Origin of the sequence: Marichromatium gracile, from assembly GCF_004343155.1 — a bacterium.
Lineage (GTDB): Bacteria > Pseudomonadota > Gammaproteobacteria > Chromatiales > Chromatiaceae > Marichromatium > Marichromatium gracile.
In genome coordinates this window covers 286,137-341,877 of sequence record NZ_SMDC01000002.1, presented here as the reverse complement: position 1 = coordinate 341,877, position 55,741 = coordinate 286,137, and the positions used below count along the sequence as shown (strand labels likewise).

The following is a 55,741-nucleotide window of genomic DNA, read 5'->3' as shown; positions in this document are numbered from 1 at the left end:
AGCAGTGCGATCAACATGTAGAGCGTCGCCCAGACCAGCCCCATCAGCAGATAGACGCAGACCGCACCGACGATCTTGTTCCAGTCGACCGAATCGCCGCGCAGCACCTGCTCCATCGCCAGCCAGCTGGTGAGGATGAGATAGCCGAGCAGGATCAGCAGCCACACCACCGCCGTCTCCAGCCAGCGCCCGAGCAGGATCACCACCAGGCTGGCGAGGATCAGCCCCAGCCGGGTGCGGAACCAGTGGGTGCGCCGGTTCATCCCCCAGACCCCGAGCGCCAGCGCGGCGACGATCGCCAGCTGCACCAGCAGCTGACCGAGCCGCAGACCGAGCTCGTCGGCCAGCGCGGTACCGAACAGCAGCACCACCAGGGCGACGGTGAGATAGCCGAAGTTGTCGTGCTCGGTGAGTCGTCGTCTCATCTTCCCTCCGAAGGTGCCCGCCTTGCCCCGTGCCCGGGCGGCGACTAGCATCGATCCCTTTTCCGCGCCCGCGCATCCTCACCACAGGAGACCCCCGAGTGGAGCCTGCCGTCGACAGCCCCGATGAATTCTGGATGCGCCACGCGCTGCGCCTGGCCGAGCGCGCGGCGCAACAGGGCGAGGTCCCGGTCGGCGCGGTGCTGGTGCGCGACGGGCAGTGCATCGGCGAGGGCTGGAACCGCCCGATCGCCGACAACGACCCCAGCGCCCACGCCGAGATCCAGGCGCTGCGCGACGCCGGACGCCGGCTCGCCAATTATCGCCTGCCCGAGACCAGGCTCTATGTCACCCTCGAGCCCTGCGTGATGTGCGCCGGGGCCATCGTCCATGCCCGTGTCGGCGCGGTGGTCTATGGCGCGACCGACCCCAAGGCCGGGGCCTGCGGCAGCGTCTTCGACCTGCTGCCCTCGGATGCGCGCTTCAACCATCGCACCGAGTGTCGCGGCGGGGTGCTCGCCGCGGACTGCGGCGAGCTGTTGCGTGACTTCTTCCGTGCCCGACGCCGGGCCGCGCGCGCCGCGCGCGACGCGCTCAGGCCGTGAAGTCGACCACCACCGCGGTGACGTTGTCGTTGCCACCGGCCTCGCAGGCGGCCCGTACCAGCGCCTGAGCGGCGACCTCGGCGGGGTGGATCTGGGAGAGGATACGGGCGATCTCGTCGCCGGCGAGGTCGCGATTCAGCCCGTCGCTGCACAATAGGTATCGATCGCCCGCGCGCAGCGACTCGGTACGCCGCTCGAACTCGAGCCGGGCATCGGCGCCGACGGCGCGCACCAGCACGCTCGAGAGCGGGTGCCACTCCGCCTCCTCGGGCGAGAGCAGCCCCATATCGACCAGCGCCTGGACCTGGGAGTGATCGCGGCTGAGCTGCTCGAGCACGCCGGCGCGCAACCGATAGATACGGCTGTCGCCGGCCCAGCACAGCGCAACGCGATCACCAACGGCGAGCAAGGCCGCGACCGTGCTGCCGCAGAGCGCCTCGAGCACGCCCTCGGCGCTCGCCACCAGCTCGCGGTTGACCGCACGCAGCGTCCGCTCCAGCGTCTCCAGCCCCGACTCCAGCTCGAGTGCGCGCTCCAGCCGTCCCAACCGACTGACGATCAGCCGGCTCGCCTCGGCGCCGTCGCGATGCCCGCCCATGCCATCGGCCACCGCCCAGAGCCCCAGCTCCGGACGATCCAGATAGGCGTCCTGATTGTCCCGCCGCACCCGACCGGCATCGCTGATACCGCCCGAGTTCCAACACAAGCCCTTCGACCAGGGAGCCATGATTCGATCCACCTCTCGTCCGCCGACCATGGCGGTTTCGATCTTCCATTGTGCTGCCGCCGACCCACGTTGCGTCGACGACGATCAAGCCGCATAGACTGTATAGCGAACGCCATGACGTCAATGCGGATGTACGATTGCGACCGGTGGAGGCAGCGGATGGGCCAGGAGATCGCCAGTGACCGGTTCAGCGAGGCCGATCTCGCGCGCTTCACCACCCGGCTGCGCGAGGAGACCGCGCTGCTCGCGCGCTGGTTCGCCGAGGGGCGGATCGCGCACGCACCCCCGATGCTCGGCTTCGAACTCGAGGCCTGGCTGGTCGACACCGCGATGCGCCCGGCCCCGCGCGCCCCGGCGCTGCTCGACGCGCTCGCCGACCCCCGGGTGGTCCCGGAGCTTTCGATGTTCAACATCGAGTTCAACGGCACCCCGCTCGAACTCGGCGCGACGACCCTCTCGCAGCTCGCCACGACGCTCGGCGAGCCGCTCGAGCGCGCCCAACGGCTGGGCGAGGATCTCGGGCTGCGGGTGGTCACCATCGGCACCCTGCCGACGATCGACGCCGAGCAGCTCGACATCGAGACGATGTCGCCGCTGGCGCGCTATCGCGCGCTCAACGCCCGTATCTTCGCGCTGCGCCAGGGGCGAGCGCTGTCGCTGATCATCGACGGCGACGAACCGCTCGAGCTGCACTGGCACGACGTCATGCTCGAGGCCGCCGGCACCTCCTTCCAGATCCACCTGCAGGTCGCCCCCGAGCACGCCGCCCGGGTCTACAACGCCTCCAAGATCCTCAGCGGCCCGCTGGTGGCGATCAGCGCCAACTCGCCTTTCCTGTTCGGTCATGCGCTGTGGGAGGAGACGCGGATCGCGCTGTTCGAGCAGGCGGTCTCGGTCGGCGGCGCGATTCTCCAGGAACGGGTCAACTTCGGCCAGCGCTATGCCGCGCACTCGATCCTCGAGACCTTCGAGGCCAATCTCGCGCGTTATCCGGTCCTGCTGCCGCAGTGCAGCGACGAGCCACCCGAGACGCTCACCCACCTGCGCCTGCACAACGGCACCATCTGGCGCTGGAACCGGCCATTGATCGGCTTCGACGACGACGGCCGCCCGCATCTGCGCATCGAGCACCGGGTGATCCCCGCCGGTCCCACGGTTGCAGACGCCATCGCCAACACCGCGCTCTATCTCGGTGCGGTGCACGCGCTCAGCCACGACCCGCGCCCCCCGGAGCAGCGACTGCCCTTCCCCCTGGCGATGGCCGGTTTCTACGACTGCGCCCGCGCCGGGCTCGGCGCGCGCATCCGCTGGCTCGACGGGCGCGAGCACCAGGTCGCCACCATCCTCCGCGACGACCTGCTGCCGCGCGCCCATCGCGGGCTGGAGGCGTTGGGGATGGGCGCGGACGAACGCGGACACTGGCTCGACATCATCGCCCAGCGTCTCGCCCGGCGACGCACCGGCGCGGCCTGGCAACGCGCCTGGGTGGCGCGCCACGGCCACGACATGTACGGGTTGACCGCCGCCTATCTGGCACGCCAGCGCGCCGGTCACCCGGTGCACCAATGGAGCATCGACTGAACCAGGGACGACCATCCCGAGGACGCAGAGACCATCGCCATGCTGCAACAGCTCGACCACCTGCCGGAGGGACTGCTCGAGACCCCGGCGCCCGGACTCGAGGCCCTGCTCGGCGGCCCGACCCTGATCCATCTGCCGGGACAGCGCCGGGCGCCGCTGTTCGTCTCGGTGCTGCTCCACGGCAACGAGACCGTCGGCTGGGAGGCGGTGCGCGCCCTGCTCGCCGCGCGTCTGACCCGCTACGGCGCGCTGCGCCTGCCCCGTGCGCTGAGCCTGTTCATCGGCAATGTCGCCGCCGCCGCCCACAGCGTCCGGCGGCTGCCCGGACAACCGGACTACAACCGGGTGTGGCCGGGCGCCGCACCCGACCACGGCCCGGAGCAGCTGATGATGGCCCAGGTGGTCGAGACCATGCGTGCACGCGCGCCCTTCGCCAGCGTCGACCTGCACAACAACACCGGGCGCAACCCGCACTATGGATGCGTCAACGTGCTCGAACCCCGGACACTGCAGCTGGCGAGCCTGTTCGCCCGCACCCTGGTCTATTTCACCAGCCCCACCGGGGTGCAGTCACAGGCCTTCACCGGCATCTGCCCGGCGGTGACCCTGGAGTGCGGCAAGGTCGGCGAGCAGGGCGGCGTCGACCACGCGCGCGAGTTCGTCGGCGCCCTGCTCCAGCTCACCGAGCTGCCCGCGCGCCTGCCGGCGGCGCGTGAGTTCGATCTGTTCGAGACCGTCGCCCGCGCCCGCATCCCGCCCGGGGTGCACTTCGGTTTCCCGCCCGAGCAGGCCGATCTGGTCCTCGACCCGGCGCTCGAACGGCTCAACTTCTGCGAGCTGCCGGCGGGCATGGCCTTCGGTCGGGTGCGCCCCGGCAAGGGGCTCTGTGTCGAGGTGCACGACGCCGAGGGCCGCGACCTGAGCGCGCAGTTCTTCAGGATCAGTGGCGAGGAGCTGCTGCTGCGCCGCCCGGCGATGCCCTCGATGCTCACCCGCAACGAGGTGGTGATCCGTCAGGACTGTCTCTGCTATCTGATGATCCGCCGCGAACCGCCGCTGGCCGTGCGCGACGATTGAGCGGACTCAGCCCGAGAGCGGGCGCGGCGCGCCCGCGACCAGGCGGCGCAACCGATACCACAGCCAACCGAGATGCTCGTGGAGGGCGTAGTAGCTGACCACGAAGCCGCGCGCCGAGGGCAGCCAGTCACGATAGTTCCAGTCATCCGGGTCGGGGTCGTGGAGAAACCCGGTGGGCGCGGCGATCGGCGCCAGACCGACCTCCTCGAACACCCGCAACGCACGTCTCAGGTGCCAGGCATCGGAGACCAGCAGGATGCGTCGATGGCCGTCGCGCGCGAGCAGCGGCGCCGAATAGGCGGCGTTCTCCCAGGTGTTGAGGCTCCGTGCCTCGACCCCGGCGACGGCGATGCCGTAATCCTCGAGCAACACCTCGGCCATCAGCCGCGCGATCGGCGGGGCCTCCGGCGGCGGGCTGCCGCCGCTGACATAGAGCGGCAGACCGGTGGCGCGCTGCAGGTGCGCGGCATAGCGCAGACGACGCAGGGTGGCGCTGTCGACGCTCTCGCCGCCGTACTCCGGGGCCACGCTCGTACGTCCGGCGCTGAGCACCAGGATCGCCTCGGCATCGGCCGGGATCGGGTGACCGGGGGTGGCGAGCGGCGCATGCCGCTCCAGCGGCGCCATCAGCCAGGCGCCGACGGCCGGCAGGCTCATCGCCGCGAGCGCCAGGGTGGCGGTCAGCAGCAGCCCCCGCCCCACCCCGCCCTGAACCAGCAGCGCGGCCAGCAACAACGCCAGCACCAAGATGCCGGGCGGCATCAGCAGGCTCTTGAGTACGCTGTAGAGCACGCTCATGCGCGCCGGGGGCGGCGACTCACAGCGGCGCCTGCAGGTCGGCATGATAGGAGGAGCGGACCATGGCGCCGCTGGCGACATTGCGAAAGCCCATCGCCTCGCCATCTTCGCGCAGGGCGTCGAACTCCTCCGGGGTCCAGTAACGACGCACCGGCAGGTGCGCGCGCGAGGGCTGCAGATACTGTCCGAGGGTGAGCATGTCGCAGCCGTGCTCGCGCAGCGCGCGCATCACCTCCAGCACCTCGTCGCGGGTCTCGCCGAGTCCGAGCATCAGCCCCGACTTGGTGAGCACATCGGGGTGGCGCGCCTTGAACGCCTCGAGCAGTCGCAGCGAGCCGGCATAGTCGGCTCCGGGCCGGGCCTCGCGATAGAGCCTGGGCACGGTCTCGAGGTTGTGGTTGAAGACGTCGGGAACCGCGTCGTCGACGAAGCACTCGAGCGCGACCGACTCGCGACCGCGGAAGTCCGGCACCAGCACCTCGACGCGGACCCCCGCCTCCTGGGCGCGCACCGCGCGCACGCAGGCGGCGAAGTGAGCCGCGCCGCCATCGCGCAGGTCATCGCGATCGACCGAGGTGATGACCACGTAGCGCAGCCCCATCGCCGCGATCGAACTGGCCAGGTGCTCGGGCTCGCCGGGATCGGGCGGCTCGGGACGACCGTGAGCGACGTCGCAGAAGGGACAACGGCGGGTGCAGACATCGCCGAGGATCATGAAGGTGGCGGTGCCGTGGTTGAAGCACTCACCGAGGTTCGGGCACATCGCCTCCTCGCACACGGTGGCGAGCTTGTGCTCGCGCATCAGCGCCTTGATGCGCCGCACCTCGGCGCCGAGCGGGGCGCGCGCGCGGATCCAGGCGGGCTTGCGCAGCACCGGGGCATCGGTCGCGACCTTGACCGGGATGCGGGCGAGCTTGTCGCGGCCACGCTGGTGGGTCTCTGGGGTCGCGCGCGAGGGCGCGCGCAGCGGATCCTGATCTGACATGGACGGGTTCCCGGCCTCGCGCTCACACGAGGCTGTTGCGGTTGACGACATCCGCATCATCATCGGGGAGACGAGGCAGCGAAACAAGCGCGACCAGAGTCAGGTCGCGCCGGGCAACGGAGGACGGGAATCAGTCCTCGGGCGGCAGCAGCCGATCGACGAGGATCGCAAACCAGGGGGTGAACCACTCCGGGTGCATGCGCAGGGCGCGACGGATCGCCGCCACCGACATCCACCGCCAGGCGCCGACCTCGGAGGGGTCGGGCTGCGGGTCATCGGTGAAGTGACCGTGGTAGATGTGCAGATATTCGTGCTCGATCAGGCCCGAGGCCTGATCCTCGGCGCGATAGATCAGCTCGTTGCGCTCGGTGAGCGGGACGCGGAAGCCGAATTCTTCCTTGAGCCGGCGGCCGGCACCGGCGACCGTGGTCTCGCCCGGGCGCGGGTGACCGCAGCAGGTGTTCGACCAGCGGTTGGCGAAGTGATACTTGGCATCGGCGCGGCGCTGCAGCAGCAGCTCGCCACGGGTGTTGAACACCAGGATCGAGAAGGCGCGATGGAGTCGGCCGTCGACGTGCACCTCCAGCTTGCCTGCCGGACCGATCTCGCGATCCTCTCGATCGACGACGATCAGCTGCTCGCTGGCATCGCGTCGGGCGACCTGCTCGAGTTCGGCGGCGTTCAGGGGCGGAAGGACTTGGGCGGTCAAGGTCTCACCTCCAGCACGCTCCCGCCCCACCAGGCGCGCGACGAGGTGCGGGAGACGTCGTTCGGATTCAGGGTCGGATCGGGACGCCGACGACTCAGCGCGTCCCGAAGGCGTCGATGGCCGCGCGCAGCTCGACGTGCTCGGCGGCATAGTCTAGCAGGGGAACGCCCCGGGCGATCGCCTCCCAGGCCTGACGAATGCTTGCGGCGCCGCCGCGCGGGCCATGCGGATGGCCGAACACGCCCCGCCCCGGCACGAAGCCGAAGTCGACGGTACCGAGCTTGTCGTGGACGCCGCCGAGGGTGAGGGCGTTGTCGCTGCCCCCGGGGACCGGCAGGCTGGGCAGCAGCTCGCCCATGGGCTCGAGACAGGCGGCGGCGTTGGCGCGCACCTCGTCGTCGGAGGTGAACATGCGCGAGCCGAAGCCGGGCATGATGACGACATCGAACCCGGCCAGACGCTGCAGCTTGGCAAACACCCGCGAGTGGATGCCGAAGCGCTCCATGCGACTGAAGGGCGCGATGAAGGGGAAGTGGGCGACCAGCGGCACCTGGGTGTGCTCACGCAGCATGCGCACCGCGCTCAGGCCCACCGGCATGGCGTTGACCAGCAGCGCGTTGGCGCCGCGGGCAACGGCACGATCGTGCAGTTCGATCAGGTTCTCGACCTCGTCGGTGACATTGGCGAGATAGATCTTGGGGGTGCCGGTCTCGGCCTCGGCGCGACGCCGCGCGGCGCCGAGCAGCTCGGCGCGACGCTCGAGCGGACACCAGTCGGTGTCGGCGAGCATCTCGTCGTCCTTGGCGATGTCGAGCCCTCCGAGCCAGCCCTGGTAGCCGAGTTCGCTGAAGGCCTCGGGCGGCAGACCGATGTTGGGCTTGATGACACCGAAGAAGATCGGCCGATCATAGGCCTGGAGCTGCTCGCGCAGCCCCTGGACGCCGAACTTGGGACCGGGGAACTGGGCCAGATAGGCCGCCGGAAAGTGGATGTCGAGCAGCTTGACCACCGGCGCGCCGGGCGAGAAGAAGGTGCCCTCGCCGCACACCGCGCTCAGCAGGTTGGGAATGCGCGGGCCGAAGTTGCGATGGGGATGGGCGATGCGCACCCGGCAGGCGGAGACGCCCTCGGTGACCTCGGGCTCGACGCCATAGCTGAAGCCCGGGCGGTCCTGTTCCAGCACCTCGAGCTCGACCGCGCGCGCACCGAAGCGCGGGCGCAGGTCCTCGTCGCTGCCGACGCGGCGCCACTGCGCGGTGGATTGCTCGGCGCAGAAGTGCGCGACCGCCTCGCGCGGATCGCCGCTGCACTCGAGGTAGTAGTCGAGCAGGATGTAGTCGTCGGCCACCAGCTCGTCGAGCGTGGCGAAGAAGCCCTCGCAATCGGCAGGGGTCATGGGGTCAGCGGACTCCGGAGATCTGGATGTTGAGGGTGCGCGACTCGCGCGGTCCGTCGAGTTCGACGAAGAAGATCGACTGCCAGCGACCGAGCAACAGCTCGCCGTGGTGCACGGGGATGGTCTCGGAGGCGTTCATGAACAGCCCGATGAGATGGGCGTGGGCGTTCTCGCGACCGTCGATCGGCGCCTGGTCGTGACCATAGCCCGCGCTCTTCGGGGCAAGGCGCGAGAGGAAGGCGAGCATGTCCTGCTGGAGCATGGTCTCGCGCTCGTTGAGGGCAACGAAGGCGGTGGTGTGCGGGGAGTGGATGGTGACCTGTCCCTCGCGCACCGAACTCTTCTCGAACACCTGCCGGATCTCGGCAGTGATATCGATGATCTCGATCGGGGAGGCCGTTCTCAACGGCAGGCGTTCGTGATGGAAATGCATAACAAGATGACTTCGATCTCAGCGGCCACGAGCGGGAAGGCTGCTCGCCCTCCTCGCCCGCGTCCGCAACCAGCCGCTTTCGCTTCAGAGCGTCGGCATGGCCGACATTCCTGCGACAGCCACCGGAGCAGCCTCCGAACCTTGCAGCCAGCCAAAGCCCGGGGAGCTGAGCAGGATGAGGTGGATCAGCAGCGCGAGCACGAACAGGAACCCACCCATGGCGACCAGGGTCATGCGCGGATCAAAGGTCTGCCAAATCTTGTGCATTGGTTGTCTCCTACATACATGGCACGGGACGCGGCAGCACACGAAGGCTGCCAGCCTCCCGTCAAATCCGCTGTGCGGCGGAGGTCTGGCTGATTACAGCCAGGGACGCCACAGCCACGCGAGGATGTGAGCCACGACCACGATGCCGAAGAAAGTGGTCATGCTCTGCACGAAGATGCCGTGAAACTCCTTCGCCTCTTCCTCGGTCAGCCCGGTCATGCTTTTCTCATCAGCCATGGAATTACCCTCACTTTTCATGTTAGGCCGATTAGGCCGTTACCGCGATCTACCCCGCGGCGGGGAATGATTCGGTGCGTCCATGGGCGGCCGAGGCCTGACCCGGGGACGCAGCCGTTGCCCGGGACTCGGACTTAAGCAGCACCGCCGAGCCAGTTGAAGGCCGGGCTGCTGAGCAGGATGAAGTGGATCAGCAGTGCCAGCACGAACAGGAACCCGAACAGGGCGACCAGGGTTCTGCGCGGATCAAAGATCTGCCAAATCTTATGCATGGTTCTCTCCAGTTTCATACAGAGTGGGTGTTACCGAGCTGACGGCCACCCGAGCGGTCATCGACCAAAAGACCCTTGGCCGTTACAGCCAGGGACGCCACAACCACACGAGGATGTGTGCAACGACAACGATCCCCGTGAACGCGACGAAACTGGACACGAAGATGCCGTGAAATTCCCTGGCTTCGTCTTCGGTCAGTCCAGACATCGAGCGGTTTTCCTGAGCCATTGAATGCCTTCCTCTCGATCGTCACCTTAGGCGATCGACTTCGCCGGTGTTGCGTCCCCGGGGGGGCGTACCGTGGCACGGTCCCCTCGGCTTGGGCGCCGCCGGGGCGGATGCCTCCGGCGCCGTCTAGGGCGTCCTTGCCCAGATCACGAGCGAAGTCCGAGTTCGCCCGTTACAGCTGCTGAGTATCCGCCTCGGCCGGAGCAGCCTCCTGCTCGGCCTCCGCTGCCTCGGTCTGACGACCCATGAGGCCCGGATAGTCCTTCAGCATCTTCGCACCATAGAGCGGCTTGTAGGCGCCCTGGTGGCAGGTCTTGCAGCTGACGCGGAAGGGGTCGCCATAGGGCCCCTTGCGCGACTCGGGCAGCACCTCGTTGAGCGGCCACAGGTAGTCCTGGTTCATCTCACGCACATGGCGGATCGCGTACCAGGCGGTGGTCCGCTTGGGCGTACTCTGATCCCAGGCGAAGAACGACCGGCTGTTGTGACAGTAGGTGCAGTTCACGCCCAGCGCTTCCGAGATGTGCATCATCAGACCATAGGTCCACTCGGCCTGCTTGATCGAGTTGGTGTTACCCGAGGGCAGCGCGGTGTTGCCGATGACGCGGATCTCGTTGTCGTTGTCGAGGAACGGGGTCATCGGATCGAACGGCAGCGACGAGTAGGCCGCGGTCACCATGCCAGCGGCGTTCTGCCCGGTCGGCACCACACCGGACGGGTGGTCCGGACCCGGATCGGTGGTCCAGACATACTCCGGCACCGGGTTGCCGCGGTGACAGGTGTAGCAGGTCACACCGGTGTCGGCCACGTGATCCTTCCACGCGCCGTTGGCCTGACGGGTCATCTCGAACATCCGCCGCGACACCACCTTGGTGTAGATGTCGTCGGAGGCGAAGTCACCGGGGACGTGGCAGTAGTTACAGCCTTCCTCGGGCGAGACCCACATGGTCACGGCGACCATGGTGCGAGTGAACTCAGCCATGGTGAGGTCGTCGAGGACCTGGACATTCTGGTAGATGTCGGTCGCCATCGGACCACCGGGTGCCGCGGCCGGGATCACCTCCGGCGGCACGTTCTCCCGGAAGCTGGCCTCGAGCAGACGGGGGTTCTTGACGTGCTCCATCGCCAGACCGCGGTAGCCGCCCTGCTCGACTTCTGGTGGCGGACGCTCACACCCGAGGAGCACCACCGAAGCAACGAGTGCTACCGCTGGGATGGATGCATGCTTGCCAATATTCATTGCGACACCCCCTGCAGCATCAATGGGTCTTGCACGGTGGTTTCGATCGGATAGCTCGGCGCAACGCCGTGCTTGACCGCCCAGAGGTACCAGTTGTCGACAACGGTGCCGGTCAGCAGGATGCCGATGCCAGCAGTGATCACGGTCAGGACCGCGCACCACCAGGCCCAGCGGTGGATCGACTCCATGGTCGCGTTGAAGCCCATGGTCCAGCGCCAGAACAGCGCCGCACGCTCTGCAGCAGTACCACGATCCACCACCTGATCGATCTCACGGTCGCCACCGAAGCGGCTCACGGCCAGGATGGTTGCACCATGCATGGCGAAGAGCAGCGCCGAACCATAGAGGAAGGCGATCGAGAGCATGTGGAACGGGTTGTAGTAAAGATTGCCGTAGCGAATCGAGAAGGCAGCCGTCCAGTCGAGGTGCGGGAAGATGCCGAACGGCACCGCCTCGGCCCAGCTCCCCATCATGATCGGGCGGATGAAGCCCAGGCTCAGATAGAAGAAGATGGCTGCGGCGAACGCCCAGGACAGATACTGGCTCATGCCGAGGTCGGCCGCGCGCTTGTAGGTGCGCACCCACCACAGCAGGATCGAGGCTGTCAGGAAGAAGCCGGCCATCAGCCACCAACCACCCTCGGTGAGCGGCGGAATGCTCAGTCCGTACTGCGGTGCCGGCGGCTCGAGCGCGAGCCAGAAGAAGTTCCTGACGAACTCGATCGGATTCCAATCGACCGTCGCCATCATGTTCAGGCCGATGATCAGAATCGCGACGAAACCGAAGATCAGCGAGAGGGTACCGGTGAAGCCGAGGTAGATGGGACCGAACTGAGCGTCACCGATCTTCCCGAGCCAGTAGGAGAAAATGGGCTTTCCGAGACGTGGCAGCTTGCCTTTCGGCAGCGGCACACCCGGATAGGCCGGGCAGCGCACTTGCACGCTCGTAAAAATGTTCTGATATTCAGGCATTGTAGTCTCCTAGATCCTACCAGAGCGGAAGCTCAAGCCACCAGTTCCACCATTCAGGCCAACCGCGGGTCCAGAAGGGTCCACTGATAACGATACACACCGCGCTCCAGAAGACGGCGCTCAGCGCCAGGAACAAGCCCAGACGGTGGATGCCGAGTGCGCCAATGGAGTAGCCCACGAGGTCACGGAAGAAGGTGTTCTCATGCTCGCCGGTCTTGACCGGCTCACCCTTCTGCGGATTGGTCACCGACAGGATCAGCGAGCCGTGCATCGACAGCGCCAAGCAGGTGGTGAAGAAGAAGGTGATGCCGAGCATGTGAGCCGGGTTGTAGTGGAAATGCAGGAACTGATACCCCACATTCGAAACCCAGTCGAGGTGGCTCAGGATCCCGTAGGGGAAACCGTGACCCCAAGCGCCCATCAGCACCGGGCGAACGACCACGAGCGTCAGATAGGCGCCGATCGCGAACGCAAATGCAAAGGGGATGTGGAAGCCGATGCCGAGCTTACGGCAGATTTCGACCTCTCGGAGAGCCCACGACACAAAGGCACCGGTGGCACAGATTGTGATGATTTGCCACAACCCGCCCTCGGTCAGCGGCGCCATTCCCAGACCGTAGCTCAGGTCCGGCGGCGCGATGCTGATCTGCCAAATGTTGTAGGTCTGGAGTTCGGCGTTAGGACCGATGGTCGCACCCCAAACGATCAGGAGCACGCCCAACAATGCGAAGAAGAAGCCCGTCACCCCGAAGAAGCCGACATAGAACGGCCCCACCCAGAAGTCGAATAGGTCTCCCCCTATCAGCGTCCCGCCACGGACGCGGTATTTTCTCTCAAAACTGAGCATGGCCATCGTAAAATCCTCTGCTGGGGAGGCACCCGAGGCGGCTGCCTCCTCTTAGCACTGTCGGCGGTAGGAGGGGCCGACCAGCTTGGCCGAGCCTCGCCTGCCGCCCCCATCAGGGACGTTATTGGTGCTGCGGCACAACCGGCGTCACCTGCTGGACCGACGAGGCCGGAACACCGTCTTCGAGCCAGTTGAACTCGGCGGTGCTCAGCAGAATCATGTGGATGGCGAGACCCAGCACGATCAGGAAGGCGAAGAGGGCGATCAGGATGCGACGCGGATCGATGAGCATCCAGATCTTCCACAGGGCTTCGGTCGGGAACATAACTAATTCTCCTAAAGAAATCGTAAAGGTCGTGCAGCACTTGCTGCCCAGGCGGCCCCGATGGGCGCCTGTGCACCTACGCTCGGATTACAGCCAGGGGCGCCACAGCCAAGCGAGGATGTGCGCGACGACCACGATGCCGAAGAAGGCAGTCATGCTCTGCACGAAGATGCCGTGGAACTCCTGTGCTTCCTGCTCGGTCAGACCGGTCACGCTGGTGTTGTCAGCCATTGGATAAATCCTCCGAATTTGGAGCTAAACCTCAGTTACGCCGCACTTGCCCCGTGCGGCGAGGGGTGCCGTGAGAGTGTCTGCCACGGCTGAGAAGACACCCGATGCCTGTCGGGCGAAATCCCATCGTGCCGATCGCCCCGCGACGGGGGAGATCGTCAATTCGATCCGCCACCCCTGGTGCGCTCGCACCCTCGGCCTCGCTCACTCTCAAACTCAGGAGTGCTGATCGAGGCTAGCGTCATTCGCGTGGTTCACAGAGGACTCACGACAGCGCGGGCTCGAAACACGATGGCCCTACGGGCTGGCTGGATTTTGGGTGTCAGTCTAGCTTGACTGGCAGAGATGTCAATCTACATTTACACCGGATTTTGACCCAGCCCTGCCCCGGATCAGGATTCCTTCCCAATGGGGCCTGAAGGCTGCCGGATAGCGACGCGCAAAGCGGTGTGAGGAAGGCCGCTGGCACGACAGCGCCCACCGGGAAGGCGGGCACGGAAGGGTGATGAGAGAGTGCCGACAGGCACCGTCCGGGCCGCCTCGGGCCGCCCGGACGACACCCTCAGCAGCGGCCTCAGGCGCCGGAGACGGCGCCGCGCGACTGCTCCACCTGGGCGACACCGACCTGCTCGAGACCCGCGGTCCGGGCAGCGCGCTCGGCAGCGTCACGCAACCGCTTGGCCGCCGAGATCCGCACCAGCACCGGCTGCGCCTCGACGATCCGGTCGAACAGCGCCCGCGCCTCTTCCGCCCAGGGCAGCTCGCGATGCATTCGCGCCGGAGTAGGATCGACGCGATCGAGATCGCTGCCCAACGGCAGGATGTTGAACAAGGCGTCGAACAGCGCGTTGCACACCTCCTGGACCAGATAGGTCGCCCCGGCGTAGCCCATGAAGGGGGTGCCGGTATGACGCCGGATCACGGTGCCCGGGAAGGAGGCCGGGATATAGGTCGCGCGAGCGCCGATCTCGGCGAGATACATCCGCTCGTTGTAGCTGCCGAAGACGATCAGCGGCGTCTTCTCCTGCACCGCGGTGCGGATCGCGTCGTTGTCGATCTTCACCCCGGCGCACCGCGAGAAGGCGAAGTTGCAGGGCAATCCCAGCTCGTCCTCGAGGAAGTGGCGCAGCCCGCGACTATAGGTCTCGCTGGCCGCGACACCGAAGCTCGCGGTGGTGAAGAAGTCCTGGGTGACCGAGCGCCACAGGTCCCAGATCGGCTTGATCGTGGTGTGCTTCTCGCGCTCGATGAAGGGCTCGGGGTCGAGCCCGAGCAGCTCGCCGAGGGTGCGCAGGAACTTGGTGGTGCTGTGCAACCCGATCGGCGCCTGCAGATAGGGCCGCTCGAGTGCCTCGCACAGCGCCCGACCGCTCTCGCGGTACATGCACACGTTGACGTCGGCGTCGGCAAGCCTGGGGATCTCCGAGAGCTCGCAGCCGAGCGGGAAGGTCAGGTTGACCTCGGCGCCGATGCCCTCGATCAGGCGTTGGATCTCGGCCAGATCCGAAGGCATGTTGAAGGTGCCGTACATCGGACCGATGATGTTCACCTTCGGGCGCTCGTCGGGGCCGCGCTCGCGGCGCTTGACCGCCTTGCCCTTCTTCGGCCCGTACTGGGTCCACAGCCAGTACATCGCGCGGTTGGCGCTCTGCCACTGGTCCTCGTCGATGGTGCGCGGCAGGAAGCGCTGGATGTTGGTGCCTTCGGGGGTCACGCCGCCGCCGATCATCTCGGCGATCGAGCCGGTCACCACCACCGTCGGCAGCTTCGGATCGAGGCTCTCGAAGGCCCGGCGCATCGCCTGCTCGGTCCCCTCCTGCCCCAGCTCCTCCTCACCCAGCCCGGTCACCGCCACCGGCAACTCGTGTGGCGGCAGGCCATCGGTGTAGTGCAGCACCGCCGTCACCGGCAGGTTCTCGCAGCCCACCGGGCCGTCGATGATCACCTGCAGGCCCTTGACGGCGGTGAAGACGTAGACAGAGCCCCAGTAACCGCCAGCGCGGTCGAGGTCGTTGATCAGCATCGGTAAGGCGTCCTCAGTGCGCGGCTCGGGTCGGCTTGGCGCGGCGTGTGCCGGGCGCGACGGGCCAGACCCCGCTCGTCGCCCCCTCCCCGACCCCGGCGAAGAACGCCTTCATGGTGTCGAAGCGGGCACGATTGCCCAGCGCGGCGTTGATCACCTGCGCCAGCGAGCCGGCCCCGGCGGGCCCCATCAGCGGGCGCGCCGAGATCAGATTGGTGAAATAGAGCGCGGGGATGGTCATCTCCTTGGCCGCCTGCACCACCGGCGTGGTGCCGATGGCCAGGTCCGGCTCGAGCGCCTTCACCGCGGCGAGGTCCTGCTCCAGCGAGGCGCGGAACTGCACCGGCACGCCGCGCTCCTCGAGCCAGGCAAGATCCGGTTCCGACCAGGGGGTGCGCGGACAGGCGGTGCCGACATAGGGCACCTCGGCACCGGACTCGATCAACAGGCGCGCGACCAGCAGCTCCGAGCCCTCGTAGCCCGAGACCAGCACCCGCCCCTTGATCGGCGCGCCGGCGAGCGCGCCCTTGATCGCCGGCAGGAAGCGGTTCTTGGCCGCGTCCACGGTATCGCGCGCAATCCCGCAGGCCGCGCCGATGGCATCGAGCCAGGCGGCGGTGCCCTCGACCCCGACCGGGGCCGAGCCCACCACCGGACGCCCGGCGGCGGCGAACTCGCGCGCGCTGGCGGCATAGTGGGGATGGATCGCCGCGGCGGCGGCGCAGTCGAGCGCGGCATAGAGCTCGCGCCACTCGCGGGTCGGGATCACCGGACCGGCGGCCAGCCCCAGCGGTTCGAGCAACATGCCGATACCGACCGGGTCGGCCGGGAACATCTCACCGAGCAGGGTCACCGTGGGGCGCTCGCTGCGCCCGCCGCGCGGGGCCTGCACCGGGCCCTGCTCGGCCTCGCGACGGGCGTAGTTGAGCATCGCCCCGGCGAGCACGTCCTTGGCCTCGGCATGGGTCGGCACGCCGAAACCGGGGATGTCGATACCGAGCACGCGCACCCCGTTGAGCTCCTTGGGCAGCAGCCGCAGCGGCACCCCGGAGGCGGTCGGCACGCACAGATTGATCACCACGATGGTGTCGTAGCGCTCGGGGTCGGCGAGCGTGTCGACGGCCTCGCGCACGTCCTCGTAGAGCTGACCGGAGACCAGGCTCTCGGAATCGAACGGGATATAACCGATCGAGCGGCGCGCGCCGTAGAAGTGGGCGGTGAAGCTCAGGCCATAGACACAACAGCCCGAGCCGACCATCAGCATCGCGGTACGACGCATCCGCAGCCCGACGCGCAGCGCGCCGAACGAGGGACACATGGTCTGCGGCTGATCGTGCGGCGCCGCCACCGCGTTGGCGTCGAGCCGCGCGATCAGTGCGCTGTCGCCGGCGGCCTCGGCGGCACGGCGCAGCACGTCACGGTGCTGACACCCCCCCTCCCCGGGTGCGGCAACGGCCTGCGAGCCGCGGGGCGCGTCCTGGTGCTGCTCAGACATCGTCGTAGACCACCTCGAGCGAGGGCCGCTCGATCGCGGCGGTACTGCACATGTCGGTCGGCTGCGCCGGCTCGAGCACGACGTTGCGACCGACCTCATCGCCCTTGAACAGGCCGAGCAGCGACTCGTGGTCGAGCGGCTTGGGACGACGCGGCGGCGCCTCGGCGACATTGGTCGCCAGCTCCTCGAACAGCGGCCCCCAACGCTCGCCGGGGCGACCGATGATCTCGTAGTTGGCGCTCTTGCGACGGATCTCCTCGTGCGCCGGGATGGTGGCGAGGATCGGGATATCGGCGGCGTGGGCAAAGGCCTGGGCCTCGCCGGTGCCGTCGTCCTTGTTGATCACCATGCCGGCGACGCCGACGTTGCCGCCGAGGCTGGCGAAGTACTCCACCGCCGAGCAGACGTTGTTGGCGACGTAGAGCGACTGCAGGTCGTTGGAGCCGACCACGATCACCTTCTGACAGAGATCGCGGGCGATCGGCAGGCCGAAGCCGCCGCAGACCACATCGCCGAGGAAATCGAGCAACACATAATCGAAGTCCCAGTCGTTGAAGCCGAGACGCTCGAGCAGCTCGAAACCGTGGATGATGCCGCGACCACCGCACCCGCGACCGACCTCGGGGCCGCCGAGCTCCATCGCGAACACGCCATCGCGCTTGAAGCAGACGTCACTGATCACGACCTCCTCGCCAGCGCGCTTCTTCGCCGAGGAGGTGCCGAGGATGGTCGGGCAGGAGCGCCCGCCGAACAACAGCGTGGCGGTATCGCTCTTGGGGTCGCAGCCGATCAGCAGGACCTTCTTGCCCTGCTGCGCCAGCATGTACGACAGGTTGGCGAGCGTGAAGCTCTTGCCGATGCCACCCTTGCCGTAGATGGCGATGATCTGCGTCTCCTTGACCGCGGGTGCCGCACTGCTCGAGGCGGGTGTGTTGACGGATACGCTCACGAAATCGCTCTCCAATCCAGAATCATCTTCAGGCACATCGGGTCGCCGAAGGCGGTGCGATAGGCGCGATCGGCCTCGGTGGCCGGCTCCCGATGCGTAATGAGCCCGTCCAGGGACAACCGGCCGGACTCGACCAGTTCCTTGACTGCGGCCAGGTCGGCGGGATGCCACTGCGCCGCCACCCGCAACCGCGCCTCGCGCATGAACGCCGGCGGGAAGGTGAACGACAGCGGCTGGCTGTAGAAGCCGGCGAGCACGATCTCGCCCTGCGGGGCGAGCCGCGCGATCAGCTGATCGAGGATCTGCGGATCGCCGCTGACGTCACAGATGCTGCGATAGTCGCGCCGCTCGTCATTGGCCGGATCGACCACCTCGTAGTCGAAGCCCTCGGCGCCGCTGGCACGCTCGGGATTGACCTCCCAGACCACCGGACGGCTGCCCTCCTCGGCGAGCGCGGCGATGCGCGCCAGCAGCCGACCGAGCACCCCGTGACCGACGATCAGCTCGGCGTGCGGTGCCTTGCCGGGGGTGGCGATGGCGTGATAGGCCGTCGCCGCCAGCGCCAGCAGCACCGCACGCTCGCCGAGGGCCTCGTCGACCGCGAGCAGCCGCGCGCCGGGCACCACCACCCGCGCCGAGGCACCGCCGAACAGGCCGTTGACCTCGCCATAGCAGCGGGCACCGGGGACGAAGACGAAGTCGCCGGCCTTGACCCCCGACTCTGGACCGGCCTCGACCACGCGACCGACCGACTCATAGCCGGGCACCAGCGGATAGCCCATGCCGGGGAAGGGGGGCATGCGCCCGGACCACAGCAGACGTTCGGTGCCGGTACTGATCCCGCTCCAGTCGATCTCGACCACCGCATCGCCCGCCTCGGGCGGGGTGAGCTGCAATCGTTGAAGCGAAAGACGTTCGGGCTGTTCGAGGACAACGGCGAGGGTTTCGAGGTTCACGGTGCGGCACGCATTCGAGTTGTTACGGACGAGCCTCGCAGTTTAACGGATGTGACCGACCCGTCCACCGCGAGAGCCCAGGGATATTGATCTGCATCGGCAAAAGCGATCGCCACGGGACGTGGTGGAACGCGCTCAGTCGGACGCCCGGCGTGCGAGCAGCGCACGGGTGAGGATCGGGCGGTTGGTTGGCAGCTCGCGCGTCTGCTCGAACCCGGCGGCGGCGAGCATCGCCTCCAGCTCGGCGGCGGTGCGTGGGCGACCGCTGCCCATTGCCAGCAGGTAGAGACCGAAATAAGCGTCCCCCACCGGCTCGGCACCACGGGTGCCGGACATCGGCTCGGCCACCAGCAGCGTACCGCCGGGGGCGAGTGCGCGATGCGCCGCGGCGACGAAACCGGCGGCACGCTCGTCGTCGTGATCGTGCACCACCCGCACCAGCGAGACCACGTCCGCCCCCTCGGGCAGCGGATCGCGCAACACGTCACCGCCGACGGCACGGGCGCGCTCGGCGAGGCCCTCGCGGACGAAGCGCGCCTGAGCGCGCTCGGCCACCGCCGGCAGATCGAACAGGATCACCTGCAGGTGCGGCCAGCGCTTGGCCACCTCGACCAGGAAGGTGCCATCGCCGCCGGCGATGTCGAGCAGACAGTGGTGATCGCGGAAGGAATAGGCATCGAGCACCTCCTCGGCGATCATCGCCTGGGAGTCGGCCATCAGCGCCGAGTAGCCGTCCACCGCCGCGGCATCGCTGCGCGCCGGCGCACTCGACTCGGCATAGGCCCAATAGTCGGCGAGCGCGCGCTGCGGACGCTCGCCGCGCAACAACGCCAGCGGGTCCTCGAGATCGGCATAGAGCATCGCGTGGTGCTCGACCATCGCGGCGATGCCGCGGTTGCCGAGCACCACGGCACCACGCTCGCCGAGAGCGAAGCGGTCCGCCCCGCGCTGCTCGACCAGACGCAGGCTGGCCGCGGCGAGCAGCAGACGGCGCGCACCCTCCTCCGGCAGCCCCAGCGCCGGGGCAAGCGCGGCGCTGTCGCTCGGACCACGCTCGTCGAGCAGCTCGAACAGGCGCGCGCGCACACAGGCATAGAGCACCTGGGAGTAGACGAAACCGGCAACGATGTCGAACAGCTCACGGGCGTGACGCCGGGCGAGCGGGCGGGTCAGCGGGAAGCGGGCGGCCCAGCGCTGAAAGCGCGGGCTGGAGAGGAGACGATTGCGTAGCTTCAGCCAGTCGTCACGAATCGGCACGGGGTCCCTCCGGTGCGCGCCCGGCGCGCGCCGCACGGGCGCGCGCGACAGACGCCATCAGGCAGCCTGCTGGGCGAGGCTCTTGGGCATGATGTGGCGCGCCTCGTGCACCAGCACCTCGGCAAAGCGCTCGCGCCCGGGGCACTCGGGGATGGCGTCGACAGCCTCCTGCACCAGCCCCTTGAGCCGGGCCACGGCCCCCTCGACACCGAGTTCGCCGGCGGCGCTGGGACGGTTGAGCAGGGCATCGCGTCCGACCGGCTTGCCGACCTCCTGGGCGCTGGCGGCAACATCACGCAGATCATCGGCGACCTGGTAGGCCTCGCCGATCTTGTCACCGACCACCCGCCAGGCATCGGCGTCGGCGCCGGCGACCTGGGCACCGGCGGCGGTCGCCGCGGCGAACAGCGCGCCGGTCTTGGCGCGGTGATAGTGCTCGACCGAGACCTTGGGCTCGCACTCCCAGGCCTGACCGGCGGTGATGCCGTGCGGCATCCCCGCCGAGCGCCCGACGGTGAGCAACAGCGGGGCGAGCAGTGCGGGCTTGTCGCTGAGCTGACGGGCGAGGTGCTCGAAGGCGAGGATGATCAGCGCATCGCCGGCGAGTACCGCCAGCGGCTCGCCGTAGGCGCGGTGCACCGAGGGCACCCCACGACGCAGCGGCGAGTCGTCGAAGCAGGGCAGATCGTCGTGCACCAGCGAGGCGCAGTGCAGCAACTCGATGGCGCTCGCCGCGGCATCGGCCGAGACCACGTCCTTGCTGCCACAGGCGGCGGCCACCGCGATGCACAGCCGCGGGCGCACCCGCGCACCGCCCGGGAAGACCGCGTGACGCACCGCCTCGGCCAGCCGCGGGGGACAGCCGGAGACGACCACATGTTCAATGGCCTCGGTCAAGGCCCGCTCGATTCTCGCTGCGGTGGCATCCATCTCTGCTTCCCCGGCAACTGGTGTTCGTCTGAAAAAGTGTAAGGATTAGTTGACACTAATTTGTGTCATGTACAATAGACATCAACGCACGAGGCGTCAACGTGAATCACAGGAGGTCGCTGTCCGATGTCAACGCAATCGGTGGTCGTCATCGGAGCAGGGATCGGCGGCCTGGCAGCGGCCATCCGTCTCGCCGCTCGCGGACTGCAGGTCAGGGTGTTCGAGCGCGCCGCCGGCCCCGGCGGCAAGATGCGGCAGCTGCAGGTCGACGGTCAGGCGATCGACGCCGGGCCCACCGTCTTCACCATGCGCTGGGTGTTCGACGAACTCTTCGCCACCGCCGGCGCGCGACTCGACGATCATCTCAGACTGCAACCGGCCGAGATCATAGCACGCCACGCCTGGAGCGCCGACGAGCGTCTCGACCTCTACGCCGACCACGAGCGCTCGGTCGCGGCCATCGGCGACTTCGCCGGCGCCGCCGAGGCCGAGCACTACCGCGCCTTCTGCAAGCGCGCGCGCGCCGCCTACGAAACCCTGGAGCAGAGCTTCATCCACGCCTCCCGTCCCAGCCTGATAGGACTGATGAGTCGCTGCGGGGTCAGCGGCATGGCCGGCTTGCGCGGCATGCGTCCCTACGACACTCTATGGCAGGCGCTCGGCGAGCACTTCGCCGATCCCAGGCTGCGCCAGCTGTTCGGACGCTACTCCACCTACTGCGGCTCGTCACCCTTCGCCGCGCCGGCGACGCTGATGCTGATCGCCCATGTCGAGCAGCAGGGCGTGTGGCTGGTGCGCGACGGCATGCATCGCGTCGCACGCGCGCTCGCCGCGCTTGCCGAGGGGCTGGGGGTGGAACTCCACTATGGCCGCGGGGTCTCGGAGATCGAGGTGACCCGGGGGCGAGCCAGCGGCGTGGTCCTCGAGGACGGCGAGCGGGTGAGTGCCGACGCGGTGGTCTGCAACGCCGATCCGGCGGCGCTCTCCAGCGGACGCCTCGGCGCCGAGGCGATCGCCGCCCTGCCCCGCCTGCCGGCCTCCCGTCGCTCGCTCTCGGCGATCACCTGGGGGCTGGTGGCACACACCGAGGGCTTTGCCCTCGAGCGCCACAACGTCTTCTTCGGCCGTGACTACCAGGCCGAATTCGACGATATCTTTCGTCATCGACGGGTCCCGCGCGAGGGGACCGTCTATATCTGCGCCCAGGACCGCGGCGAGGGCAACATCCCGTCGGGTCCAGAGCGCCTGTTGTTGCTGCTCAACGCCCCTGCACGGGGCGACATGCAGCCATTCGACGCTTCGGAGATCGAGCAATGCGAACGGCGGGTATTCTCCCTGTTGGAACGATGTGGCCTGAGGGTGGCGCGACACCCGGAGCGCTGCCAGGTCGTCACGCCGAGGGACTTCGAGGGGTTGTTCCCGGCGACCGGGGGAGCGCTCTACGGCCCGGCGATCCACGGCTGGCGGGCATCGTTCAATCGACCGGCCTCGCGGACCCGGATCCCGCGGCTGTATCTGGCGGGCGGGAGCACACACCCGGGCGCGGGCGTGCCGATGGCGGCGATCTCGGGGGAGCTGGCGGCGACGAGCCTGCTCGCGGACCTCGCTTCGACCTGAGCATCACCCCCGGCGGCTATCTGTGGTGGTATGTCGACGCGCTGAGCGACGACGGCCAGCACGGGCTGACCGTCATCGCCATGCTCGGCAACGTCTTCTCGCCCTACTACGCCTGGCGCCGACGTCGCGCCGCCCCCAACCTCGACCCCTTCGATCACTGCGCGCTCAACGTGGTGCTCTACGGGCGTGACGGCAAGAAACGCTGGGCGATGACCGAGCGTGGTCGCGGCGCACTGCACCAGAGCGCCGATACCCTGCGCATCGGCCCGAGCGGCCTGCACTGGGACGGCGAGGCGCTGACCATCGACGTCGACGAACTCACCGTCCCCCTGCCCTCGCGACTGCGCGGACGCATCCGCGTCCATCCCAGCGCCATCAACCCGCAGGACTTCGTGCTCGACGGCAAGGCTCGTCATCGCTGGTGGCCGATCGCCCCGGTCGCGCGGGTCGAACTCGACTTCCAGAATCCCGGCCTGCGCTGGAGCGGCGCCGGTTATCTCGACTCCAACCGCGGCGAGGAGCCGCTGGAGGCCGGATTCCAGCGCTGGGACTGGTCGCGTGCGGCGCTCAGCGAGGGTGCCGCCACCCTCTACGATGCCACCGAGCGCGATGGTCGCAACAGCCAGCTGGCGCTGCGCTTCGCGCGCAACGGCGAGGTCGAGCAGGTGGCGCCGCCACCACGGGCGGCGCTGCCGACGGCCAGCGTCTGGCGGGTCGGACGCGGCACCCAGTGTGAGGCCGGCGATCAGGCGCGGGTGGTGCAGACGCTGGAGGACACCCCCTTCTACGTCCGCTCGGTGGTCGAGACCCGACTCTGCGGCGAGCGCGTCGAGTCGGTGCACGAGAGCCTCGATCTCGATCGCTTCGCCGCCAACTGGGTACAGATGCTGCTGCCCTTCCGCATGCCGCGCAAGACCTGGGACTGAACCCACGCATCCTCGGCGTACTATTTAATAAGGTGTCACACAACAACGCCGCGCCGGATCCGATCCGGCGCGGCGTTGTTGTCTCGACGGGCTGCGACAGCCGATCAGCCGATCAGCCGCGCGCCGAGGACATCGCCAACTGACCGGCGCGGGCACGCGCGGCCTCGCTGGCGGCGCGCTCACGCGCCTCGAGCTCCTCGAACAACTCGAGCACCCGTACCACCTTGCCACCGACGCCCGTGTTCTGCGCACGCATGTGCACCGGGGTGGCCTCGACCACGGCATCGACCAGGAAGCGGGTCTCCTCCAGCGCAGGCGCCGCGACATAGCGCGCGGTCAGCATGGTACTGCCAAGGATCGGGGCGAGCAGCTGCATCTTGCGCGGTGCCGGCACCACCGCGCGACTCGTGATCGAGTCGAGCCCCTGGCGCTCGAGCTGACGCCCGATCTCGGCATAGAGATAGCGCGCGGCGTTGATCCCGGCGCGACACCCTACCGGCAACCCGGCGATGCCGACGTCGGCGCGCCGGTAGAGCGCGTCGGCGGTATCCAGCATGCGTCGGATCACCGAGGCCAGGGCGTCGTTGAACACCGGGTCGGCGAGCCAGGCATCGGGGTCGATACCGGCCTCGCGCATCCACTGCTTGGGCAGATAGAGCCGACCGGCGCGGGCATCCTCGCCGACGTCGCGACAGATGTTGGTCAGCTGCATGGCGACGCCGAGGTCACAGGCGCGGGCCACCTGATCGGCCTCGCGCGCACCCATCAGGGTCGCCATCATCGCGCCGACGGTCGAGGCGACCCGGGCCGAGTAGGCATAGACCCCGGAGATGTCCTCGAAGCGACGCTCCTCGGCATCCCACTCGAAGCCCTCGAGCAGGGCCTCGAGCAGCACCTTGGGCATGGCGTACTGGACCACCACGTCGGCCAGCGCGCGATCGGCGGGATCGTCGATCGGGTTGCCGTCGTAGATGCGGTCGAGCCGCGCACGCAGCCCGGTGAGGGCGCGCGCCTTGCCAGCGGCATCGGGCACGAAGTCGATCGCGTCGTCGGCGATCCGGCAGAAGGCATAGAGCGCGATCGCCGGCTCGCGGATGCGCTGCGGCAACAGGAAGGAGGCCGCGTAGAAGGAACGCGACCCACAGCGCAGCAGCTCCCGGCAGGCAGCGAGATCGTCCGCCGAGGCGTGACCCGGCGACGGATTCAGGACATTAAGCGAAGGCTGAAACATCGGGCACCACCGTATCGAGGACACGGGCCGAGGAGATGACGCCGGGAATCCCTGCACCCGGATGCGTCCCCGCACCGACCAGATAGAGACCTTTGACGTCCTCACTGACATTGTGCGGGCGGAACCACGCACTCTGGGTGAGGGTCGGCTCGAAACTGAACCCGGCCCCGAGATAGGAGTTGAGCCTGTCCTGGAAGTCCTGCGGCGTGGTGACCAGCGAGGTCGCAATCTGGTCCTCCAGGCCGGGCAGCACGGTATCGCTGAGATAACGGGCGATCTTGGCCCGATACTCCTCGGCCACCGTGGCCCAGTCGGTGCCGCTCTCGAGGTGCGGAACCGGGGACAGGGCATAGAAGGTGTCGCACCCCTCGGGGGCGAGACTCGGATCGGTCGCCGTCGGGCGATAGAGGTAGAGGCTGAAGTCCTCGGCCAGACGCTTGTGCTGGAAGATGTCCTCGATCAGCTCGCGATAGCGCGGGCCGAGCAGGATGGTGTGGTGCTTGACGTCGGGGTACTGGCGCTTGGTGCCGAAGTACCAGACGAACAGCCCGGCGGAGAACCTGGAACGCTCGACCTTGCGATCGGTCCAGTGACGACGCACCGTCGCCGGCAGCAGCCGACGATAGGTGTTGGCCGCGTCGGCGTTGGAGACCACGATATCGGCGGCGATCTCCTCGCCCGAGGTCAACCGCACGCCGGTGGCGCGCCGACGCGAGTCGACCATGATCTGCTCGACCTCGGCCTTGTAGCGGATCTCGCTGCCCTGCCCCTCGATCAGGTCGACCATGCCGCGCACCAGGGCGCCGGTGCCGCCCATCACCGAGTGCACGCCCCACTTGCGCTCGAGGAAGGAGATCAGGGTGTAGATCGAGGTGACCTTGAAGGGGTTGCCACCGACCAGCAGCGGGTGGAAGGAGAGCACCTGGCGGATATAGGGGTCCTTGATGTACTTCGAGACCATGCCGTAGACGGTGCGGTAGCTCTGCTTGAGCACCATGTCCGGCACGATCTTGGCCATATCGGTCCAGGAGGTGAAGGGGATGTGTGCGAGGTCCTCGAAGCCGACCTTGAACACCCCCTCGCTGTACTTCATGAAGCGATCGTAGCCCTCGACGTCGTCCGGCGAGTACTGCGCGATCTGCGCCTTCACCGCCTCGGGATCGCCGCTGTAATCGAACACCTTGCCGTCGTCGAAACGGATCCGGTAGAAGGGATCCATCAAGCGCAGATCGATGTCGTCGGAGAACTTGCGCCCGCACAGCGACCACAACTCCTCGAGCAGGAAGGGAGCGGTGACGATGGTCGGGCCAGCGTCGAAAGAGAAACCGTCGCGATGGTGCATGTAGGCACGCCCGCCCGGCGCGTCGAGCCGTTCGAGCATGGTGACCCGATAACCGCGCGCGCCAAGGCGAATCGCCGCGGCCAGACCACCGAACCCGGTGCCGATCACGATCGCGTGGGGCTTGGCGCCCGTCACGCCCTTGGAAACCTGTGGAGCCGCAAGTGTCAAGTCTCTAATACCCAATCTAGTGTCAAGATGGCTTGACATTATAGCAGCATGACCGCCCCGTCCACCCCGGCGGCGCCTTTTGAAACTTGATCGGAATCAGCTCGGATCGGGCAGCAGACCAGCCCGCCCGAGCAGCTCGCCGATCAGCACCGCGACATCCTGCGGACGCTCCTCGTGAGCCAGGTGCCCGAGCCCGGACAGACGATGGATCTCGGTGCTCGGCAGCCGCTCGCGCACCCGCTCGGCCTCGCGCGGCGAGACCGTGCCGTCGTTCTCGCCGACGACCAGAAACAGCGGCGGCGCGAGTTCGGGGAGTGCCCGGGCGAGCGGCTCCAGGTCCCAGTTGGCCATCATCGTCAGGGTGGCGCGGATATGATCGGGATCGGCGACCAGCCGTCGGTAGAACTCGATCCCGGCCTCGTCGAGCCGCGAACCGGTATTGGCCACCAGTCCCTCGATGGCCTTGCGGTCGAGCGCATGCCAGGAGAGAAAGCGCGAGACCACCGGCACCGAGGCGAACAGCTGCGCGGTCGGCGAGAACACCCGCCCGGGCACCCCGCGCCAGGGCAGCAACGCGCCGTTGAGCGCGACCAGGGCATGCGGTACGAACCGCGCCTCGAGCACGGCACGCACCATGATCGCCGCCCCGGCCGAGTGCCCGATGACTGCGACGGGGCGGTGTCCGATACGTTCGAGCAGCGCGCCGAGCGCGGCACTCATCCCCGGCAGCGACATCTGCGCGTAGGGCAAGGCCTCGGTGAAGCCATGACCGGGCAGGTCGGGGGCGATGATGGTGAAGCGCTCGGCCAGCAGCGGCGCGAGATCGCGCCAGGAGTGGGTCGAGGCGCCGGTGCCGTGGAGCAGCAGCAACACCGGCCCCTGCCCCATCAGCTGGACGTGCCAGCGGATCCCGCCGGCGGTGACGAAGCGACTGGCGCCTCGGTTCGGCCAACTGTCGCCGTCGCGCGTCCAGTCGAGCCGTCTGGTCAGGGTGAATCGCATCCCTTTCACCTCCTTCGGCAAGACGTTCGGCAAACCCGATGAACGCTCGCGCCCGACCATCCCTGGGGTGGTCGGGCGCGAGCGCGGGGCCTCAGCCGGTCGCCACGCGAACCGCCTGGTTCAACGCACCGGCATCGGCATGCGGCAGCGGCAGGTAACGCGCACCCATCTCGGCGGCGAGCTCGCGCCCCTGCTGCTGCGGACGTGGCGAGGTGTCGATCACCATGGCGCTCATCTCCTGCGCCCGCACCGCCCGCGCCGCGGCCTTGGCCTCGTCGAAGGCGCGCGCCCGACCACCGGCGCCATCGCGCGCCACGTTGGCGCGACCGTCGGTCATCAGGATCAGGATCGGGGTACCGCCACGACGCTGGATCGAGTCGGCCATCATCATCCCCAGATCGATCCCCGAGGCCAGCGGCGTACCGCCGCCACCGGGCAGCCCGGCGAGGGTGCGCTTGGCACGCACCAGCGAGCGGGTCGGCGGCAGCAACACCTCGGCGCCCTTGCCGCGGAAGGCGATCAGGGCCACCTGGTCACGGCGCACATAGCAGTCGGCCAGCAACATCTCGACGGCACCCTTGGCCTCGGCGAGACGGTGCAGCGCCGAGGAGCCCGAGGCGTCGACCATGAAGATGGTCGTGGTCTCGGAGCGGTGCTTGAAGCGGGTGATGCGGAAGTCGTCCTGACGCACCTCGATGCGCGAGGACTCGATGCCGCGTCGCGCCCGCTCCTCGCGCCGCAACCGCTGCCAGGGCGCCGCGGCGCGCAGGGTCTCGACGACGTTGAGCTTGAGCCCGGAACGCAGCTCGCCGCGCAGCACCCCGGCCGGACGACCGCGGGTCGGCGCGTTCTGTATCGCACCGGCCTTGCCGGTGGCGCGCGAACGCGAGCGACGCAGGGTGCCGAGCTGGAGCTGCGAGAGCAGATCGGCGGGGATCGCCGCCTTGGCCGCATCGAGCACGGTGTCCTCGAGTTCCTGCGGCTCTTGCTGCTGCTCCTCGGACTGGTTCTGCTCCTGCTCCTCGGGCTCTTCCGGCGGTGGCGGCGGCTCCTCGGGCGGCTGCTCCTCGCTCGGCGGCAGCTGGGTGGCACGCGGCGCCAGCACCAGACGCGCGGCGACGGCCAGGTCCTCGGCCTCCACCTGGTCGCGACCCTCGAGCGCCGCCGAGGCGCAGGCGACCCGACAGGCGAACAGCGATGCACGCAGCGAGGGGATACCGAGCGCCAGCGCGGTACCGCACAGCGCCTCGAGCTGCTCCTCGTCGAGGGTCAGCCCGGCGAGACGCGCGCGCGCCTGCACCACGTCCTCGGGATCGTAGTCGCAGGCGATCGCCTCGTGGACGCGGATGTGGGTGAGATCGACGTGGAAGGCGAGACGATCGAGCAGCGCATTGAGCAGCCCCTCGTCCTCGCCCACGCCCTCGTCGAGCGCGACCACCGCGAAGCGCGACGGGGTGCGCATCGCCAGGCCGTCGCGTTCGAGCACCACCTCGCCCGAGTCGAAGGCCATGGTCAGGCGCGCGGCGGTATGGGCCGAGATGCGCTCGGCCATCGCCAGCTCCACCAGACCACCATCGGCCTCCACCAGCAGGCCACGTTCGGCGATCGGGCGACCGGCGTTGAGGGTCGCGGCCAGATCGAGGCCGCCGAGCAGGCGACCGTCGGAGACGTGCAGCGGGATGCGGCGATGCGGCGCCTCGGGCGGCTGCAGATCGCGCATCAGGCTCAGCCACTGCTCACGCACCGGGCCGGCGAGGGCCCGTAGCGCGACGCCGCCGGTCCCGACCGGATCGACGCTCATCAGGGCCGCAGCCAGCACCGCATCATCCCACGCGGACAGGCCCGCCCCGGCCGGGGGCGGACCCGCGTCGACGCCTTGATCGGCGGCGGGATTCGCGGCGGTCATGTTCATTCCCCGAACAGTTCCGCCACGGCGCGCTCGACCCGGCTGGTGGAACCGGACTCGTCGAGCGGATCGCGACGCAGACGGTGACGCAGCGCCGAGGTGGCGACCTCCTTGAGGTGGCGGTCGACGACCTCGGTGTCGCCCTGCAGCGCGGCCAGGCCACGCGCGGCGCGGATCAGGGTGAGCTCGCCGCGCAACCCGTCGGTGCCGAGCTTCATGCACAGTTCGCCGGCGCGCTCGAGGGTCGCATCCGGCACCTCGACGCTGGGCAGCAGCTCACGCGCCTTCTGGATCTGGCGACGCACCTTGCCGTCCTGACGCTTCCACTTCTCGACGAAGGCGTTGGGATCGCGCTCGAAGGCGTCGCGCAGCCGCACCACCTTCATCCGGGTGGGCAGGTCCTGCGGGGTCTTGACCTCGACGGACAGACCGAAGCGGTCCTGCAGCTGCGGGCGCAGCTCGCCCTCCTCGGGGTTACCGGAGCCGACCAGCACGAAGCGCGCCGGGTGACGGACACTCAGGCCCTCGCGCTCGACCAGGTTCTGACCCGAGGCGGCAACGTCGAGCAGCGAGTCGACCAGATGGTCCTCGAGCAGGTTAACCTCGTCGATGTAGAGGAAGCCGCGATGGGCACGCGCCAGCAGACCCGGCTCGAAGGCCTTCTCGCCCTTGGTCAGGGCGCGCTCGAGGTCGAGGGCGCCGATCACGCGGTCCTCGGTGGCACCGAGCGGCAGGTCGACCACCGGCACCGGCACCTGACGGCTCTTCAGCGTCCGGCCCGCAGCGCGCTTGGCGCGGCAGTCCTCACACAGGACGTCATCGCTGGCCTCGGGGTCGCACTGATAGGTGCAATCGACGGCGCGCATCTTCGGCAGCAGGGCGGCCAGGCCACGGATCGCGGTGGACTTGCCGGTGCCGCGGTCGCCGAATACCAGTACACCGCCGATCGAGGGATCGATGGCAGCGATCAATAAGGAGCGTTTCATCTCCTCCTGGGCGACAACGGCGGAAAACGGGAACGGGATGGGCATAACGCTGCAAACCTTGTTGCTTAGTCTGTTCGGCGCAAACGGCCAGATTGAGCGGACACGCCCAAGACCGTCGCGCACACAGGCGCTTGCTGGACGTTGTCCCGATGAACCATGGAGCCGGTCGCGCGGCGCGCAGCCCGCCCCAAGCCTTATTCGATCAAGTTCGCGACCCTAGCGCCCCTGCTCGACCGTGGTCAAGCCGACAGGATCAATCACCGGCGAGAATCCCCGAAAGGCGCGTGGTTTCCATGACCGGGGCCGATGGACTGAGCGCGACCATTTGCGGCAGACTGCACGCCGCCCACGGCGGTCCCCCGACGACCGCCCTCCAAGCCACTCCGGGCAACGCCCGGCGCAGACCGACGCGCGCGGCGTGCCCATCGACCACGAGGAGATCCAGCATGCCGATCCGTCATCCCGCAGCCAGCCAGCACTCGCACGAGGCGCAGCGATGAATCAGTCCGCCGCCCCCGTCGCCGAGGGCCCGTCCAAGGGCATGGGTCAGATCTCGCTGCTCAGCAACGACGAGCGACTCCAGGGTCGCCCCCGTCTGTGCAGCGACTGCGGGCTGTGCGACAGCACGCTCAAGCCGCAGATGACCCAGGCGTGCATGTTCGTCAACAACCAGACCGACGCCATCGAGCAGCGCCTGTTCGGTCGCAGCCGCGGCGACGGCGACGAGCTGCTGTTCGGCTGCTACCGCGCCACCTATGCCGCGCGCATGCGCGCCCCGCGTCCCGGCGCACAGTGGAGCGGCATGGTCACCACCCTCGGCGCGCGGCTGCTCGAACGCGGCGAGGTCGAGGCGGTGATCACCACCGCCGCCGCCCCCGGCACCCGCTTCAAGGCCCAGCCGATCCTCGCCCGTACCCCCGAGGAGGTGCTCGCCACCGCCGGCAACAAGCCCAGCCTGTCGCCCAACCTCGGGCTGCTCGACCTGGTGCGCGAGCAGGGCATCAAGCGCCTGGCCTTCATCGGCACCGGCTGCCAGGTGCACGCGCTGCGCGCGATCGAGTCCGAGCTCGGACTCGAGGCGCTGTACGTGATCGGCATCCCCTGCAGCGACAACGTCTCCTACCCCGATCTCGAATACTTCCTCGAGCAGATCTCGCGCTCACCCAAGACCGTGGTCCATCACGAGTTCATGCAGGACTTCAGTCTCTGGCTGCGCCACGAGGACGGCGCGGTCGAGCGGGTCAACTACATCGACTTCCCGATGGACAAGCTCCACGGCATCTTCCCCTCGGCCTGTCTGTCCTGCTTCGACTACCCCAACGCGCTGAGCGACCTGACCATCGGCTACATGGGCGCGGAACTCGGCTGGCAGTGGGTGATGGCGCGCACCGAGCGCGGCGAGCGGATGTTCGAGATGCTGCGCCCCGAACTCGAGTTCGGCACCCTCACCGAGGGCGGCAACCGCACCCGCGGCATGCCGCGCTTCATGGAGCGGCTCAACCACCCGCCCGGCACCGGGCGCCCGCCGCTGCTCATCCGCAAGCTGGTCGCCTGGCTGCAACGCAACCGTGGACCACGCGGACTGGAGTTCGCCCGCGCGGTGATCGAGATGAAGCTGCTGCGCAACCTCAACCATGTGCGCAGCAAGTTCGAGCGTCAGGAATCGCGGGTGGTGCCGGGCTTCGTCTATCGCGCCCTCGCCCCCTACGCCGAGCACTATCGCGAGCTGTTCGATCGCGACCTGGCCCCGCGCGACTGACCCCGGCTCAGACGACCGGCGCCGCGCGCGCCGGCGTCGGCTCCTGGAACTGCAGCGCGGCGAGGCGCGCATAGAGCCCGCCCTCGGCGATCAGCGCCTCGTGGCCTCCGGCGGCGGCGATGCGTCCGCCGTCGATCACCAGGATGCGGTCGGCGTTGCGCACCGTCGCCAGCCGGTGAGCGATGACGATGCTGGTGCGCCCGCGCATCAGCTCCTCGAGCGCCTGCTGCACCAGGCGCTCGCTCTCGGCGTCGAGCGCGCTGGTCGCCTCGTCGAGCAGCAGCAGCGCCGGGTCGCGCAGGATGGTGCGGGCGATGGCGATCCGCTGGCGCTCCCCCCCTGAGAGCTGCACCCCGCGCTCGCCGAGATCGGTGTCGAAGCCCTGCGGCAGGCGATCGAGGAACTCGGTCGCGTGCGCCGCCTCGGCGGCGCGACGCACCTCGGCGTCGGTCGCCGACTCCATACCGTAGCGGATGTTCTCCCAGGCACTGGTGGCGAAGATCACCGGGTCCTGCGGCACCAGCCCGATCCGTCCACGCAGCTCGCGCGGGTCGAGTGCGCGCAGATCGACGCCATCGAAACACACCCTGCCGGCGCTCGGGTCGTAGAAGCGCAACAACAGCTGGAACAGGGTCGACTTGCCCGCCCCCGAGTGCCCCACCAGCGCCACCCGCTCGCCCGGGCGCACCACCAGCGAGAGCGCATCCAACGCCGGGGTATCGGGACGCGAGGGGTAGCAGAAGCGCACCGCGTCGAAACGGACCTCGCCGCGCGCCGGCCGCGGCAGCGCCACCGGGTCGCTCGGCGCGGCGATCGCCGGGCGTGCCTCGAGCAGCTCCATCAACCGCTCGCTGGCTCCGGCACCGCGCAGCAGCTGGCCGAGCAGCTCGCTGAGCGAACCGACCGCACTGGCCACCAGGATGGCGTAGAACAGGAAGGCCGAGAGTTCGCCGCCGCTGAGGGCCCCGTCGAGTACCTGGTGACCGCCGATCCACAGCACCACACCGATCGCGCCGAAGGTCAGCAGGGTGGCGATCCCGGCAAGCAAGGCGCTGGTCAGCGAGCGCTGACGGGCCACCTCGAAGGCCGACTCCACCTGCTCGCCGTAACGACGCCGATCGAGCGGCTCGTGACCGCAGGCCTGCACGGTGCGGATGCCGTGGATCACCTCATCGACATAGGCCGCGACATCGGCCACCCGATCCTGACTGGCGCGCGAGAGACGGCGCACCCGATGCCCCAGCAGCCAGGCCGGGCCGATCACCAGCGGCACCCCGAGCAGCACCAACCCGGTCAGGCCCGGGCTGGTCACCGCCAGCATGGCGATGCCGCCGAGCATCATCAGCGAGGTGCGCAGCGCCATCGCCAGGGTCGAGCCCACCACCACCTGCAGCAGCGCGGTATCACTGGTCAGTCGCGAGATCACCTCGCCGGTGCGGGTGGTCTCGAAGAAGCCGACATCGAGTCCCAGCACCCGATCGAAGACCGCGCGCCGGATGTCGGCAACCACCCGCTCGCCGATCCAGTTGAGCAGATAACTGCGCGCCATCATCGCCCCGGCGGTGAGCACCACCACGGCGAGAAACAGCAGCAACGAACGATCGAGCGCCACCGCCGAGCCGCTCGACAGCCCGCGATCGACCACCACCCGGATCACCTGACCGAAGGCCAGCACCGACCCGGCGGCGAACAGCAACGCGGCGAGCGCGGCGAGCAGGCGCCAGCGATAAGGCAGGGTGAAGCGCAGCAGACGCGCCAAGGCACGCAGATCGCGGGTGCCCGGACGATCGGGCGCGACGGAGGATGATCGGGACATGGGATTCCTTACAGCAAAGCGGACAACGAAAGGAGAACGACCGAGGGCCGGGACTCAGCCGCGTTCGAGCGCGCGCCACTGGCGCAGCAGCAACAACGCCGCCCAGAGCAGCGCGGCGAGCATCAGCAGGGCGCCGAGCAGATGACTGGCCTGAGCGAGCGCGCGATCGAGATGCAACAGCCCGGTCTCGGTTAATAGGTATTCCCAGTCGTGAAATCCATAGGGCGCGGTCTGTCCGGTGTTGCCGCCGAGCAGCGGCAACACCCCGGCGCGGGCATCGGCGACATAGGGCGCGATATCGAGGAAGTTCTCCCCGAACCACCACAGACAGACGCTGGCCCCGAAGGGGTCACGAGTACGCAGCAGCAGCACCAGCAGACAGATCAGCGGCATCAGCAGCTGCCCCAGGGTGCCGCCGAGCGAGCCGATGAAGTCGCCGAGCGGGGCGAAGATGACGTGCCCGGCCTCGTGGAAGGGCAGATTGACCAGATGCAGCAGCGATTCGCCGACAACATTGCTCGACACCGGCGCGGCCATCAGCCGCAGCCCCCAGACCAGCAGCACGCACCAGAGCAGGACGCGGAGCGCCAGCACCGGCGCGCCACCGGCCGGGGGTACGCCGAGCAGCAGCTCGCTCACGCGCCACGACGCCCGCCGCCGGCCCCGGCGCGCTGGACGCGCCGGGGCCTCGCCCGCGGGCGGGTGATGCTTGTAGTACTTGGCGAAGACCAGCCCGCAGGCCGTGCAGATGTCGGCGTGATCGGACTGCTCGGCACGACACTTGGGGCATTGCATGACGGATCAGCGGTGACGCCCCGCGAGCGCGCGCTAGAGCATCTCCTCGCGGAACTCGCGCAGCACCACGCCCCACCAGTCGAAGGTATCCTCGAGGTTGCGCGGGGTGACGCCGTAGTTGAGGTTGACGGCGAACTCCAGCACCGCATCGCCCTCGTCGTCGATATAGGCCTTGCCGAAGCGCTTGTCGCGATTCCAGCGGTTGACGTCCTCGAGGGTCAGGCCGGGCTGTTCCCAACCGGCATAGAACAGGATGTCCTTGCAGTCCTTGCCGTCATCGCAGCCATAGAAGGTCACCAGATAGATGACCCCGAACATCCGCCCACGGATACGCGGGTCGCCGACACTGTCGGTCTGCAACTCGGCGCTGCCGAAACCCTTGGCCGCCGTCAGCACCGCCTCGGGATCGGCCGCGCTCACCAGATCACGCGCCAGCGCGCCCCCACACCACAGCGCCGCCACCAGACCAGCGGTCAGCAGTCCACGAATACGCATCATTCCCCCTCCTCGCATCAGGCCAGTCGGGAGCGGACACCTAACTCCGCCCCCAACGATGAACCCCGACTCAAGGCCGGGGATGCGCCGGACATCCCGCGCACGGCTCAAGTATAAGCCGCGATCGCCACGGCGCGGCGATCAGCCCAGCGTACCGGCCAGGGCGCGAATGGCGTCGCGATTGGTCCAGGAGGCGGTGAGCCGCGCGGCGGCACCCGCCGGCACCCAGCGGTACTCGAGGTGCTCGCGCGGATTGAGCCGCACCAACCGCCGGGTCTCGAGCACCAGCGCGAACCAGTACTCGCGATTGAAGCAGACGTTGGGGGCATAGCGCTTGCGCCAGGCGCGCACGATCGGGAACAGCGCCGACTGATGCAGGTCGATCAGCCGCCCGCCGGCACGCAGCCCGGTCTCCTCGTAGACCTCGCGCGCCGCGGCCTGACGCGGGCTCTCGCCGGCATCGAGGCTGCCGGTGACCGACTGCCAGAAGGCCAGCGGACGCGCCCGACGGAGCATCAGGAACTCGCCCCCGCGGGTACAGATGACCACCAGCACCGACTGCGGGCGCTTGCGCGGCAGCCGGCTCATTGCCTCTGCCTCCGCCTCGCTCACCCTGAGCTGACGCAGGATCCCGGGATCCACACACTTGGCCATCAACATTACCTGTCTTGGTTCGGCCTCGGCGTCACGACCGGCGGCCTGAGGGAGAAATGAGCACACGCCACCTCGCGGTGGCGCGTGTTGCCGACGCCCGCGACGGGCGTGCGGGCGGGAGCGACGGGCTCAGCCGCGCTGGCGCAGACGCAGCGCCAGCTCCTTGAGCTGCGCCTCGTCGACCGCCGAGGGGGCGTCGGTGAGCAGACAGGCCGCGGTCTGGGTCTTGGGGAAGGCCATGACGTCGCGGATCGACTGCGCGCCGGTCATCAGCATCACCAGACGGTCGAGACCGAAGGCGATGCCACCGTGCGGCGGGCAGCCGAACTTGAGCGCCTGGAGGAGGAAGCCGAAGCGCTCCTCGGCCTGCTCGTCGCTGATCTTGAGCAGTTCGAAGACCTGGCGCTGCACCGCCTCGCGGTGGATACGGATCGACCCACCGCCGACCTCGGTGCCGTTGAGCACCATGTCGTAGGCACGCGACAGACAGCGGCCCGGATCACTGGAGAGGCTGTCGAGCTGCTCCTCCTTGGGCGCGGTGAAGGGATGGTGCAGGGCCACCCAGCGATCGGCGTTGGGATCGTGCTCGAACATCGGGAAATCGACCACCCACAGCGGGTGCCAGCCCTCGGCCATCAGCCCGCGATCCTCGCCGAGCTTGACGCGCAGCGCGCCGATCGACTCGTTGACCACCCGCGCCTTGTCGGCGCCGAAGAAGATCAGGTCGCCGTCCTCGGCGCCGGTGCGCGCCATGATGCCCTCGACGGTGGCATCGGGGAGGAACTTGAGGATCGGCGACTGCAGCCCCTCGCGCCCCTTGGTCGACCACTCGTTGACCTTGATGTAGGCCAACCCCTTGGCGCCGTAGATACCGACGAACTGGGTGTAGCCGTCGATCTCCTTGCGCGTGAGCGAGCCGCCGCCGGGCAGGCGCAGCGCCGCCACGCGGCCCTCGGGGTCCTGGGCGGGAGCGGCGAAGACCTTGAACTCGACCCCGTCCATCAGATCGGCGACGTCGATCAGCTCCAGCGACACGCGCAGGTCGGGACGGTCGGAGCCGTAGCGACGCATCGCCTCGGCATAGGTCATGCGCGGGAAGGGGTTGGGCAGGGTCTCGCCGTTGACCTCCTCGAAGAGGGTGCGGATCATCGACTCCATCAGCCCCATCAGCGTCTCCTCGTCGACGAAGGAGGCCTCGATGTCGAGCTGGGTGAACTCGGGCTGACGGTCGGCGCGCAGGTCCTCGTCGCGGAAGCAGCGCGCGACCTGGTAGTAGCGATCCATCCCGGACATCATCAGCAGCTGCTTGAACAGCTGCGGCGACTGCGGCAGGGCGAAGAACTCACCGGGGTGGGTGCGGCTGGGCACCAGATAGTCGCGCGCGCCCTCGGGGGTCGACTTGGTGAGGATCGGGGTCTCGATATCGAGGAAGCCGTGCTCGTCGAGGAAGCGACGCATCACCCGGGTGACCTGGCTGCGGGTACGCAGCCGCGCCTGCATCTCGGGGCGTCGCAGATCGAGATAGCGGTAGCGCAGCCGCACCTCCTCGGAGGCGTCGGCGGCATGGCTCTCGAGCTGGATCGGCGGCGTGGCCGCAGCGTTGAGGATCTCCAGCTCCAGGCCCAGCACCTCGATCTCGCCGGTGGGGAGATCGGGGTTGACGGTGCCCTCGGGACGCGGCCGCACCCGACCCTTGACGCGCAGTACGAACTCGCTGCGGACCTGCTCGGCGCGGGCGAAGATCTCGGCGCGATCGGGGTCGAACACCACCTGCACCAGACCGTCGCGGTCGCGCAGGTCGACGAAGATCACCCCGCCGTGGTCGCGGCGCCGATGCACCCAGCCGCAGAGCACGACCTCCTGGCCGTCATGGCTGCCGTTCAAGTCCCCACAGTAGTGCGTGCGCATCGTTCTATCGCCCCATTGTCCTGAAAGTCGTCGTTGATCGTTCGCGGCGCCGCGTCATCGCGCAGTCGCTCGCCTGGGGCCGAGTGCCCCGCCCCCGGACGGCGTCGGCGTCCGGGACATGAGAAACCAAAAAACCGCGCTGGGCGCGCCAGCGCGGCTTGCGGCTCGAACAGGGGGGACCGGCCTCACGGCGCATCGCCGACGGCGGGTGCCGCTTCGTATCAACCCCCCTCGCGGGGGCGAGAAGATACTGAAGCGGCGGGCGCACACGCAAGCACGACCCCCGCGAGCCGGGTCAGGCGGCCTTGTCGGACCCGCCGCTCGAGCCCTCGTGCAGGTTTTTCTTCTTGCCCTGCTTGAAGTCGGTCTCGTACCAGCCGCCGCCCTTGAGGCGGAAGCCGGCTGCCGAGATCTGCTTCTTGAGTTCGGACTTGCCGCAGGCGGGACAGTCGGTCAGCGGCGCATCGCTGATCTTCTGCATCGCCTCCATCTCGTGTCCGCACGCCTCGCAGCGATATTCATAGATCGGCATTGATCATACCTCGTCATCGGATAAACAACGGCGGTCGCGGCCCATCGACCGTGCGCCGATACCATGAGGGGTTGCGGGCCAGCATGGAATTGGCCTTCAATGACAGCCCCTCGAAACCAGGTTTGAGCCAGGACGCCATGCCCTCGACCCGTCAGCCCTCGATCCTCATCACCGGTTGCTCCAGCGGCATCGGCGCGCACTGCGCCGAGGGGCTGGCGCGCCGCGGCTGGCGAGTGATCGCCTCGGCGCGCGCCGAGACCGATGTCGAGCGCTTGGCCGCCAGCGGCCTGGAGGCGGTGCGCATCGACCTCGACGACTCGTCGAGCATCGCCGCGGGGCTCGAGCAGGCGCTCGCGCTCACCGGCGGCAGGCTCGATGCGCTGTTCAACAACGGCGCCTACGGCCAGCCCGGCGCGGTCGAGGACCTCAGTCGCGCGGCGCTGCGCGCGCAGCTCGAGACCAACCTCCTCGGCTGGCACGAGTTGACCTGCCGGGTGATCCCGGTGATGCGCCGTCAGGGAGAGGGCCGCATCGTCCAGAACAGCTCCATCCTCGGGCTCATCCCACTGCCCTTCCGCGGCGCCTATGTCGCCAGCAAGTATGCGCTCGAGGGTCTGACCGACACCCTGCGCCTGGAGCTGCGCGGCAGCGGCATCACGGTCTCGCTGATCGAGCCGGGACCGATCGCCAGCCGCTTCCGCGACAACGCCCATCGCGCCTTTCGCGACCACATCGACGTCGAGCACAGCGTCCATCGCGACGCCTATGTCCGCGCCGAGCAACGACTGACCAAGGCGGGCAAGGCGCAGCCCTTCACCCTGCCGCCCGAGGCGGTGTTGCGCGCACTGGTCCACGCCATTGAGAGCCCGCGTCCCCGCCCGAGATATTATGTCACCTTGCCGACCCATGTGCTCGGCGGGCTGAGACGGGTCCTGTCGACCCGCGCGCTCGACTGGCTGCTGGCGCGGGTCTCGCGCGGCGGCGCCGGCTGAGCGACGCCGCGCGCGGGGTCAGATGTATTCGACCTCGAGGATCTCGAACTCGCGCACCCCGCCGGGGGCATCGACCGAGGCGACATCGCCCTCGCTCTTGCCGATCAGGCTGCGCGCGATCGGCGAGGAGACCGAGATCATCCCCAGCTTGAGGTCGGCCTCGTCCTCGCCGACGATCCGATACTTGAGCTCCTGATCCTTGTCCAGCTCGAGCACGTGCACGGTCGCGCCGAACACCACCCGCCCCGTCTTCGGCAACGTCGTGACATCGATGATCTGCGCGTTGGAGAGCTTCGACTCGATGTCCTTGATACGACCCTCGATGAAGCCCTGCTGCTCGCGCGCGGCGTGATACTCGGCGTTCTCCTTGAGATCGCCGTGCTCGCGCGCCTCGGCGATCGCCTCGATCACGCGCGGACGCTCGACCCGCTTGAGCTGGTCCAATTCTTCACGCAATTTCTCAGCGCCTCTCGCGGTCAGAGGTACCTGGGTCATGGGTGATTCCCTCGTATGGATGGACCGCGTGCCGGGGCGCGCGGTCGTTCGGGCCCGTTGCGGACCCCAAAAAGACAAAAAGAGACCACGGGCACCCCGTGCGGGGCGCCCGTTCGGCCTGGATCAATGGAGATCTTGTAACCGATTGACGGTGCAGATGTCCAGTTGCTTGAGCGCCAGACAGGTCGCCTCGGCACCGGCGATGGTGGTGGTGTAGCACACCTTGTGCTGGAGCGCGGCGCGACGGATCTCGGCGGAGTCGGCGATCGCCTGGGCACCCTCGGTGGTGTTGACGATCAGGCTGACCTCCTTGTTCTTGATCATGTCGACCAGGTGCGGACGCCCCTCGGCGACCTTGTTCACCCCGACGCACTCGAGCCCCGCCTCACGCACCGCCGCAGCAGTGCCGTGGGTGGCATAGAGGCTGAAGCCGAACTCGATGAGATCGCGGGCGACGCGCAGCAGTCGCGGCTTGTCGGCATCACGCACGCTCAGCAGCGCCTTGCCGCCACGCCCCGGCAGCAGCGAACCGGCGCCCTCCTGGGCCTTGGCATAGGCCTCGCCGAAGGTGTCGCCGACGCCCATCACCTCGCCGGTGGACTTCATCTCCGGGCCCAGCACGGTGTCGACGCCGGGGAACTTGACGAAGGGGAACACCGCCTCCTTGACGAAGTAATGCTTGGGCCGACTCTCGCGCTCGTAGCCCTGCTCGGCCAGCGAGCGACCGGCCATGCAGCGCGCGGCGACCTTGGCCAGCGGCACGCCGATCGACTTGGAGACGAAGGGCACGGTGCGCGAGGCGCGCGGGTTGACCTCGAGGATGTAGATTTCCTCGCCCTTGACCGCGAACTGGGCGTTCATCAGACCGACGACGTTGAGCGCGCGCGCCATCTTCGCCATCTGCTCGCGCATCCGGTCCTGGATCGAGGCCGGCAGGGTGTAGGGCGGCAGCGAGCAGGCCGAATCGCCCGAGTGCACGCCGGCCTGCTCGATGTGCTCCATGATGCCGCCGATGAGCACGTCCTGGCCGTCGCTGATGGCGTCGACGTCGACCTCGATGGCGTCATCGAGGAAGCGATCGAGCAGCACCGGCGACTCGTTGGAGACGCGCACCGCCTCGCGCATGTAGCGCTCGAGATCGGCCTCCTCGTAGACGATCTCCATCGCCCGACCGCCGAGCACGTAGGACGGACGCACCACCAGCGGGTAGCCGATGTCGGCAGCGAGCGCCACCGCCTCGGCCTCGCTGCGCGCGGTCGCGTTCGGCGGCTGCAGCAGACCCAGATCCTGGATCATGTGCTGGAAGCGCTCGCGGTCCTCGGCCAGGTCGATGCTGTCCGGGGTGGTGCCGATGATCGGCACCCCGGCGGCCTCGAGTGCGCGGGCGAGCTTGAGCGGGGTCTGGCCGCCGTACTGCACGATCACGCCGCGCGGGCGCTCGCACTCGACCACCTCGAGTACGTCCTCCAGGGTGAGCGGCTCGAAGTAGAGCCGGTCGGAGGTGTCGTAGTCGGTCGAGACCGTCTCCGGGTTGCAGTTGACCATGATGGTCTCGTAGCCGTCCTCGCGCATGGCGAAGGCGGCGTGGACGCAGCAGTAGTCGAACTCGATGCCCTGGCCGATCCGGTTGGGGCCGCCGCCGAGGACCATGATCTTCTCGCGATCGCTCGGTTCGGCCTCGCACTCCTCCTCGTAGGTGGAGTAGAGATAGGCGGTGGTGGCAGCGAACTCGGCCGCGCAGGTGTCGACGCGCTTGAACACCGGGCGCACGCCGAGGGCGTGACGGCGGGCGCGGATGGCGTCCTCGGTGGTCTCGAGCAGCCGTGCGATGCGACGATCGGAGAAGCCCTGACGCTTGAGCTGACGCAGCCGCTCGGCATCGAGCCCGTCGAACCCGGCGGCGACCAGCGCGCGCTCGCTGGCGATCAGGTCCTCGATCTCGGCGAGGAACCAGGGCTCGATCTTGCTCAGCTCGTGGATGTCCTCGAGCGAGAGCCCCATGCGGAAGGCATCGGCGACGTAGAACAGCCGATCGATACCGGCCTGGCGCAGCTCCTGGCGCAGCTTGGCCATGGCCTCGGAGTCGGCGGGATCGACGATCTCCTCGAGTCCGTACTTGTCGATCTCGAGCCCGCGCAGCGCCTTCTGCAGCGATTCCTGGAAGGTGCGACCGATCGCCATCACCTCGCCGACCGACTTCATCTGGGTGGTCAGACGGGCATCGGCCTGGGCGAACTTCTCGAAGGCGAAGCGCGGGATCTTGGTGACCACGTAGTCGATGGTCGGCTCGAACGAGGCCGGGGTGGCGCCGCCGGTGATGTCGTTGCGCAGCTCATCGAGGGTATAACCGACGGCGAGCTTGGCCGCGACCTTGGCGATCGGGAAGCCGGTGGCCTTGGAGGCCAGCGCCGAGGAGCGCGAGACGCGCGGATTCATCTCGATGACGATCATCCGCCCGTTCTCGGGGTTGATCGCGAACTGGACGTTGGAGCCACCGGTGTCGACACCGATCTCGCGCAGCACCGCCAGCGAGGCGTCGCGCATGATCTGGTATTCCTTGTCGGTGAGCGTCTGCGCCGGGGCGACGGTGATCGAGTCGCCGGTGTGCACGCCCATCGGATCGAGGTTCTCGATCGAGCAGATGATGATGCAGTTGTCCGCGCGGTCGCGGACCACCTCCATCTCGTACTCCTTCCAGCCGAGCACCGATTCCTCGATCAGCAGCTCGCGGGTCGGCGAGAGATCCAGCCCGCGGCGACAGATCTCCTCGAACTCCTCCTGGTTATAGGCGATGCCGCCACCGCTGCCGCCCATGGTGAAGGACGGACGGATGATCGCCGGGAAGCCGATCGAGGCCTGGACCTGATTGGCCTCCTCGAGGCTGTGGGCGATCGCCGAGCGCGGCATGTCGAGGCCGATCTTGCGCATCGCCTGACGGAACAGGTCGCGGTCCTCGGCCTTGTCGATGGCCTCGCGCGAGGCGCCGATCAGCTCGACGCCGTACTCCTCGAGCACGCCCTCGCGCACCAGATCGAGCGCGCAGTTGAGCGCGGTCTGGCCACCCATGGTCGGCAACAGCGCATCCGGGCGCTCACGCTCGATGATCGCCGCCACCGCGCGCCAGGTGACCGGCTCGATATAGGTGGCGTCGGCCATCTCGGGGTCGGTCATGATGGTGGCCGGGTTCGAGTTCACCAGAATGACCCGATACCCCTCCTCCCGCAGCGCCTTGCAGGCCTGGGCGCCGGAGTAGTCGAACTCGCAGGCCTGGCCGATGACGATGGGGCCAGAGCCAATGATCAGGATGCTGTGGATGTCAGTACGCTTTGGCATTCTGTTAGTTTCTTGAGATCCGAGAATGGATGTACGTGAACGCAAATGCTGGAAGACGAATGCCGTTGGCGACGGACCGCGAGGGGTCCGCGCCCGCACCGCTCCGCAACACCCGGTCGACCCCGGACTCCGCCGTCGCTGGCGGATCCGTCGAGCCCGCGCGCGCGTCCATGTGAGGGAACGCGCGCGACGCCGCCCGTCTAGCCGCGCGCGCGCATGGACTCGATGAACTGATCGAACAGCGGCGCCACGTCACAGGGGCCGGGACTGGCCTCGGGGTGCCCCTGGAAGCTGAAGGCCGGGCAGTCGCAGCGACGAATACCCTGCAGCGAGCCGTCGAACAGCGAGCGATGCGTCGGCTGCAGCGTCTCGGGGAGGGTCTCCTCGTCGACGGCGAAGCCGTGGTTCTGGCTGCTGATCATCACCGCGCCGGTAGCGAGATCCTGCACCGGGTGGTTGGCGCCGTGGTGGCCGAACTTCATCTTCAGGGTGCGGGCGCCGGAGGCGAGCGCGAGCAACTGGTGGCCAAGACAGATGCCGAACAGCGGCACTTGGTGCTCGAGCAGCTCGCGGATCGCGGCGATGGCGTAGTCGCAGGGCTCGGGGTCGCCGGGACCGTTGGAGAGGAACACCCCGTCGGGGTTCATCGCCAGCACCTCGGCGGCGGGGGTGCGGGCCGGGACCACGGTGACGCTGCAGCCGCGCGAGGCCAGCATGCGCAGGATGTTGCGCTTGACGCCGAAGTCGTAGGCGACGACCTTGAACGGCAGCGCCTCGTCGGCGGGGTCGAGCGGCGCGGGCAGCCCGCCCTCGAGCGCCCACTCGCCCTGGGTCCAGGCATAGGGCTCGGCGGTGGTGGCCTGCTGGGCGAGGTCCATGCCCTTGAGCCCGGGGAAGTCACGGGCGGCGGCGAGCGCCGCGGCCTCGTCGATGGCGTCGCCGGCCTGTAGACAGCCGTTCTGCGCGCCCTTCTCGCGCAGGATGCGGGTCAGGCGACGGGTGTCGATGTCGGCGATGCCGACCACGCCCTGACGACGCAGATAGTCGTCGAGACGCTCGCGCTGGCGGAAATTGCTGGCGCGCTGGGGCAAGTGGCGGATGATCAGGCCGGCGGCCTGGATGCCGGCGGACTCCTCGTCCTCCGGGTTGGCGCCCACGTTGCCGATGTGGGGGTATGTCAGGGTCACGAGCTGGCGCAGATAGGAGGGATCGGTGAGGATCTCCTGATAGCCGGTCATGGCGGTGTTGAACACCACCTCACCGACGCTCGAGCCATCGGCGCCAATCGATGTTCCGCGGAAGACCGAACCGTCTTCCAGAACCAGAACTGCGGGTTTTCTCAAGGGTATCTCCGAATCCGGGCGAGGATGCGCAACGACCGCGACGGGACGTCGGGTGACGGCGTTGGACACACAGGGTAGGTCAATGGCAGCGCCCTGACCGGCCTGAATTCTAAAGAACCGCCGGCGCACTGTCCACGCGCGCCGGTCGGTACGGGCGGCGAAATGCCAACCCGATCATCCGCTTCAGCCCCCTCCGGCGTGCAGTTGGTGGCGCGCCCAGGCGATGATCCCCGCCGCATCCATGGCACCGGCCTGACGGGCCCGCTCGACCCCGCCGCGAAACAGCGCCAGGGTCGGGATGCTGCGGATACCGAGCCGCGCGGCCAGCCCCTGGGCCCGTTCGGTGTCGACCTTGACCAGGCGCAGCTCGGGCTCGAGGGTGCGCGCGGCAGCGGCGAAGGCCGGCGCCATCATCTGGCAGGGACCGCACCAGGGCGCCCAGAAATCGACCAGCAGCGGCAGATCGCTGCGCCCCAGGTGATGGGCGAAGCGCGCCTCGTCGAGCGCCACCGGCTCGCCACCGAACAGCGGCGCGTGACAGCGCCCGCAACGTCCGCCCGCGCCGAGGCGCGCCGGCGCCAGCCGGTTGACCGCGTCGCAGGCGGGGCAGACCACATGGATTGGATCGGACATCTCCTTACTCTCTCCCTCTCGATGGATGCGGGCGTGACGGGAGCGCCCGCACGCCGCGTATCCTGGTCGTTGTCGACGATCGCGACCATCCCGACCACGGCCCCAGCCGTATCGCGACCGTCTTGAATCGTCATCGACCGGTAGCTATCGTCACCGGCCTCGCCAATATCCACACCATCAGGAGTCATCACCCATGACAGATTCACCCCATGTCGTGACCGTCACCGCCGAGAACTTCCAGTCGGTCGTCATCGAGGGCTCCTACGAGCGCCCGGTGCTGGTCGACTTCTGGGCCGACTGGTGCGCCCCCTGTCGCATGCTGATGCCGCTGCTCACCGGGCTGGCCGAGCGCTACGCCGGGCGCTTCCTGCTCGCCAAGGTCAACACCGAGGAGGAGCAGGCGCTGGCCGCGCAGTTCGGCGTGCGCAGCCTGCCCACGGTACGGCTCTACAAGGACGGCCAGCCGGTCGACGAGTTCATGGGTGCGCTGCCCGAGGGAGAGATCCGCGAGTTCCTCGATCGTCACATCCCCCGCGCCTCGAGCGGGCTGCTCGACCAGGCCCGCGCCAGCATCGCCGAGGGCGCACTCGAGCAGGCCGCCGCACAGCTCGAACAGGCCCGCGCCGAGGACCCGGAGAACAACCGCATCGCCCTGCTCGAGGTCGAGCTGCGCGCCGCGCGCGGCGAGGTCGTTGAGGCCGAGGCGGCGATCGATCGACTGCCGATCGAGCTGGCCAACGACCCCGAGGTCAATGCCCTGCGTGGCCGGCTGCGCTTCGCCGCCGCGCTCGTCGACGCCGCTGACGAGGCGACGCTGCGCGCCCGACTCGAGGCCGATGCCACCGACAGCGAGGCCCGCTATCAGCTCGCCGCCCGCGCGGTGAGCCAGGGCGATCACGCCACCGCGCTGGAGCTGCTGCTCGAGCTGATGAAGCGCGATCGCGGCTACGGCGAGGACGCCGGGCGCAAGGGCATGCTCGCGGTGTTCGACCTGCTCGGCGGCGACGGCGACCTGGTCGCGCGCTACCGCGCCAAGATGATGAACGCGCTCTACTGAGCGCCCTCCCCCCCGGCGGCGTGCCCGATCTCGCAGACCTCGCGAAACACCCCGAGCGCGCCCCAGGGGTGCCCCGACCAGCGCAGCCGGCCCGGCGCCCCGGTCTCCTCCGGGTGACAGCCGCAGACCCCGGCGACCGCGACCAGTCGATCGGTCCCGGCAACGAACAGCAACGGCACCAGCGGGCGCAGCCAGGGCGCCACCCCGGCCTCCTGGAAGACCTTCTTGAGCGCTCGCAGCGGCCCACCCGGGCGCTGCCGACACCGCCCACCGGCGCCGGCGAACCGCACCTCCAGCGCCAGCTCGACTCCAGCCAGCCGTAACTCGCCCAGTCCCTGCGGCAGCACCAGCTCGCGCCCCGACACCCAGCGCAGGGCCGCATCCGGCGGCCTCGGCAGCGGTTGCAGCGCATAGAGATCGTCGCGATAGCGGCGCACCTCGCAGCCGGTCCAGGCCACCTGCGGCGCGGCATCGGCACGCGCCGTCAACAGCTCGCCGACGACCCGTTCGAGCCGCGCCCGTCCCGGCACCGCGAACCCCTGACGACGCAGCCACAGCCGCGCCACCGCCCGCCGCACCGAGGGCTCCAGCCCGGACAGGCCGGCCACCGAGAGGGTGCCGGGCACGGCGCCGGCGACGGCGGCGAGATCGCGCCCGGCCTGGCGATCGATCAGCGTCGCCGCCTCGGCGCAGTGCGCCGCGCTGCGCGCGATGGTGGACGCCGCCGCCGGCCAGCGGCCGCGCAGCAGCGGCAGCACTTGGTGGCGCAGCAGGTTGCGATCGTGGTGGAGGGCGTCGTTGCTCGGATCCTCGATCCAGTCGAGCCGATGACGTCGGGCGTAATCGAGCAGCTGCGCGCGCGACACCCCGAGCAGCGGACGCACCAAGCGCCCCCGACCGAGCGGCGCGCACCCCGGCATCGCCGCCAGCCCGTGCACCCCACTCCCTCGCAGCAACGCGAGCAGCAGGGTCTCGGCCTGATCGTCGAGATGATGGGCGGTCAGCAGCAGCTCGTCGTCGTCGAGCAACGCGGCGAAGGCGCGATAGCGCGCCTCGCGGGCATGGGCCTCGAGGCTCTCGCCAGGGGGCGGCGAGAGCGCCAGGGCGCGGGCGACGAAACGCACCCCGAGCACGCGACAGCGTTCACGACAGTGCCGGCGCCAGTCCCGCGCCACTGGCTGCAACCCGTGATCGATGTGGATGGCGCCGAGCGGGCGCGCCAGCGGCGCCCGGGTCAGCGCATGCAGCAGCACGGTGGAGTCGAGTCCACCGCTGTAGGCGATCCAGCAACGGCCCCGACCACCGAGCGCGACCAGATCGGCGGCGAGGCGCTCGGGGTCGAGCGCGTCCACCTCACTCCTTGAAGCGACCGTAGCCCATCAGGCGCTGATGGCGCTTGGCCACCAGGGTGTCGAGGTCGACCGCGGCGAGCTCGTCGAGCCGCTTCACCAGCACCGCCTTGAGCGCGGCGGCGTTGGCATCGGGGTCGCGGTGCGCGCCGCCCGAGGGCTCCTTGATGATCTCGTCGATCAGCCCCTGCTCGAGCAGCTTGTCGGAGGTGATCGCCATCGCCTCGGCGGCGAGCTGGGCCTTGTCGGCGCTCTTCCACAGGATCGAGGCGCAGCCCTCGGGCGAGATCACCGAGTAGGTGCTGAACTGCAGCATCCCCAGCCAGTCGCCGACGCCGATCGCCAGCGCCCCGCCCGAGCCGCCCTCGCCGATCACGGTGCTGAGGATCGGGGTACGCAGCCGCGACATCTCGCGCAGGTTGCGCGCGATCGCCTCGCTCTGACCGCGCTCCTCGGCACCGACGCCGGGATAGGCGCCGGGGGTGTCGATGAAGGTCAGCACCGGCAGCGAGAAGCGCTCGGCCATCTCCATCAGGCGCAGCGCCTTGCGGTAACCCTCGGGGCGCGGCATGCCGAAGTTGCGCTGGATCTTCTCCTTGGTATCGCGTCCCTTCTGGTGACCGATCACCATCACCGGCCGCCCGTCGAGTCGCGCCAACCCTCCGACGATGGCCGAATCGTCGGCGAAGGCGCGATCGCCGTGCAGCTCGTGGAACTCATCGAAGATCCGGCGCACATAATCGAGCAGATAGGGACGCTGCGGATGACGCGAGAGCTGCGAGATCTGCCACGGCGTCAGCGAGGAGAAGATCGACTCGGTGAGCGCCACACACTTGGTCTGGAGACGCTCGATCTCCTCCTGGATATTGAGTTCGTTGTCGTGGCCGACCAGGCGAAGTTCTTCGATCTTCGCCTCGAGCTCTGCGATGGGTTGTTCGAAATCGAGGAAATTGAGATCCATAGCCCCACTACATCGTCTTGAGAGTTACGCGTGGATCGCCCACGGATGACTCCGCATACGGCGCCCCGTCATCAGGCAGCGGTCGAGCACCGGAGGCCATCGCAACGACGCCCCGGTCGGGCATCGCGAGACCGACCTCGTCGCCCCCGCCCACCCGGCTCGACCCCGGCACGGGCGCATGCCCGCGGCCACACAGCAACCTGCCAATCTAGCGCAGCGACCGCAGTGAGTACAGCATCGCGCACCAGGCTCTGCACGACCGCATCGGACATACGAGCACAGGGCCGCGCGACGTCTCGAAGGCGATTTCGCGCACTTAACCGACATGGCCTCAGGATTTCGACCAAGATCCGCGATCAGGCAGTTAAATGCCGCCAAATTCGAACAACACCAGGCCTTTACAGCAAACCCGCGGAAAAACCCGCCCCAACCGCCGAGAATCAGCCACCCTGGCGGGAAAAAGCCGTAAAAGCGCGGCGTCGGACGAAGCGGTTCCGGGGCCAATGATCAGTCACCCGCCACCGCCCTCAGTCGCCAGTGGCGGTGCCTTCAGGGGCATCGCGAGAGACCAACGCCTGCACCCCGATAGCGACCGGCGGCTGACGACCGACGACCGACGGCTGACGGCTGACGGCTGACGGCTGGCAACTGGCGGCTGGCAACTGGCGGCTGGCGGCTGGCGGCTGGCGGCTGGTAGCTGATATAGCTGGCGACTGATAACCCCTACTCGAACAGCCGCGCCAGCGCCTGCTGCCAGCCGCCGAGTTCATCACCGAGGCCCAGCCACAACGCCCGGATGCCGGAGACGGTCTGATCGAAGGCCGGCCAGTCTCCCGGGTCCGGCGCGATCCAGGCCAGCCAGACGGCCAGCGCGAGCAGGGTCAGGCTGCTCAACGGGTCGTTCAGGCTCAGCGGCTTGAGCGCGGTGCCGAAGGAGCGCTTGATCCGGCTGTTGAGCAGGTCGACGCTGAACAGCTCGTCGAGCAGGAGATGGGTGAGATAGCCGATCGCCACCATCAGCCCGGCGACCCAGGCCGCCCGTGCCGGCTGCTCCAACAGCCAGTGGGCGGCGTTGACCGTCGCCAGCGACCACACCGCCGCCGCCAGCCAGGAATGCCAGATCCCGCGGTGCACGGTGAAGCGGGTGAACAGCTCGAAGAAACCGTAGCGTACACAGAGGAACACCCCGACCCACACCAGCGCCAGCTCGAACAACAACAGCTGACCGACCAGGGGCAGGGTCATGGCGAAGGCCAGCCCGGCCCCGAGCACGGTGAAGAAGGCACGCACCGGACGCGAGGTGTCGGAGTCGACATCGGGCAACAGACTGGCGCCGACCCCGAGCGCGAACAGCGGCAGCGTCTGCCCCTGCTCGACCAGCCCGGCGGCGTGCAGACCGAGCACGCTGGCGCCGCTGACGAAGATGCCGACATTGATATGGGTGTGGAAGTTGGCCATGCGAAAACGAAGCACTGCGCAGAGCGGCGCCAGCGGCGCCCACGGATCCGGGGCACTCTAACCGCGCCAGCCGCCAGCCGCCAGGGAAAGCACCCGGCCGCCAGCACCCAGCCTCCAGTGCGCTTGTCTCAAGCGACAGCGCTCAGCAAGCACGTCCACTGGAGGCTGGTGGCTGATAGCTGGCACCTGGCGCCTGGAAGCTGGCGACGAACCCCGCCGTGGCGGATAATCCGCGCCTCGTCCGCCGTCGCTTCGCAGAGGTTTCGTCCATGACCGCATCCCCACTGACCATCGCGCTCGTCCAGCAGGCCGATCAGGGCGGCCTCGAGGCCAATCTCGACGCCTGCGCCACGGCCTGTCGCGCGGCCGCCGACGAGGGCGCGCAGCTGGTGCTGCTCCAGGAGCTGCACAACGGGCCCTATTTCTGCCAGCAGGAAGACCCGGCGCTGTTCGATCTCGCCGAGCCCATCCCCGGCCCCAGCACCGACGCCCTCGGCGCGCTCGCCGCCGAACTCGGGGTGGTGATCGTCGGCTCGCTGTTCGAGCGCCGCGCCCCCGGGCTCTATCACAACACCGCCGTGGTGCTCGACAGCGACGGTCGGCTCGCCGGGCGCTATCGCAAGATGCACATCCCCGACGACCCGGGCTACTACGAGAAGTTCTACTTCACCCCCGGCGACCTCGGCTTCACCCCGATCGACACCAGTGTCGGTCGGCTCGGGGTGCTGGTGTGCTGGGATCAGTGGTACCCGGAAGCGGCGCGGCTGATGGCGCTCGCCGGGGCCGAGCTGCTGCTCTACCCCACCGCCATCGGCTGGGACCCGCGCGACGAGCCCGCGGAGCAGACACGCCAGCTCGATGCCTGGATGACGGTGCAGCGTGGTCACGCGGTGGCCAACGGCCTGCCGGTGGCCGCCTGCAACCGCATCGGCTTCGAGCCCGATCCGGCGGCGGGTGGCGCCGGGGCGCGCTTCTGGGGCAACTCCTTCGTCTGCGGCCCGCAGGGCGAGCTGCTCGCGAGCGCCGGGGCCGATCGCGCCGAGACCCTGATCGTCACCATCGATCGCGCCCGCAGCGAGACCGTGCGCCGCATCTGGCCCTTCCTGCGCGACCGGCGGATCGACGCCTACGACGCGCTCGAGCGCCGCTACCGCGACTGACCGCACGCGGTTGAGATCATCGTCCTCCGCCCTCAGGGATGGCTGTGCGGTCGCCACGCGACCGCGAGCAGGATGCGCCCGGGCGGCGTGGCCGCCCCGCAGTCATCGCGCCAGCGGAGGACAGCCCATGCCCACTGACACCAGCCCCAGCACCGAGAATCGCGAGTTGATGCGCTCGATCATCCAGCGCGTCGCCACCGGCCCCGATCTCTCCAAGGACATCTCCCTGGCCGAGGCCCGGCAGGCGATGCGCAGCATCCTCGACGCCACCGCCGACCCGGTACAGGCGGCCATCTTCCTCATCGCGCTGCGGATGAAGCGCGAGACCGACGACGAGCTGCGCGGCATCCTCGAGGCCATCCAGGAAGCCACCGGGCATGCCGTCGCCGAGGTCGACGAGGTGGTCGACATCGCCGATCCCTACGACGGCTACAACCGCTCGCTGCCGGTCTCCCCCTTCCTGATGCCGCTGCTGGCCGAGTGCGGTGTGGCGACGATCAGCCACGGCGCGAACGCCGTCGGACCCAAGTTCGGCGTCACCCACAGACATGTGCTCGAGGCCGCCGGGGTCGCGGTCGATCTCAGCCCGGTCGAGGTCGCCGCCCGGCTCTCCGACCCCGACCTCGGCTGGGGCTACGTCGACCAGCGCGCCTACTGCGCGGCGCTGCACAACCTGCTCGGGCTGCGCGAGACCATCGTCAAGCGCCAGGCGCTGACCACCGTCGAGGTGCTGGCGCGGCCGGTGCACGGACGCCGCCACACCCACCTGATGACCGGCTATGTGCACAAGCCCTACCCGCGCATCTATGCCCTGCTCGCACGCCATGCCGGATTCGAGTCGGCACTGCTGGTGCGCGGCGTCGAGGGCGGCGTCATCCCCTCGCTGCGCCAGCGCGGACTGTGCTTCAACTATCAGCGCATGGGCGAGGAGCAGTCCTTCGAGGTCGACCCGACCAGCCTGGGCATCGAACAGGCGCTGCGCGCCCCGCCGCTGCCCGAGAGCCTGCCGCAGACGACCCGCGCCGGCGACGACATCGCCATCGCCGTCGATCTGCCGGCCACCGCGACGGCGGCGGCACGCGCCGGCCTGGCCGCGCTCGAGGGCAGGCACGGCCCCGCCTATGACGCCCTGGTGCTGGGCGCGGCGCTGGTGCTCTGGCATCTGGGGCGAGTGCCCAGCCTGGAGGCGGGCGCGATCCGTGCCCGCGCGGTGCTCGACAGCGGCCGCGCCGCACGGCGGGTGTGCTGATGGCCGGGCCGCGCGTGGTGGCGCGCAGCGACGAGGTCCCCGAGGGGGGCTTCATCCGGGTCCGGGTGGCGGGGATCGACTGCATCCTCGCACGGGTCGAGGGCCGGCTCTATGCCGTCGAGGACAACTGTAGTCACGAGGACTATCCGCTCTCCTACGGCTGTCTCGACGGCGCGCGCATCAAGTGCTCGCTGCACGGCAGCCGTTTCTGTCTGCGCACCGGCGCCCCCCAGGAGGAACCCGCCGACACCCCGATCCGCACCTTCCACGTCGAGGTCATCGACGATCAGGTGCTGATCGACCCGACGCGAACGGGCGAGTGAGGCCGCCAGCCGCCAGCCGCCAGCCGCCAGCCGCCAGGCTTGAACCGCAAAGCCGCGAAGGGCGCGAAGAAACCGACCAGCCTTCAGCAAACAGCCTCCAGTGTCGGTTTGCAGTCAACCTTGAAGGGACGAGACAAGCCCGTCCTCTCTCGCTGGCGGCTGTCAGCTGGTCGCTGACAACTTGAACCTCTTCGCGCCCTTTGCGGGTTGCCCGTCAACCGCCGACCATGCAACACCAGCCTCCCCGACTGGAGGCTGGAGGCTGATCGCTGGAAGCTGGTTCGAGCCGCAAAGCCGCGAAGGGCGCGAAGAAAGCGACCAGCCTTCAGCAAACAGCCTCCAGTGTCGGTTTGCAGTCAACCTTGAAGGGACGAGACAAGCCCGTCCCCTCTCGCTGGCGGCTGTCAGCTGGTCGCTGACAACTTGAACCTCTTCGCACCCTTTGCGGCTTGGCGGTTCAATCCCCTGGTCGCTGGTCGCTGGTCGCTGGAAGCTGGTTCGAACCGCAAAGCCGCGAAGGGCGCGAAGAAACCGACCAGCCTTCAGCAAACAGCCTCCAGTGTCGGTTTGCAGTCAACCTTGAAGGTACGAGACAAGTCTGCCCTCTCGCTGGCGGCCGTCAGCTGGTCGCTGGCAGCTTAAACCTCTTCGCGCCCTTTGCGGCTTTGCGGTTCAATCCCCTGGTAGCTGGTCGCTGGCAGCTGGTCGCTGGAAGCCGACCGCTGACCCGGCGCGCCTCACTCCGCCCGAGGCGGGGTCAGTGCCGGTTCGCGGCGGTCGGCGCCGATCTCGACGTCGTCGTCGATGCGGAAACGCGGCCCGTCGGTGACGTCGGTCGGGCCGACCTCGCCGAGCACCGGTTCGGCGCGGCGACCACCGAGGGTCGGCACCATCACCTTGGGCTGCGGCTCGACGGACTCGCGGACCTCGGCTCTGGCGCGCGGCGCGCCGCGGCTGGTCACGCCGAGCACCGCGCGCAGCCGTGGCGCGAGGTCGCCCGGGGCATAGTGCTCGCGCTCGAGGAAGCGCAGCAACGGCAAACCGGCGGCGGCACACATGGCATCGAGCTGGTCGCGCGGCGGCTCGCGCCGACGCAGCCAGCCCACCGGCGAGAGCGCCAGGGCGCAGCAGGGCTTGCTGGTCGCGGCATCGCAGACCAGGAAGTCGAGGACACGCTCACCGATCCGCAACTCGGCGCGCTCGCGCCAACGCTTCGGGGTGCGTCGCGCCACCGCCAACACCTCGGCCACCGGCACCCGCGCATAGAGTCGGTAGCGATCGTCGAGACACTGCTCCAGAGCGTGCGCGAACTCACGCTGGGTGGACGTGAGCAGCGGCCCGGCGATCACGTAGGGGCGCCGGTTACGCGGCGACAGCGCGCGCCACAGGCTGATCGCGAGGGCGAGCAGCACCAGCGCGGTGAGTCCGAGCAGCAGATAGAAATGAGCCATGCTCCCTCCGGTCTGGGACGTGATCAGCCGCGCGGCAGGCCGGGCTCGGCCTGGGGCGGCAGCTTCACCCCGTGCTGATTGAACCAGGCGCGATCGAGCGCCCACACCACCGAGTCGACGTCGGACTGCGACAGCAGCAGCTGGAGCACATACATCTCGGTGTATTGCAGCTGCTCGCGCGCGACGCGCAGCGACTGCGCCCGGGCGGAGGCCTCACCGCGTCCCAGCGTCGGATCGATCCAGCCGAGATAGCGTGATTCCTCGACCGTCGAGGCGCGCGGACTGCTCACCGTGGCCACCCCGTTGAGGAAGGTCAGGACGCGGAAATCGTAGGGGTACTCGGCGACCGCCTGATCCTGCGCGAGCAGCTCGTTGAGCTGCCAGAGCCGCGGCTTGAGCCCGTGCGGGGCCCAGGAGAGGGTCAGCATCAACAGCGCCAGGGCGATGGCCGAGAGGATGATTGCGTTACGAATGAAACCAAGCATGGGGAAGCAACTCCACGAGATCCAGGTCCGACCGGATGGTCGCTGGCGGAGATTCTACCCCAAGGCGACCGGGGCCCGTTGTTGCCGGACCCCGATCGAATGGCCGATGAGCAGACGCCCAGCGGCCTTGCGCGCACCGATCAGTTGATACGCGGGTCGAGCTCGCCGCTGTCGTAGCGGGCGGTCATCTGCTCCAGCGAGAGCGCGGTGATCTTGCTGGCGTTGCCGGCGGTGCCGAAGGCCTCGTAGCGGGTCCGGCAGATCTCCTTCATCGCCTTGGTGGCCGCGATGTAGTACTTGCGCGGATCGAAGTTGGCGCGATTCTCGGCGAGGTGTTTGCGGATGGCACCGGTCGAGGCCATACGCAGGTCGGTGTCGATGTTGACCTTGCGCACCCCGTGCTTGATGCCCTCGACGATCTCCTCGACCGGCACGCCATAGGTCTCGCCCATGTCGCCGCCGAACTCGTTGATGATCGCCAGCCACTCCTGCGGCACCGAGGAGGAGCCGTGCATCACCAGATGGGTGTTGGGGATGCGCTGGTGGATCTCCTTGATGCGGCTGATGGCGAGGATGTCGCCGGTCGGCGGCCGGGTGAACTTGTAGGCGCCGTGGGAGGTGCCGATGGCGATCGCCAGGGCGTCGACCTTGGTCTTGGCGACGAAATCGGCGGCCTCCTCGGGGTCGGTCAGCAGCTGGCTGTGGTCGAGCGTGCCCTCGGCGCCGATGCCGTCCTCCTCGCCCGCGGTGCCGGTCTCGAGCGAGCCCAGACAACCCAGCTCACCCTCGACCGAGACGCCGCAGGCGTGGGCGATCTCGACCACCCGCCGGGAGACGTCGACGTTGTAGTCGTAGCTGGTCGGGGTCTTGCCGTCCTCGCCCAGCGAGCCGTCCATCATCACCGAGGAGAAGCCGAGCTGGATGGAGCGCTGGCAGACCGCCGGCGAGGTGCCGTGGTCCTGGTGCATGCACACCGGGATGTGCGGCCACTCCTCGATGGCGGCGAGGATCAGGTGACGCAGGAAGGGCGCACCGGCGTACTTGCGCGCCCCGGCCGAGGCCTGGACGATCACCGGCGAGTCGGTCTCGTCGGCCGCCTCCATGATGGCGCGCATCTGTTCGAGGTTGTTGACGTTGAAGGCGGGCACGCCATAGCCGTACTCGGCGGCGTGGTCCAGCAGCTGGCGCATGGATATCAGTGCCATGATGTTCTCCTCGTGTCAGTGACGGGGTGGAATCGATGTTCAGGATACGCCCGTGGGTCAATCTTCGCTCGCAGTTCGATGCTCTCCGACCCTCATGATCTTCATGATGTTGGTCTGGCCCTCGACCCCGCTGCGATCACCCTTGGTG

The 55,741-nt window shown here is 68.7% G+C and carries 55 protein-coding genes (2 of these 55 only partly in view); 11 read left to right on the top strand and 44 right to left on the bottom strand.

Features of this window, described 5'->3' with window-relative positions; translation table 11 throughout:
* On the bottom strand, window positions 1-425 hold the 5' portion of the coding sequence (locus EDC29_RS04550; RefSeq protein ID WP_165913433.1) for a potassium channel family protein. It extends 238 nt beyond the left edge of the window; the window shows 425 of its 663 coding nt (coding positions 1-425); its start codon is at window positions 423-425; the stop codon falls past the left edge of the window.
* Between the two features lie 98 nt (window positions 426-523).
* On the opposite strand from EDC29_RS04550, the gene tadA reads away from it, so the two are divergent.
* Window positions 524-1,027 (top strand): tRNA adenosine(34) deaminase TadA, encoded by a 504-nt coding sequence (gene tadA / locus EDC29_RS04545; RefSeq protein WP_123141437.1) that lies wholly within the window; start codon window positions 524-526, stop codon window positions 1,025-1,027.
* Here tadA and EDC29_RS04540 read toward each other — a convergent pair.
* Window positions 1,017-1,754, bottom strand: a complete 738-nt coding sequence (locus tag EDC29_RS04540; RefSeq protein ID WP_132228732.1) for a PP2C family protein-serine/threonine phosphatase — start codon at window positions 1,752-1,754, stop codon at window positions 1,017-1,019. The genes tadA and EDC29_RS04540 overlap by 11 nt on opposite strands.
* Before the next feature lie 159 nt (window positions 1,755-1,913).
* Between EDC29_RS04540 and EDC29_RS04535 the strand changes: the two genes are divergently transcribed.
* Window positions 1,914-3,335, top strand: coding sequence for a glutamate-cysteine ligase family protein (locus EDC29_RS04535; RefSeq protein ID WP_132228730.1), 1,422 nt, complete (start codon window positions 1,914-1,916; stop codon window positions 3,333-3,335).
* A 39-nt stretch (window positions 3,336-3,374) separates the two neighbouring features.
* Window positions 3,375-4,412: a M14 family metallopeptidase gene (locus tag EDC29_RS04530; RefSeq protein ID WP_132228728.1), complete on the top strand. Its 1,038-nt coding sequence runs from the start codon at window positions 3,375-3,377 to the stop codon at window positions 4,410-4,412.
* Window positions 4,413-4,418: 6 nt separating this feature from the next.
* Here EDC29_RS04530 and EDC29_RS04525 read toward each other — a convergent pair whose 3' ends face one another.
* The 20 genes from EDC29_RS04525 to EDC29_RS04430 form a co-directional block, all read right to left on the bottom strand.
* The gene (locus EDC29_RS04525; RefSeq protein ID WP_132228931.1) at window positions 4,419-5,210 is read right to left on the bottom strand and encodes a YdcF family protein; all 792 of its coding nucleotides are present in this window, start codon (window positions 5,208-5,210) and stop codon (window positions 4,419-4,421) included.
* Between the two features lie 19 nt (window positions 5,211-5,229).
* Window positions 5,230-6,195, bottom strand: coding sequence for a lipoyl synthase (lipA, locus tag EDC29_RS04520; protein WP_123143042.1), 966 nt, complete (start codon window positions 6,193-6,195; stop codon window positions 5,230-5,232).
* Window positions 6,196-6,325: 130 nt separating this feature from the next.
* The gene (gene idi / locus EDC29_RS04515) at window positions 6,326-6,904 is read right to left on the bottom strand and encodes an isopentenyl-diphosphate Delta-isomerase (protein WP_062272594.1); all 579 of its coding nucleotides are present in this window, start codon (window positions 6,902-6,904) and stop codon (window positions 6,326-6,328) included.
* Window positions 6,905-6,998: 94 nt separating this feature from the next.
* Window positions 6,999-8,300 (bottom strand): RuBisCO large subunit C-terminal-like domain-containing protein, encoded by a 1,302-nt coding sequence (locus EDC29_RS04510; protein WP_123143040.1) that lies wholly within the window; start codon window positions 8,298-8,300, stop codon window positions 6,999-7,001.
* A 4-nt stretch (window positions 8,301-8,304) separates the two neighbouring features.
* Window positions 8,305-8,733, bottom strand: coding sequence for a secondary thiamine-phosphate synthase enzyme YjbQ (locus tag EDC29_RS04505; RefSeq protein ID WP_123141432.1), 429 nt, complete (start codon window positions 8,731-8,733; stop codon window positions 8,305-8,307).
* An 84-nt stretch (window positions 8,734-8,817) separates the two neighbouring features.
* A complete protein-coding gene (pufA, locus tag EDC29_RS04500) occupies window positions 8,818-9,000 on the bottom strand; it encodes a light-harvesting antenna LH1, alpha subunit (RefSeq protein WP_123141431.1) in 183 nt (60 codons plus the stop codon).
* Between the two features lie 93 nt (window positions 9,001-9,093).
* Window positions 9,094-9,237, bottom strand: coding sequence for a light-harvesting antenna LH1, beta subunit (gene pufB / locus EDC29_RS04495; protein WP_062272586.1), 144 nt, complete (start codon window positions 9,235-9,237; stop codon window positions 9,094-9,096).
* Between the two features lie 134 nt (window positions 9,238-9,371).
* A complete protein-coding gene (gene pufA / locus EDC29_RS04490) occupies window positions 9,372-9,509 on the bottom strand; it encodes a light-harvesting antenna LH1, alpha subunit (RefSeq protein ID WP_082805927.1) in 138 nt (45 codons plus the stop codon).
* A gap of 82 nt (window positions 9,510-9,591) precedes the next feature.
* Window positions 9,592-9,738, bottom strand: coding sequence for a light-harvesting antenna LH1, beta subunit (gene pufB / locus EDC29_RS04485; RefSeq protein WP_062272584.1), 147 nt, complete (start codon window positions 9,736-9,738; stop codon window positions 9,592-9,594).
* Between the two features lie 172 nt (window positions 9,739-9,910).
* Window positions 9,911-10,978 carry a photosynthetic reaction center cytochrome PufC gene (pufC, locus tag EDC29_RS04480; protein WP_223806133.1) on the bottom strand — a complete coding sequence of 356 codons (1,068 nt, stop codon included), beginning with the start codon at window positions 10,976-10,978 and terminating at the stop codon, window positions 9,911-9,913.
* A complete protein-coding gene (pufM, locus tag EDC29_RS04475) occupies window positions 10,975-11,949 on the bottom strand; it encodes a photosynthetic reaction center subunit M (protein ID WP_123141430.1) in 975 nt (324 codons plus the stop codon). Before pufM ends, pufC begins: the two co-directional genes overlap by 4 nt.
* Before the next feature lie 16 nt (window positions 11,950-11,965).
* Window positions 11,966-12,802 carry a photosynthetic reaction center subunit L gene (pufL, locus tag EDC29_RS04470; RefSeq protein WP_123141429.1) on the bottom strand — a complete coding sequence of 279 codons (837 nt, stop codon included), beginning with the start codon at window positions 12,800-12,802 and terminating at the stop codon, window positions 11,966-11,968.
* A 115-nt stretch (window positions 12,803-12,917) separates the two neighbouring features.
* Window positions 12,918-13,121, bottom strand: coding sequence for a light-harvesting antenna LH1, alpha subunit (gene pufA / locus EDC29_RS04465; RefSeq protein ID WP_123141428.1), 204 nt, complete (start codon window positions 13,119-13,121; stop codon window positions 12,918-12,920).
* Window positions 13,122-13,208: 87 nt separating this feature from the next.
* Entirely contained in the window at window positions 13,209-13,352 is a 144-nt protein-coding gene (gene pufB, locus EDC29_RS04460; protein ID WP_062272574.1) for a light-harvesting antenna LH1, beta subunit, read from the bottom strand.
* 574 nt (window positions 13,353-13,926) lie between these two features.
* Window positions 13,927-15,375 (bottom strand): chlorophyllide a reductase subunit Z, encoded by a 1,449-nt coding sequence (bchZ, locus tag EDC29_RS04455; RefSeq protein ID WP_123141427.1) that lies wholly within the window; start codon window positions 15,373-15,375, stop codon window positions 13,927-13,929.
* A 13-nt stretch (window positions 15,376-15,388) separates the two neighbouring features.
* A complete protein-coding gene (bchY, locus tag EDC29_RS04450) occupies window positions 15,389-16,870 on the bottom strand; it encodes a chlorophyllide a reductase subunit Y (RefSeq protein ID WP_123143039.1) in 1,482 nt (493 codons plus the stop codon).
* Entirely contained in the window at window positions 16,863-17,819 is a 957-nt protein-coding gene (locus EDC29_RS04445) for a chlorophyllide a reductase iron protein subunit X (RefSeq protein ID WP_062272639.1), read from the bottom strand. Before EDC29_RS04445 ends, bchY begins: the two co-directional genes overlap by 8 nt.
* On the bottom strand, window positions 17,816-18,775 hold the full coding sequence (bchC, locus tag EDC29_RS04440; RefSeq protein ID WP_123141425.1) for a chlorophyll synthesis pathway protein BchC: 960 nt from the start codon (window positions 18,773-18,775) through the stop codon (window positions 17,816-17,818). The genes EDC29_RS04445 and bchC overlap by 4 nt, the downstream gene beginning before the upstream one ends.
* A gap of 135 nt (window positions 18,776-18,910) precedes the next feature.
* Window positions 18,911-20,032, bottom strand: a complete 1,122-nt coding sequence (locus EDC29_RS04435) for a methyltransferase (protein WP_123141424.1) — start codon at window positions 20,030-20,032, stop codon at window positions 18,911-18,913.
* A gap of 57 nt (window positions 20,033-20,089) precedes the next feature.
* On the bottom strand, window positions 20,090-20,962 hold the full coding sequence (locus EDC29_RS04430; RefSeq protein WP_062272565.1) for a polyprenyl synthetase family protein: 873 nt from the start codon (window positions 20,960-20,962) through the stop codon (window positions 20,090-20,092).
* A 126-nt stretch (window positions 20,963-21,088) separates the two neighbouring features.
* On the opposite strand from EDC29_RS04430, the gene crtD reads away from it, so the two are divergent.
* Together crtD and EDC29_RS04420 are read left to right on the top strand one after the other, a co-directional pair.
* Window positions 21,089-22,579, top strand: coding sequence for a 1-hydroxycarotenoid 3,4-desaturase CrtD (gene crtD, locus EDC29_RS04425; RefSeq protein WP_132228726.1), 1,491 nt, complete (start codon window positions 21,089-21,091; stop codon window positions 22,577-22,579).
* Window positions 22,580-22,659: 80 nt separating this feature from the next.
* Window positions 22,660-23,505 (top strand): carotenoid 1,2-hydratase, encoded by an 846-nt coding sequence (locus EDC29_RS04420; RefSeq protein WP_242465916.1) that lies wholly within the window; start codon window positions 22,660-22,662, stop codon window positions 23,503-23,505.
* 112 nt (window positions 23,506-23,617) lie between these two features.
* Here EDC29_RS04420 and EDC29_RS04415 read toward each other — a convergent pair whose 3' ends face one another.
* The 5 genes from EDC29_RS04415 to bchI all read right to left on the bottom strand — a co-directional run bounded on the left by EDC29_RS04415 (window position 23,618) and on the right by bchI (window position 30,185).
* Window positions 23,618-24,736: a phytoene/squalene synthase family protein gene (locus tag EDC29_RS04415; RefSeq protein WP_132228724.1), complete on the bottom strand. Its 1,119-nt coding sequence runs from the start codon at window positions 24,734-24,736 to the stop codon at window positions 23,618-23,620.
* A complete protein-coding gene (locus EDC29_RS04410) occupies window positions 24,717-26,246 on the bottom strand; it encodes a phytoene desaturase (RefSeq protein ID WP_123143406.1) in 1,530 nt (509 codons plus the stop codon). Before EDC29_RS04410 ends, EDC29_RS04415 begins: the two co-directional genes overlap by 20 nt.
* Window positions 26,247-26,342: 96 nt before the next feature.
* Window positions 26,343-27,248 carry an alpha/beta fold hydrolase BchO gene (gene bchO, locus EDC29_RS04405; RefSeq protein ID WP_123141420.1) on the bottom strand — a complete coding sequence of 302 codons (906 nt, stop codon included), beginning with the start codon at window positions 27,246-27,248 and terminating at the stop codon, window positions 26,343-26,345.
* Window positions 27,249-27,339: 91 nt separating this feature from the next.
* A complete protein-coding gene (locus tag EDC29_RS04400) occupies window positions 27,340-29,160 on the bottom strand; it encodes a magnesium chelatase subunit D (RefSeq protein ID WP_123141419.1) in 1,821 nt (606 codons plus the stop codon).
* A complete protein-coding gene (bchI, locus tag EDC29_RS04395; RefSeq protein WP_123143403.1) occupies window positions 29,157-30,185 on the bottom strand; it encodes a magnesium chelatase ATPase subunit I in 1,029 nt (342 codons plus the stop codon). Before bchI ends, EDC29_RS04400 begins: the two co-directional genes overlap by 4 nt.
* A gap of 451 nt (window positions 30,186-30,636) precedes the next feature.
* Between bchI and EDC29_RS04390 the strand changes: the two genes are divergently transcribed.
* Entirely contained in the window at window positions 30,637-31,899 is a 1,263-nt protein-coding gene (locus tag EDC29_RS04390) for a Coenzyme F420 hydrogenase/dehydrogenase, beta subunit C-terminal domain (RefSeq protein WP_132228722.1), read from the top strand.
* Between the two features lie 7 nt (window positions 31,900-31,906).
* Here EDC29_RS04390 and EDC29_RS04385 read toward each other — a convergent pair whose 3' ends face one another.
* From EDC29_RS04385 to EDC29_RS04360, 6 genes are all read right to left on the bottom strand, one after another.
* A complete protein-coding gene (locus EDC29_RS04385) occupies window positions 31,907-33,715 on the bottom strand; it encodes an ABC transporter transmembrane domain-containing protein (protein ID WP_132228720.1) in 1,809 nt (602 codons plus the stop codon).
* 54 nt (window positions 33,716-33,769) lie between these two features.
* Window positions 33,770-34,510 (bottom strand): zinc ribbon domain-containing protein, encoded by a 741-nt coding sequence (locus EDC29_RS04380; RefSeq protein WP_132228718.1) that lies wholly within the window; start codon window positions 34,508-34,510, stop codon window positions 33,770-33,772.
* A 33-nt stretch (window positions 34,511-34,543) separates the two neighbouring features.
* Window positions 34,544-35,005, bottom strand: coding sequence for a YbjN domain-containing protein (locus tag EDC29_RS04375; protein ID WP_062272637.1), 462 nt, complete (start codon window positions 35,003-35,005; stop codon window positions 34,544-34,546).
* Window positions 35,006-35,146: 141 nt separating this feature from the next.
* Window positions 35,147-35,593: a dihydroneopterin triphosphate diphosphatase gene (gene nudB / locus EDC29_RS04370; RefSeq protein ID WP_123141486.1), complete on the bottom strand. Its 447-nt coding sequence runs from the start codon at window positions 35,591-35,593 to the stop codon at window positions 35,147-35,149.
* A 195-nt stretch (window positions 35,594-35,788) separates the two neighbouring features.
* Window positions 35,789-37,567 carry an aspartate--tRNA ligase gene (aspS, locus tag EDC29_RS04365; protein WP_123141451.1) on the bottom strand — a complete coding sequence of 593 codons (1,779 nt, stop codon included), beginning with the start codon at window positions 37,565-37,567 and terminating at the stop codon, window positions 35,789-35,791.
* 295 nt (window positions 37,568-37,862) lie between these two features.
* The gene (locus tag EDC29_RS04360) at window positions 37,863-38,099 is read right to left on the bottom strand and encodes an FmdB family zinc ribbon protein (RefSeq protein ID WP_123141452.1); all 237 of its coding nucleotides are present in this window, start codon (window positions 38,097-38,099) and stop codon (window positions 37,863-37,865) included.
* A 137-nt stretch (window positions 38,100-38,236) separates the two neighbouring features.
* Here EDC29_RS04360 and EDC29_RS04355 point away from each other — a divergent pair, with 137 nt between their 5' ends.
* Window positions 38,237-39,091, top strand: coding sequence for an SDR family oxidoreductase (locus tag EDC29_RS04355; RefSeq protein WP_132228716.1), 855 nt, complete (start codon window positions 38,237-38,239; stop codon window positions 39,089-39,091).
* 18 nt (window positions 39,092-39,109) lie between these two features.
* On the opposite strand, the gene greA is transcribed toward EDC29_RS04355, so the two are convergent.
* The 4 genes from greA to trxC form a co-directional block, all read right to left on the bottom strand.
* Entirely contained in the window at window positions 39,110-39,586 is a 477-nt protein-coding gene (greA, locus tag EDC29_RS04350; RefSeq protein WP_062272541.1) for a transcription elongation factor GreA, read from the bottom strand.
* Window positions 39,587-39,709: 123 nt separating this feature from the next.
* Window positions 39,710-42,919 (bottom strand): carbamoyl-phosphate synthase large subunit, encoded by a 3,210-nt coding sequence (gene carB, locus EDC29_RS04345; protein WP_132228714.1) that lies wholly within the window; start codon window positions 42,917-42,919, stop codon window positions 39,710-39,712.
* A 200-nt stretch (window positions 42,920-43,119) separates the two neighbouring features.
* Entirely contained in the window at window positions 43,120-44,262 is a 1,143-nt protein-coding gene (gene carA / locus EDC29_RS04340) for a glutamine-hydrolyzing carbamoyl-phosphate synthase small subunit (protein ID WP_005221406.1), read from the bottom strand.
* Window positions 44,263-44,445: 183 nt separating this feature from the next.
* Window positions 44,446-44,895, bottom strand: coding sequence for a thioredoxin TrxC (trxC, locus tag EDC29_RS04335; RefSeq protein WP_123141456.1), 450 nt, complete (start codon window positions 44,893-44,895; stop codon window positions 44,446-44,448).
* A gap of 193 nt (window positions 44,896-45,088) precedes the next feature.
* On the opposite strand from trxC, the gene trxA reads away from it, so the two are divergent.
* Complete coding sequence (gene trxA, locus EDC29_RS04330) at window positions 45,089-45,952, top strand: thioredoxin (RefSeq protein WP_132228712.1); 864 nt, start codon at window positions 45,089-45,091, stop codon at window positions 45,950-45,952.
* Here trxA and tilS read toward each other — a convergent pair.
* The 3 genes from tilS to EDC29_RS04315 all read right to left on the bottom strand — a co-directional run bounded on the left by tilS (window position 45,946) and on the right by EDC29_RS04315 (window position 49,720).
* The gene (tilS, locus tag EDC29_RS04325; RefSeq protein WP_132228710.1) at window positions 45,946-47,304 is read right to left on the bottom strand and encodes a tRNA lysidine(34) synthetase TilS; all 1,359 of its coding nucleotides are present in this window, start codon (window positions 47,302-47,304) and stop codon (window positions 45,946-45,948) included. The two genes, trxA and tilS, sit on opposite strands and share 7 nt — an antisense overlap.
* Window position 47,305: 1 nt before the next feature.
* Window positions 47,306-48,262 (bottom strand): acetyl-CoA carboxylase carboxyltransferase subunit alpha, encoded by a 957-nt coding sequence (locus tag EDC29_RS04320; RefSeq protein ID WP_132228708.1) that lies wholly within the window; start codon window positions 48,260-48,262, stop codon window positions 47,306-47,308.
* A gap of 723 nt (window positions 48,263-48,985) precedes the next feature.
* Entirely contained in the window at window positions 48,986-49,720 is a 735-nt protein-coding gene (locus tag EDC29_RS04315) for a metal-dependent hydrolase (RefSeq protein ID WP_123141461.1), read from the bottom strand.
* A 269-nt stretch (window positions 49,721-49,989) separates the two neighbouring features.
* Between EDC29_RS04315 and EDC29_RS04310 the strand changes: the two genes are divergently transcribed.
* The 3 genes from EDC29_RS04310 to EDC29_RS04300 all read left to right on the top strand — a co-directional run bounded on the left by EDC29_RS04310 (window position 49,990) and on the right by EDC29_RS04300 (window position 52,452).
* Window positions 49,990-50,880: a carbon-nitrogen hydrolase gene (locus EDC29_RS04310; RefSeq protein ID WP_132228706.1), complete on the top strand. Its 891-nt coding sequence runs from the start codon at window positions 49,990-49,992 to the stop codon at window positions 50,878-50,880.
* A gap of 127 nt (window positions 50,881-51,007) precedes the next feature.
* Entirely contained in the window at window positions 51,008-52,129 is a 1,122-nt protein-coding gene (locus EDC29_RS04305) for an anthranilate phosphoribosyltransferase (protein ID WP_132228704.1), read from the top strand.
* Window positions 52,129-52,452: a Rieske (2Fe-2S) protein gene (locus tag EDC29_RS04300; protein WP_132228702.1), complete on the top strand. Its 324-nt coding sequence runs from the start codon at window positions 52,129-52,131 to the stop codon at window positions 52,450-52,452. The genes EDC29_RS04305 and EDC29_RS04300 overlap by 1 nt, the downstream gene beginning before the upstream one ends.
* Before the next feature lie 737 nt (window positions 52,453-53,189).
* On the opposite strand, the gene EDC29_RS04295 is transcribed toward EDC29_RS04300, so the two are convergent.
* The 4 genes from EDC29_RS04295 to pyk all read right to left on the bottom strand — a co-directional run.
* Window positions 53,190-53,903 carry a DUF2726 domain-containing protein gene (locus EDC29_RS04295; protein WP_132228700.1) on the bottom strand — a complete coding sequence of 238 codons (714 nt, stop codon included), beginning with the start codon at window positions 53,901-53,903 and terminating at the stop codon, window positions 53,190-53,192.
* Between the two features lie 23 nt (window positions 53,904-53,926).
* Complete coding sequence (locus tag EDC29_RS04290; protein WP_123141468.1) at window positions 53,927-54,388, bottom strand: hypothetical protein; 462 nt, start codon at window positions 54,386-54,388, stop codon at window positions 53,927-53,929.
* 140 nt (window positions 54,389-54,528) lie between these two features.
* On the bottom strand, window positions 54,529-55,593 hold the full coding sequence (gene fba, locus EDC29_RS04285) for a class II fructose-bisphosphate aldolase (protein WP_123141469.1): 1,065 nt from the start codon (window positions 55,591-55,593) through the stop codon (window positions 54,529-54,531).
* 57 nt (window positions 55,594-55,650) lie between these two features.
* Window positions 55,651-55,741: the final stretch of a pyruvate kinase gene (gene pyk, locus EDC29_RS04280; RefSeq protein ID WP_123141470.1), read on the bottom strand. It continues 1,352 nt past the right edge of the window; only the last 91 of its 1,443 coding nucleotides appear in the window; its start codon lies off the right edge, out of view; the stop codon is at window positions 55,651-55,653.

Coding starts and splice junctions, on each gene's coding strand:
- EDC29_RS04540 (WP_132228732.1), bottom strand. CDS start 1,754: ATGGCTCCCTGGTCGAAGGGCTTGTGTTGGAACTCGGGCGGTATCAGC.
- EDC29_RS04535 (WP_132228730.1), top strand. CDS start 1,914: ATGGGCCAGGAGATCGCCAGTGACCGGTTCAGCGAGGCCGATCTCGCG.
- EDC29_RS04530 (WP_132228728.1), top strand. CDS start 3,375: ATGCTGCAACAGCTCGACCACCTGCCGGAGGGACTGCTCGAGACCCCG.
- EDC29_RS04525 (WP_132228931.1), bottom strand. CDS start 5,210: ATGAGCGTGCTCTACAGCGTACTCAAGAGCCTGCTGATGCCGCCCGGC.
- lipA (WP_123143042.1), bottom strand. CDS start 6,195: ATGTCAGATCAGGATCCGCTGCGCGCGCCCTCGCGCGCGACCCCAGAG.
- EDC29_RS04510 (WP_123143040.1), bottom strand. CDS start 8,300: ATGACCCCTGCCGATTGCGAGGGCTTCTTCGCCACGCTCGACGAGCTG.
- EDC29_RS04505 (WP_123141432.1), bottom strand. CDS start 8,733: ATGCATTTCCATCACGAACGCCTGCCGTTGAGAACGGCCTCCCCGATC.
- pufA (WP_123141431.1), bottom strand. CDS start 9,000: ATGCACAAGATTTGGCAGACCTTTGATCCGCGCATGACCCTGGTCGCC.
- pufB (WP_062272586.1), bottom strand. CDS start 9,237: ATGGCTGATGAGAAAAGCATGACCGGGCTGACCGAGGAAGAGGCGAAG.
- pufA (WP_082805927.1), bottom strand. CDS start 9,509: ATGCATAAGATTTGGCAGATCTTTGATCCGCGCAGAACCCTGGTCGCC.
- pufB (WP_062272584.1), bottom strand. CDS start 9,738: ATGGCTCAGGAAAACCGCTCGATGTCTGGACTGACCGAAGACGAAGCC.
- pufC (WP_223806133.1), bottom strand. CDS start 10,978: ATGAATATTGGCAAGCATGCATCCATCCCAGCGGTAGCACTCGTTGCT.
- pufM (WP_123141430.1), bottom strand. CDS start 11,949: ATGCCTGAATATCAGAACATTTTTACGAGCGTGCAAGTGCGCTGCCCG.
- pufL (WP_123141429.1), bottom strand. CDS start 12,802: ATGGCCATGCTCAGTTTTGAGAGAAAATACCGCGTCCGTGGCGGGACG.
- pufA (WP_123141428.1), bottom strand. CDS start 13,121: ATGTTCCCGACCGAAGCCCTGTGGAAGATCTGGATGCTCATCGATCCG.
- pufB (WP_062272574.1), bottom strand. CDS start 13,352: ATGGCTGACAACACCAGCGTGACCGGTCTGACCGAGCAGGAAGCACAG.
- bchZ (WP_123141427.1), bottom strand. CDS start 15,375: ATGCTGATCAACGACCTCGACCGCGCTGGCGGTTACTGGGGCTCTGTC.
- bchY (WP_123143039.1), bottom strand. CDS start 16,870: ATGTCTGAGCAGCACCAGGACGCGCCCCGCGGCTCGCAGGCCGTTGCC.
- EDC29_RS04430 (WP_062272565.1), bottom strand. CDS start 20,962: ATGGATGCCACCGCAGCGAGAATCGAGCGGGCCTTGACCGAGGCCATT.
- crtD (WP_132228726.1), top strand. CDS start 21,089: ATGTCAACGCAATCGGTGGTCGTCATCGGAGCAGGGATCGGCGGCCTG.
- EDC29_RS04420 (WP_242465916.1), top strand. CDS start 22,660: ATGCTCGGCAACGTCTTCTCGCCCTACTACGCCTGGCGCCGACGTCGC.
- EDC29_RS04415 (WP_132228724.1), bottom strand. CDS start 24,736: ATGTTTCAGCCTTCGCTTAATGTCCTGAATCCGTCGCCGGGTCACGCC.
- bchO (WP_123141420.1), bottom strand. CDS start 27,248: ATGCGATTCACCCTGACCAGACGGCTCGACTGGACGCGCGACGGCGAC.
- EDC29_RS04400 (WP_123141419.1), bottom strand. CDS start 29,160: ATGAACATGACCGCCGCGAATCCCGCCGCCGATCAAGGCGTCGACGCG.
- bchI (WP_123143403.1), bottom strand. CDS start 30,185: ATGCCCATCCCGTTCCCGTTTTCCGCCGTTGTCGCCCAGGAGGAGATG.
- EDC29_RS04390 (WP_132228722.1), top strand. CDS start 30,637: ATGAATCAGTCCGCCGCCCCCGTCGCCGAGGGCCCGTCCAAGGGCATG.
- EDC29_RS04385 (WP_132228720.1), bottom strand. CDS start 33,715: ATGTCCCGATCATCCTCCGTCGCGCCCGATCGTCCGGGCACCCGCGAT.
- EDC29_RS04380 (WP_132228718.1), bottom strand. CDS start 34,510: ATGCAATGCCCCAAGTGTCGTGCCGAGCAGTCCGATCACGCCGACATC.
- EDC29_RS04375 (WP_062272637.1), bottom strand. CDS start 35,005: ATGCGTATTCGTGGACTGCTGACCGCTGGTCTGGTGGCGGCGCTGTGG.
- nudB (WP_123141486.1), bottom strand. CDS start 35,593: ATGAGCCGGCTGCCGCGCAAGCGCCCGCAGTCGGTGCTGGTGGTCATC.
- aspS (WP_123141451.1), bottom strand. CDS start 37,567: ATGCGCACGCACTACTGTGGGGACTTGAACGGCAGCCATGACGGCCAG.
- EDC29_RS04360 (WP_123141452.1), bottom strand. CDS start 38,099: ATGCCGATCTATGAATATCGCTGCGAGGCGTGCGGACACGAGATGGAG.
- EDC29_RS04355 (WP_132228716.1), top strand. CDS start 38,237: ATGCCCTCGACCCGTCAGCCCTCGATCCTCATCACCGGTTGCTCCAGC.
- greA (WP_062272541.1), bottom strand. CDS start 39,586: ATGACCCAGGTACCTCTGACCGCGAGAGGCGCTGAGAAATTGCGTGAA.
- carB (WP_132228714.1), bottom strand. CDS start 42,919: ATGCCAAAGCGTACTGACATCCACAGCATCCTGATCATTGGCTCTGGC.
- trxC (WP_123141456.1), bottom strand. CDS start 44,895: ATGTCCGATCCAATCCATGTGGTCTGCCCCGCCTGCGACGCGGTCAAC.
- trxA (WP_132228712.1), top strand. CDS start 45,089: ATGACAGATTCACCCCATGTCGTGACCGTCACCGCCGAGAACTTCCAG.
- EDC29_RS04320 (WP_132228708.1), bottom strand. CDS start 48,262: ATGGATCTCAATTTCCTCGATTTCGAACAACCCATCGCAGAGCTCGAG.
- EDC29_RS04315 (WP_123141461.1), bottom strand. CDS start 49,720: ATGGCCAACTTCCACACCCATATCAATGTCGGCATCTTCGTCAGCGGC.
- EDC29_RS04310 (WP_132228706.1), top strand. CDS start 49,990: ATGACCGCATCCCCACTGACCATCGCGCTCGTCCAGCAGGCCGATCAG.
- EDC29_RS04305 (WP_132228704.1), top strand. CDS start 51,008: ATGCCCACTGACACCAGCCCCAGCACCGAGAATCGCGAGTTGATGCGC.
- EDC29_RS04300 (WP_132228702.1), top strand. CDS start 52,129: ATGGCCGGGCCGCGCGTGGTGGCGCGCAGCGACGAGGTCCCCGAGGGG.
- EDC29_RS04295 (WP_132228700.1), bottom strand. CDS start 53,903: ATGGCTCATTTCTATCTGCTGCTCGGACTCACCGCGCTGGTGCTGCTC.
- EDC29_RS04290 (WP_123141468.1), bottom strand. CDS start 54,388: ATGCTTGGTTTCATTCGTAACGCAATCATCCTCTCGGCCATCGCCCTG.
- fba (WP_123141469.1), bottom strand. CDS start 55,593: ATGGCACTGATATCCATGCGCCAGCTGCTGGACCACGCCGCCGAGTAC.